Origin of the sequence: Corynebacterium sp. HMSC06D04, from assembly GCF_001807315.1 — a bacterium.
GTDB classification, from domain to species: Bacteria; Actinomycetota; Actinomycetes; order Mycobacteriales; family Mycobacteriaceae; genus Corynebacterium; species Corynebacterium simulans.
Genome location: NZ_KV788556.1, coordinates 38,176 through 94,818, shown reverse-complemented (window position 1 = coordinate 94,818; position 56,643 = coordinate 38,176). Strand labels below are relative to the sequence as shown.

Below are 56,643 nucleotides of genomic sequence, written 5' to 3'. Positions count from 1 at the left end.
CGCCGGTCTCGAGGGTAGCTGGCTTGGTGCCGCCGTTGGAGCGATCGCCCTGGAGGCCTGGCTCGGTGTGCTCAACCTTCAGGTCAACGGAGATCGGCAGCTCGCCGAAGAGAGCCTCGCCGTCGTGGAAGGAGACCTGCACCCGCATGTTCTCCTGCAGGAACTTGCCGGCCTCGCCGAACTTGTCGAAAGGCAGCTCAAACTGCTCGAAGGTCTTATCGTCCATGACAACGAAGTTCTGGCCATCGTTGTACAGGTAGGTCATGTCGCGACGATCTACCGTTGCGGTCTCCACCTTGACGCCAGCGTTGAAGGTCTTATCGGTGACCTTGCCGGAGACGACGTCCTTGAGCTTGGTACGCACGAATGCAGGGCCCTTGCCCGGCTTAACGTGCTGGAACTCGACGATCTGCTGCAGCTTGTTGTCAATCTTGAGAACGAGTCCGTTCTTGAAATCGGTGGTATCAGCCATGGATCAAACTCCCAGTAAAAATAGTGGTGAAAACAGTGTTCCAGCATACCTTATGCAGGTTTGCCAGCATAACAGGGCCAAATTATAGAACCTGCAAGTCCTTCGGGAATGAAGTGATGATCTTCGGCACGCCGGAGGTGATGATAAGCGTATCCTCAATGCGCACTCCGCACTTGCCCGGTACGTAGATACCCGGCTCGATGGTAAGGGTCATGCCCTCGGCAAGTTCGCCCTTACCCGTTTGCGCAGCAGCCGGGCCCTCGTGCACGTCAAGGCCGATGCCGTGGCCGGTGGAGTGCACGAAGTACTCGCCGTAGCCGGCCTCGGTGATGATGTCGCGGCAGGCGGCGTCGACGTCGACAAGCTTGGCCCCTGGCACCGCCGCCTTGACGCCAGCCTCTTGGGCGCGCAGGACGATATCGTATATCTCGCGGGAGAGCTCGTTCGGCTCCCCGACCGCGAAGGTACGGGTGCAATCGGAGTTAAAGCCACGCAGGTGCGCGCCGAAGTCGATGGTTACGAGGTCGCCGGAGACCAGTACGCGATCGTCGGCGCCGTGGTGCGGCTTTGCGGAATTCGGGCCGGAGGCGACGATGGTATCAAAGCTCACGCGCTCAGAACCCATCTTGCGCATGCGGTATTCCAGGTCCGCCGCGATCTGGCGCTCAGTGCGCCCCACTGCTACCTCGCCGGCAGCGACCAAGCCCTCCAGCGCTTCGTTGGCCAGCGCCGCGATGTGTTCGAGGCGCTCCAGCTCCTGTGGGTCCTTTACCAGGCGGATGTCTTCGATGACTCCGCTCATCGGAACCAGCTCCACTCCCTCGGGCGCTGCCTCTTCTAAGGCCTTGAGCTCAGATACGGAGACATAATCGGCCTCAAAAGCCACGCGCAGTGGCCCCTCGAGGCGCTTGAGCAACGCCGGGCCCACTGGACGGCCCAAGATTGCTTCGAGGTCTGGGACTTCTTCTGCAATCTGGGTGGTATAACGACCATCGGTTGCCATCAGCGCCGAGAGATCCTTGCGCAGCAGCAGGCCACCGTTGGAGCCGGAGAAGCCTGAAAGATAGCGCACATGCACCAGGTGGGTTACCAAGACGGCGTCGATGCGCATGCCGGCTACCTCTGCAGCGAGCTTGCGGCGGCGGTCACTAAAGCGGGTATCAGCGAGTGTCATGCGTTAATCCTTTTCTTCTTGACGGTCAACCCATGATAACGCCCACCACCCGCGGGTTTGGGGCTAATCGCTGAGAAAATAACCGAGTGCGGCCTCGTAGCCGTAGATACCCAATCCGGCGATAACCCCGCGCGCGATCGGGCTTAAATAAGAATGCTGGCGGAACTGTTCGCGCGCGTGCACGTTGGAGATATGCACCTCGACGAAGCCGGCGCCGTCGGCCACCTCGGCTAGGGCGTCGCGCAGCGCGACTGAAGTATGCGTAAAGCCGCCAGGGTTGATGATGACGGGCCAGCCGGCGTCGGCAGCCTCGTGGACCTTATCGATGAGCTCGCCCTCGTAATTGGACTGGTAGAACTCCAGCTCTGCCCCACCTGCGGCCGCACGCATGCGCTTTTCGACGTCCGCGAGACTCGTCGTTCCATACACTTCCGGCTGCCGCTTGCCCAGGCGGTTTAGGTTGGGGCCGTTGAGAACCAAAATCTTCATGTCTGCTCCGAACTAGTGGGAAATTGCTGCATAGGCCGCGCGCAATTCGGCCTCGGTAGCATCTTCGATGCGGGTGGTCTCGCCGATGCCGGTAAGGGCTACGAAACGAATAGCACCCCCGCGGTTTTTCTTATCCCTCGTCATGGCCTGGTAAAGCTCGTCGAAGTGGCCTGCTTCGTAGGTGGTGGGCAGGCCGAGCGAGCGCAGGATCTGGGTGTGGGTGTCCAAAACGGCGGCATCGATAAGCCCGCGGGCGTGGGCTAGGTTGGCGACGAACATCATGCCCACGGCCACGGCGCGGCCATGACGCCAGGTGTAGTCCTCGCGCAGCTCGATGGCGTGGCCGAACGTGTGTCCATAGTTGAGGGTCTCGCGCAGGCCGGCCTCTTTGAGGTCCTCGCCCACCACGCGGGCCTTGACCGCGATGGAGCGCTCGATAAGCTCGGGCAGACCGCTAAGCGGGTCGAGGCAGGCGGCGGGATCTGCGAGGTAACGCGAGATGATGACTGGATCGTGGATGAAACCGGTCTTGACGATCTCCGCCGACCCGGCGACGATTTCATCCTCTGGCAGAGTGTGCAGGCGGTCCGAGTCCACGAAGACGGAATCGGGCTCGTGGAATGCCCCGACCAAGTTCTTGCCGGCAGCGGTGTTAATGCCTGTTTTGCCGCCGACGGCGGCGTCGACCATCGCCAGCAACGTGGTGGGCACCTGGATGACCTTAATGCCGCGCATCCACGTCGCGGCAAGGAACCCCGCGAGGTCGGTGGCCGCTCCCCCTCCGAGTCCCACGATGGCGTCGCGGCGGCTGAAGTTTGCCTCGCCGAGGCTGTCCCACAGACCACCCACGACGTCGAGGCGCTTGGCGGCCTCGGCATCGGGAATGGGCAGCAGGGTAACCACGACGTTGCGCGCGGCAGCCTCCGCGGCAAGCTGGCGAGCGACGGCCGCGACGGCAGGCTGGAACACGATCCCCACCTGGCCCGCGCCGGTTGCGCTGAGCCGGTCTGCGATGGCTTCGGTCAAACCCGCGCCGATGGTGACCTCATAAGGGCTAGGGCCTGAAACTGGAATCGTGGTCATGAATACTCTTTTCTTAAAGTGTGTCGATAAAGCCCAAGATGGCGCCGACTACCTGCTGTGGGCTGCGCTTATCGGTGCGGACCTTCAAGTTGGCGACCTGCTCGTAGTACGGCCTGCGCAATTCCAGCAGCTCAGCGTAGTGAGCCAGGGGGTCGGCGGCGGCGAGGACGGGGCGGTTGGCGTCGCCAAGTGTGCGTGCAACGCCCTCCTCCGGGGAAACGTCAAGGAAAATGACGGTGTGGCGGTCCAGGAGGTCGCGGGTGCCTTCATCGAGCACGGCCCCGCCGCCCAGGCTGACGACGCCGCGCGAACACAGCGCTTGCTTTACCACTTCCGCCTCCAGCTCGCGGAAGGCCGGCTCCCCCAGCGAGGAAAAGACCTCGCCACAGGCCGCGCCCTCGCGCTGTTCAATCATCTGGTCGGAGTCGACGAGTTCGCAGTTGAGGGAATGAGCTAAACGGCGCCCGATGGAAGACTTACCCGCCCCAGGTGGCCCAATGAGAACAACGCGGGGACGCGGGCTACCAGTCACGGAAACCGGTGTGGTCATTACTTACTCCTGTTCAAAAGCAAGACGCTGGGAAACATACTCATTGTAGGCGGCGATATTGCGCTTGGTCTCCATGACGCTATCGCCGCCAAATTTTTCTAGCACCGCGCGCGCGAGAACGAGGGCGACCATGGCTTCGGCGACCACGCCCGCGGCGGGCACCGCGCACACGTCGGAACGCTGGTGGATGCCGGTGGCTGCCTTGCCGGTTGCCATATCCACGCTCTGTAGGGCGCGCGGGACGGTGGAGATCGGCTTCATGGCAGCGCGCAGACGCAGGGTCTCGCCGTTGGTCATGCCGCCTTCGAGGCCGCCGGCGCGGTTGCTCAGGCGAGTAACGCCCGCGCCTTCCCGCACCATCTCGTCGTGGGCCTCGGAGCCGCGGCGGCGGGCCTCCTCGAAGCCGTCGCCTACTTCAACGCCCTTGATGGCCTGGATGCCCATGAGCGCAGCGGCGAGCTGGGCATCGAGGCGGTCCTCGCCGGAGATGTGCGAGCCCAGGCCAATGGGCAGGCCTTCGACAACGACCTCGACGATGCCGCCCAAGGTATCTCCCTGCTTTTTGGCGGTCTCAATTTCCGAAATCATCGACGCTTGCGCATCCTCGCCGAAGGCGCGCACGGGTGAAGCATCGATGGCGTCGAGATCCGCGTGCGTCGGTGTGGGGCCCGCATAAGGCTCCGAGGCGCCGATGGAGATGACGTGGGAGATAACCTCCACGCCTAGGGTCTCGCGCAGAAAGTTACGCGCGATGGTGGCGGCGGCCACGCGCGCGGCGGTCTCACGAGCTGAGGATCGCTCCAGGATCGGACGCACCTCGTCGTGGCCGTATTTGACCATGCCTGCAAAATCTGCGTGACCCGGCCGCGGGCGGGTCAGCGGGGCGCCACGGCCGGACGCCATGGCCTTGGCGGTCTCCTCGTCGGACATGTCCAGCGCGTGTGGTGACATGATGGTGGTCCACTTTGGCCACTCGGTGTTGCCGATCATGATCGCAATCGGGCTGCCCAGAGTCTTACCGTGGCGGATGCCAGAAAGGAGAGTTAATTCGTCGGCTTCGAACTTCATGCGGGCGCCCCGGCCGTAGCCTAAGCGGCGGCGTGAGAGCTGGGCAGCGATGTCATCCTGCGATACTGGTACCCCGGCGGGCATGTGCTCAAGCATGGCGATGAGCGCCTGGCCGTGGGATTCACCTGCGGTAGTCCAACGAAGCATGCGGGTTATTATCGCACGCCCCGCACACGCGGGCTAGCACTAGGGTCGAACTTAGAGCGCAATCACACAGGCCGCCGCAGCCAGCAGCATTCCGGGCCCGTGCGGGGGTGCGGCATCGCGGCGGGCAAGGCCCCATAACGCAGTGCTTAGCGACGCCCCCATCATCGCCAGCAACTGCCCCATCACCCCTGCTTCGTGGACGGTCCACATGCCCAGCGGGAAGGCAAGTTTAATGTCGCCGCCACCGACGCCGCCGCGCCAGAGCGCAAGGGCGAGATAGAGGCCGGGCCAGATGAGTCCCGCGGGCGAAAAGATGCACAGTGCGATAAGGCAGGCGGGCAGGGTAAGCCAATTGGGCAGGCGTTTATAGCGGATGTCGTATATACACAGCATGACTATCCACGCGGCGATGCAGGCGTGGATATAAAAATTTCCCCCCATGGGGCCACAGCCTAGCTCAAGGCTGCATCGAGGGCAGCGCGCATGGCGGCTTGTGGCGCGGGATAGCCGGTAAATTGCTCAAACTGGCTGTAGGCCTGGTTGGCGAGCATGACGTGGCCGCCCACCGTGGCGTAGCCGTTGGCGGCCGCATGCGAGACGAGCGGGGTGGGCCAGGGATCGTAGATGACGTCGAGGACTGGCGCGTGGGCTAGGTCAAAGAGGTGACCGTCGAGGGCCGCGGAGGGAACAGTGGAGACGATGAGCTCTGCCGCGCGCGCGAGGGCGGCGAGGTCATCGTCGAAGGTGGCGCGATAAAGCTTGAGGCCGAGGGCGTCGGCAAGCGGGGCGAGCTCGGCGAGCCGGTCAGAGCGGTTCAGCACGGTGACGTCGGTAATACCGCGCTGCGCCAGGGCCCAAAGCGCGGGGCGGGCGGTGCCGCCGGAGCCAATGAGAAGCGCGTGACGAGCGGTCTTTTCTCCCATTAGGGCCGCCAACGCACCGGCGACGCCCTCGGTGTCAGTGTTGTCGGCGCGCCAACCGCTCTCGGCGCGCACCAGGGTATTGGCAGAGCCAATGAGTTCGGCACGTGCAGTGCGCTCCGTGGCGCAAGAAAGGGCGGCGAACTTGCCCGGCATGGTCACCGAGAAACCGCGGAAATCAGCAGGCGCCTCCTCGAGAAAGCGCGGCAGCGACGCCGCCGTGACCTCAAAGCGGGTGTAGTCCCAATCCTCTAACCCCAGGGCTGCATAACCGGCGTTATGCAGCACCGGGGACAAGGAATGGTCGATGGGTTGACCTAAAACCGCCGCGCGTGGCATTACTCGGCTGGCTTTGCTTCAGGATCCTCGCCACCCTGCACGCCGCCGCGCTGGGACTCGAGAATGCCGGATTTGATGGCCTTGTCAACGTTGGCCAGGTGCTCGTCATAGTTATCGGTGAACACGGTGGTGCCGTCGGCGTCGATTGTGGCGAAGAACAGCCAGTTGCCCTCCTCCGGGTGCTCCATGGCGTCGATTGCCTCAACGGAAGGAGAAGCAATCGGGGTATCCGGCAGGCCCTCCTTGGCGTAAGTATTCCACGGGGTTACCTCGGCACGAGCTTCGTCGGAAGTCGCCAGCTCCACGTCCGGCAGGCCGTAGTTAACGGTGGAATCCAGCTCCAAGCGCATCGGCTCTTCCAAGCGGTTCAGGATGACGCGGGCCACTTTGCCGAACTCGCCGGCCGGGGACTCGCGCTCGACCAAGGAAGCTGCAACCAGCAGCTCGTATGGGGTCTTGCCCATAGCCTGCGCGCGGTCGACGATGCCGGTCTCGTTGTAGCGCTCGGTGGAACGAGTAATCAAGTCCTTCAAGATGGCCTGCGCGTCCATGTTCGGATCGACCACATACTGGCCCGGAGCAATAAGACCCTCAAGGCGCTTCGGGTCCTCGCCACGGGAGCGAATCTTCTCCAGCGCCCACTCTGGCGCGCCAAGCTCGGCCGGATCGACGGTCGCCGCGACCTTCTCCAGTTCTTCCTTGGTCACGGAGCCACCCTCTTGCTCAGAGACTTGCGCGATCAGCGAGTAGACGCCGTAGCGAACATCGCCGCCGACAACCTTGACGTCGGAAAGCGTGGCTCCGCCCTGCACGTCCAAAGGATCGACCTTGTTTTTGTCATCGAGCAGCGCAGAAACCGCCGCCTTTGCGTTCATCTCCTCCTGCAGGCGGTAGAAGCCCGGTTGAATGCTGCCGGCGCGAGGGTTGGAGTTGGCCGCCGAGGAGAAAGCATCCGCGGTCTTGACCACGTTCTTTTCAACGAGCGACGGGCCGAGCTCGCTCATCGACGAGCCTTCTGGGACCTCGACCAGCTGCACGGTGCCGTTGCCGGTTCCCTCATAGTCCATGCTGCTGCCTCCTCCAAGCAAGCGGAAGCCGATGTATCCCAGGGCGCCGATAATAAGCACCACGGAGGCCACCACCACGGCAAGGCCGCGCTGGCGGCGTTTGACGTGCTTCGGCTCCATGGAGCGCCCGATTCGTTCTTGGTTTCGGCTCACGTAACTAGTCTCCTGCTGTTGAAGGCTCGTGGGTGGTTGCATCTGCTTGAAGCGCGTTGTTACGTGCGTCCAACCAGGATTGCAAGATTTCTACTGCGGCTGCTTGGTCGATGACTTTGCGGCCCTTTTTCTCGGATACCCCTGACGCCCGCAGCGCTGTCGTGGCGGCGACTGTGGTCAGCCGCTCGTCAGCCATGCGGACAGGTGGTTGCCCTATCGTTACATCTTTTCCCAGCCTGCGGCGGATGCGAAACGCGATTTCCTTGGCGTGTTTGACACTTTTCGAGCCGTTGCCCTGCAGATCGCGGGGCAGGCCTACTACTACCTCTACCGCTTGGTACTCGTGAATGAGCTCCAAAATGCGGTCGATATCGCCTTTATCGCGGTCTTTGAAACCGGTTTCGCGAGCGACGGTCTCGACAGGAAGCGCCAGCTTGGCGTTGTTGTCAGAGACCGCGACACCGATGCGTACGGTGCCTACATCTAGCGCTAGTCGACGCCCATTTCCCGGGTCGTCCACCCCGGGAGTATCGGGTTGTACGGCCATGCTCTATGAATGTCCCTTCGCGGTTGGTTGCGACGCAAAAGTCGCAAAACGGTAACGATGACATGTAGATTCTAGTCATATTATTTGCGGCTATGGTGCGCAGGGGGCATAAGTTTTAGGTTATTGGCTGTTTAAAGGCCTAATACCTACCCCTATCGCGCAAAAATCCCCGCACCTTTTGGTCTAAAGATGCGGGGAGTTAAGCGGTTAAAAAATTTAAGCCTTTTCGAGTTCGTCTCGCAGGGCGTTGAACGCGGCCGGAAGGCCTTCGGCGTTAGCGCCGGAGCCTTGCGCCATGTCTGGCTTACCGCCACCCTTGCCGTCGATGTAGCCGGCGAACAGCTTGACCAAGTCGCCAGCCTTGATGCCGCGCTCGATGGCGGCTTTGGTGACGCCGGCGATAAACGGCAGCTTGCCGCCCTCATTCTCGGAGGCGAGGACAACCACGCCCGGCTTGTCGCCGAGGCGGTTCTTCAGGTCGGTGGCTACGGTGCGCAGGTCGCCGCCGCTGACGTTGTTCGGCAGACGGGTTGCCACGAGGCTAAAGCCGTTGACCTCGACGGCGGAGTTGACCATCTCAGCGGTCTGGGACATCAGCTGGGCCTTGTGCAGGTCCTCGATCTGCTTCTCAGCAGCCTTGAGGCGCTCGGTCAGCTGCGCGATGCGCTCTGGAAGGTCCTCGGACTGAATCTTCAGCTCGCGGGAAACGCCCTCCACAAGTGCGGTTTCCTTTGAGTAGTAGCGGAACGCATCCAGGCCAGAGTAGGCCTCGATGCGGCGCGCACCGGAGCCCACGGAGGACTCGCCCAGCACGGAAACCGGGCCGATCTCCGCCGTGTTGGTGACGTGGGTGCCGCCGCACAGCTCGATCGAGAACGGGCCGCCCATCTCGACGACGCGGACCTCAGAGCCGTAGTTCTCACCGAACAGCGCCATGGCGCCCATCTGCTTCGCCTTCTCCAGCGAGGTCTCGATGGTGTTGACGGCAAAGTGGGCGTCGACAGCCTGATTGGTGATGAGAGCGATCTCCTCCAGCTGGGCCGGGGTCAGCTGCTCGGTGTAGTTGAAGTCGAAACGCAGGTAGCCCGGGCGGTTCAAGGAACCTGCCTGAACTGCGGTTGGGCCCAGCACCTTGCGCAGCGCCGCGTGGATGAGGTGGGTGGCCGAGTGCGCCTGGACTGCGCCGTGACGCCACTTCTTATCGACCTCAGCGGTCACGGAAGCACCCAGGTCGATGCCGCCGGCAGTGACGGTGGCCTTATGGACCCACAGCTTCTTGCCGATCTTTTGGACGTCGCCCACCTCAAGCAGGCTCTCGCCCGCGTACAGGCGGCCGCGGTCCGCGGTCTGTCCACCGGCCTCAGCGTACAGCGGCGACTGGTCGAGGATGACCTCCACCTGCTCGCCCTCGTGGACCTCGTTGACCTTCTCTCCATCGCGAACCAGACCGATGATCTTGGCGTCGGAAGTAAGCGTCTCGTAACCGGTGAAGACGGTCGGGTTGTTATCGACCCACTCACGATAGAGAGAAAGGTCGGCGTGGCCGTGCTTCTTGGCCTGGTTATCGGCCTTCGCGCGGCGGCGCTGCTCTCCCATCGCGTCGTTGAAGCCATCCATGTCGACCTCAAGGCCGGCCTCCTGGGCCATCTCTAGGGTGAGGTCAATTGGGAAGCCATAGGTATCGTGCAGCTCGAAAGCCTTCTCGCCGGAGAGCACTTTGGAGGTTGCAGCACGCGAGGTGGACTTGAGCTCTGCAACGGCTTCGTCGAAAAGCTTAGTGCCCGACTCCAAGGTCTTGAGGAAGGCCTTTTCCTCCGCGATGGCAACGCGCAGGATGCGCTCGCGGTGCTCCGCAATTTCCGGGTAGGACGGAGTCATGGTGTCCATGATGGTGTTCATGAAGCGCTCCATGCTCGGCGCGGTAGCCCCCAGCAGGCGTGCGGAACGGATGATGCGACGCAGCAGGCGGCGCAGGATGTAGCCGCGGCCTTCGTTGCCCGGGGTAACGCCGTCCAAGATGAGCATCATGCCGGTACGGGAGTGGTCCGCGATGACGCGGAATCGGATGTTGTCCTGATCGCTTGCGCCCTCGCCGTACTTGGAACCAGAAAGCTCCTCCGCGGCGTCGATAACCGGGCGCAAAAGGTCGGTTTCGTAGACGTTGTCTACGCCCTGCAGGATGCAGGCTACGCGCTCGATGCCCATGCCGGTATCGATGTTCTTCTTCGGCAGCGGGCCCAGGATTTCGAAGTTGCCCTTGCCGATGCCCTCACCGCGCTCGTTCTGCATGAAGACCAGGTTCCAGATCTCCATGTAACGGTTGTCGTCGGCCACTGGGCCGCCCTCGGCACCGTATTCCGGGCCGCGGTCGTAGTAAATCTCGGAGCACGGGCCGCACGGGCCAGGAATGCCCATGGACCAGTAGTTATCCTCCATGCCCAGGCGCTGGATGCGCTCCTTCGGCACGCCTACTTCGTTGTGCCAGATATCGGCAGCCTCATCGTCGTCCAAGTAAACGGTAACCCACAGACGCTCCGGATCGAGGCCGAAACCGCCGTCCTCCACGGAGCCGGTAAGAAGGCCCCAGGCGTTTTTGATTGCGCCTTCCTTGAAGTACTGGCCGAAGGAGAAGTTACCGGCCATCTGGAAGAAGGTGTTGTGGCGGGTGGTAATACCTACCTCTTCGATGTCCAGGGTGCGCACGCACTTCTGGATGGAGGTTGCCAGGCCGTTGGGAAACGGCGGGTTCTGCTGGCCGAGGAAGTACGGCTTGAACGGAACCATGCCGGCGTTGACGAAGAGCAGGTTCGGGTCGTCCAAAATGAGCGACGCGCTGGGAACCGCCTCGTGTCCGGTATTCACGAAGTGCTGGGTAAAGCGTTCCCGGATCTCATGAGTCTTCACGAGCTAAAAGTCCTTCACTGTTTAAGCGGTACGTAACAGCGCTCAACTTTACCCGTATCGCTTCCTAGCACGGGTATCGGGGGAGAAAACTTTAGCGCCGCTTGCCGCGGATGATGTTGCGCAGCCGCCCCAGGTAGTCATGGATGCGCTTCTCGGCACCATGTTCGGTGGGTTCGTAGTACAGCGCGCCTTCCAATTCATCTGGGAGGTACTGCTGCTTAACGACGCCGCGCGGGTCATCATGCGGGTAAACATACCCCACGGCATTGTCGAGATTTTTCGCTCCTTCGTAGTGGCCGTCGCGCAGGTGAGCCGGGACGTGACCGATGCGCCCAGCTTGCACGTCGGCTTGCGCGGCGCTGATTGCTTGGATCACTGCGTTCGACTTCGGTGCGGTGGCCAGGTGGATGGTGGCTTGGGCCAGCGGAATTCGCGCTTCCGGCATGCCGATCAATTGCGCGGCTTCGGCTGCTGCCACGGCGGTTTGCAGCGCGGAAGGGTCGGCCATGCCGATGTCTTCGGAGGCATGCACGATAAGACGGCGTGCGATAAAGCGCGGGTCCTCGCCAGCCTCAATCATGCGCGCCAGGTAGTGCAGCGCGGCATCGACATCCGAGCCACGGATCGACTTAATGAACGCAGAGACGACGTCGTAGTGCTGGTCACCGTCGCGGTCATAGCGCACGACGGCGCGGTTGACGTTGTCACGGATGACTTGGGCGGTCAATTCCCCACCGTCGGCCACGGCCTCGGCTGCGGCTTCCAGGTAGGTCAGCGTGCGACGGGCGTCGCCGCCGGCGAGCAGCACGAGTTGGTCGAGTGCTTCGTTGTTTGCGCTAATGCGCCCGCCCAGGCCACGATCGCTGGTGAGGGCGCGTTCGGCGAGTGCTTTCAGGGAGGCGTCGTCTAGCGGCTGCAACTGCAGCAACAACGAGCGCGAGAGCAACGGCGCCACCACGGAAAAGGAGGGGTTTTCCGTGGTCGCGGCGACGAGCAACACGGTGCGATTTTCCACTGCCGCGAGCAACGCGTCCTGCTGGGTCTTGGAAAAGCGATGCACCTCGTCGATAAAAAGCACGGTGCGGCGGCCATGGATGAGTTCTTGGCGCGCCCGGGTGATGACCTCGCGCACCTGCTTGACTCCCGAATCCAAGGCGGATAGGCCCACGAAGTTTTGGCCAATCGACTTTGCGATCAGCGAGGCGATGGTGGTCTTGCCAGTACCGGGAGGGCCATACAAGATGACAGAAGCCTCGCCGGAGCCTTCGATCAGCCGGCGCAGGGGCTTCCCTTCTTCAAGTAGGTGGCCTTGACCTACAACCTCATCGAGGCTCTGTGGGCGCATCCGGGCCGCCAATGGCGAGCCGGAATGGGTGGCAAAGATTTCTTGGCCAGGCAGCGGCGCGGATGCCTCTGCCCCGCCGGGTGCTGGGCCAAACAGAAAATCCTGGCTCATGGCCTAGCCTTCACGCAGACGGCTGGCTACGGTCTGGCCAAACTGCGCAACCGGTTCGCATGCGGCGGAATCGCACTTGGCGGAGTACCGCGCCAACGCCTCGAAGGTCTCGTACAAGTCGCGGCGGATGAGAATTTCCTCCTCGCTAAATGGACCCTGGTCTGCAGGACGCAGCAAGGAATGGCGTGCGTCGTGCTCGATGCCTGCGGAGCCTTCCGAAAGGGCCACAACGCCCTCGATACCGCCGGCGTACATCGTGGTCACGCTGGACAAAGCCCAGCCGATGAGCGAGGCGACGATGAGCTCGTGAAGCTCGCTATCGTCAGCGAGACGCGGCCACACATGCACCACGCGGCGTTGCCAGGCGGAGATGAAAATCTCGGCCTCTTCATCCGAGATCGGACGCGCGAAAAGGAACTGCGGGAAGCCGGCGATGACACAGGCGACGTCGAAGCCGACGTTGCGATAACCCGCCCACTCATAATCCAAAAAGGCTAGGTTTTGGGAAACGATGACGTTATCGGGTGACAAATCAAAAGGCGTAAATGCGCGCTCGCGACCGATGGACAGCGCGCTTGCCGCCTGTTGCGCAAGCTCCACAAAGTCTGCGGGCGCTGGCAGGCCAGCATCGGCCAGGATGTCTGCGCCAATCAAAATCGAGCGCTGCAGGGATTCATCGCGCAGCGACTGATGCTCGGCGTATTCCGGGTGCTGGCGCAGCATGCGGTTAAGCAGCGTCTCGTAGTCTTGCTCGCGGTCTGCGGTACCCGCATGCATCTGGCCCAAAGAACGTCCCAGAGAACGCAGGATCTCCTTGCGGTCTTCGCCCTGTGCTTGGATGAGAACGTCGGCCAAGGTGTCGCCCTCACCGACGTCGGAAAGCACCAAAATGCGACGATCCAGATCATGGGCAAAAAGCACCGGGCCCGGGCGCACGTCCTCGCTCAAAGCGGTGGTGAACTGGTAGGCCACGACCTCGCGGAGAAGCGCGGCGTCATCAATAGCATGCCCGGTAGAAGGGTTGTATTTTATGACCACGGAGCGGTGCGGCAAAAATGCCGTCGGAGTCATCCGCGCGCGCAAGACGGTGGCGTTGCCCGAACCGCCTAGATCAGTTACCTGCGTAAACTCGGCAACCCCGCCGTAACGGCGCGAAAGCAAATCGGCGGCCATCTCGACGACCTCGTCTTGGGTATAGGCCGTGTCAGTAACGCCCGTATTCTCCGTGGTCACTTCATCTTCCTTTACTTGATCGCTGAGCTCTATGTCAGCCGCGCTCGCAGCAAAAGCGGGGCACCGCCTCATGCGGTGTGGTGAAACACTTTCCCGCAGCTTCGGCCCTGCCCCGCTTTAAAAGCAAGCTTTAGCGCTTACTTCGCTGCAGCCTTTTCTTCTGACTTCTTTTCCGGCTTGAAGTCGACGCCGGTCTCCTTGCGCTGTGCGGCAGGGATCGGTGCCGGGGCGTCGGTTAGCGGATCGACGCCGCCGCCGGACTTCGGGAAAGCAATGACGTCGCGGATGGAGTCGAAGCCGCCGAGCAGGGACACGATGCGGTCCCAGCCGAATGCGATGCCGCCGTGTGGCGGTGCGCCGTACTGGAATGCGTCGAGCAGGAAGCCGAACTTCTCCTGTGCTTCTTCCTCGCCGATTCCCATGACGTCGAAGACACGCTTTTGCACATCCTGCTGGTGGATACGGATGGAACCGCCGCCGATCTCGTTGCCGTTGCAGACGATGTCATAAGCGTAAGCGGTTGCCTCGCCCGGGTTCTGGTCGAAGGTGTCGAGGTACTCCGGCTTCGGGGAGGTAAAGGCGTGGTGCACGGCCGTCCACTTGGAGTGGCCCAGGGCAACGTCACCGGATGCGGTGGCGTCGGCAGCTGGCTCGAACAGTGGTGCGTCGACGACCCAGGTAAAGGCCCAGTCGCCTTCCTTGATGAGGTCGAGCTTGCGCGCGATCTCGCCACGGGCTGCGCCGAGCAGAGCGCGGGAAGACTTGGTGTCGCCTGCGGCAAAGAAGATGGCGTCGCCAGGCTTTGCGCCCACGTGAGCGGCGATGCCCTCGCGCTCGGCGTCGGTGATGTTTTTGGCCACTGGGCCGCCCAGGGTGCCGTCCTCAGCAATGGTGATGTAGGCAAGGCCCTTAGCGCCGCGCTGCTTTGCCCACTCCTGCCAAGCGTCGAACTGGCGGCGCGGCTGGGATGCGCCGCCTTCCATGACGACGGCTCCGACGTACTCGTTCTGGAATACGCGGAAGGTGGTGTCCTTGAAGAACTCGGTGCACTCGACGATCTTGATGTCAAAGCGCAGGTCCGGCTTATCGGAGCCGTAGTACTTCATGGCATCGGCGTAGGTCATACGCGGGATCGGAGTGGTGATTTCGTAGCCGATGAGCTTCCACAGCTCGGAGACGATCTCCTCGGCCAGTGCGATGACGTCGTCCTGGTCCACGAAGGACATCTCGACGTCGAGCTGGGTGAACTCCGGCTGGCGGTCAGCGCGGAAATCCTCGTCGCGGTAGCAGCGCGCGATCTGGTAGTAGCGTTCCATACCGGCAACCATGAGCAGCTGCTTGAACAGCTGCGGCGACTGCGGCAGGGCGTACCAGGAGCCTGGCTTCAGGCGTGCTGGGACCAGGAAGTCACGGGCGCCTTCTGGGGTGGAGCGGGTCAGGGTTGGGGTCTCGATCTCGGTGAAATCGTGAGCGTCGAGCACCTTGCGGGCTGCACGGTTTGCCGCAGAGCGCAGACGCAGCGCGTCACCCTGGGTCTTACGGCGCAGATCCAGGTAGCGGTACTTCAGGCGGGCTTCCTCGCCGACCTCTCCAGAGGTGGATGGGTCATCGATCTGGAAAGGCAGTGCTGCGGACTTGTTGAGGACCTCGAGCTCGGTGACGTTGACCTCGATCTCGCCGGAAGGCAGGTTCGGGTTCTCGGATCCTTCTGGACGCGGCTCGACGACGCCGGTTACCTTCACGCAGTACTCAGAGCGCAGGTCGTGTGCGTGCTCTGTAACTTCGGATTCGCGGAAAACAACCTGGGCGATGCCGGATCGATCACGCAGGTCAATGAAGATAACTCCACCGTGGTCGCGACGGCGGGAAACCCAACCGGTGAGAGTAACGGTCTCGCCTGCGATGTCCTTGCGGAGCTCGCCGGCCAAATGAGTGCGCAGCACTAGTGTTCAGTCCCTTCTATTTCGATTTTTCACCCTCTCCCGCCACGCGTAGACAGCACGCGCCGGAGAATGGCAAAACTTGAACGCGCCCAAGTCTACAACCCCGCCTAGTATTTCGTTTCGATGAGGCAGCTACAGAAAGTATCTATATTTTCTGGCGGCACAATGCGCTGGACATATGGCATTATCAATGGCATGACATTTCGTTCGGATGCAGAATTCAACAACACCCGCGCCCGCTCTGGTGGCGGCGGGCGCCGCGGCGGCACCATTGCGGCAGGGGGCGGCCTGGGCACTCTCGTCCTCATCGGTTTGTTCCTGATCATGGGCGGAAACCCATCCGATCTTGATCAGTACTTCGGCACCGAGAATGACCAGGGCCAAATAGCGCAGGAAGAAAACGGCACAGACGCAAACGGCAACCCCACCGGAGAGCTTGCCCACTGCCAGACCGCTGAGGACGGCAACAAATACGACGACTGCCGCATCATGTACGCCGCCCAGTCCATCGACCGCGTTTGGGCGGACCAACTTCCAAAGCAGGCCGGGCTGGAATACACCGAACCCGGAATGGTCATCTTTCACGGCGCCACCACGTCCGGCTGCGGCCAAGCATCGGCCGCCACCGGCCCGTTCTACTGCCCGAGTGATCAGACGGCCTATTTCGATACCGCCTTTTTCGATCAACTCACCCAATTCGGCGCCGAGAACGCACCCCTGACGCAAATGTATATCGTGGCCCACGAGTTTGGTCACCACATTCAAAACCTCGAGGGAACGCTGGGTCTTTCCAATTACAACCAACCGGGCGAGGATTCCAACGCCGTCAAGATTGAGCTGCAGGCAGACTGCTACGCAGGCATCTGGGCAAACTATGCCGATGACAATACGAACATGGGCCTGCAAGAGATTTCGAAGCAGCAGCTCGAGAACGCAGTGACCGCCGCTGCCGCTGTTGGCGATGACAACATCCAGCAGCGCTCCGGCGGCCAGGTCCGCCCCGATCAGTGGACACACGGTTCTTCCGAAATGCGCTCCAAAGCCTTCTTGGCCGGCTACCAATCAGGCGAGATGGCGCGGTGCGACTACCTCGAGCGCAATGCTTATAACGGCTAAACACTTATAGCGCCTAAAGTCTAGGTCCCGCCTAAAAATGACAGGGGTGCGTGGGAATTTCCCACGCACCCCTGTTGTTGACATGTCATATACACTAAAGTTCTAAGCCACACTCAAGGGAGCAGCATGCAATTCGGAATCTTTAGCATCGGCGATGTCACCGCGGACCCAACCAACGGCATCAGCCCCAGCGAGGCCGAGCGCATCCGCAATATGACCGAGATTGCGCTGAAGGCCGAGGAGGTTGGCCTCGACGTCTTTTCCACCGGCGAGCACCACAACCCGCCCTTCGTGCCCTCCTCACCGACGACCCACCTGGCATATATCGCCGCACAGACAAAGAACCTGCAGCTATCCACCTCCACAACGCTTATCACCACCAATGACCCGGTAAAGATCGCCGAGGACTATGCCTTCCTGCAGCACCTTTCCGGCGGCCGCGTAGATCTCATGATGGGCCGCGGAAACACGGGCCCGGTTTATCCGTGGTTTGGCAAGGATATCCGCGAAGGCATCCCGCTGGCGGTGGAGAACTATCACTTGCTGCGCCGGCTGTGGCGCGAGCCGGTGGTTAATTGGACGGGCAAGTACCGCACGCCTCTACAGGGGTATACGTCTACCCCGGCGCCCCTTGACGGCGTACCGCCTTTTGTCTGGCACGGCTCCATCCGCTCGGTGCAGATTGCCGAGCAGGCCGCCTTCTACGGCGATGGCTTCTTCCACAACAACATCTTCTGGAACAAGGAGCACACCGCGAAGATGGTGGACATTTACCGCCGCCGCTTCGAGTCCTACGGTCACGGCCGAGCGGATCAGGCCATCGTGGGCTTGGGCGGCCAGGTCTTCATCGGCGAGACCGAAGCCGAGGCGAAGAAGTTCTTCCGCCCCTACTTCGATAACGCACCGGTGTACGGCCGCGGCCCTTCCCTGGAGGAGTTCACCGCGCGGACGCCGCTGACTGTAGGCACGGTGGAGCAGGTCATCGAGCGCACCATGCAGTTTGCCGATTGGGTGGGCGATTACCAGCGCCAGCTTTTCCTCATCGATCACGCGGGCCTGCCGCAGGAGGTAGTGCTGAAACAGATTGAAATCTTAGGCACCCAGGTGGTTCCGGAGCTGCGCCGCCGCATGGAGGCCCGCCGCCCGGAGCATGTGCCTTCAAATCCGCCTACCCACGCAAGTCTGAAGGCCAACCCCGCCGCACCCCATTTCAAGGTCAACCCCGGAGAGGAGAACTAGATGCGTTCACTGGTCGTTGTTACTGCAGGGCTATCTACGCCGTCATCAACGCGCGCGCTTGCCGACGCCCTCTCCCAGGCCGTGTGCTCCCAGGTCGGCGCCCGAGGCGAAGGCGTGGAGACCACCATGATTGAGCTCCGCGAGCTTGCCACCGAGCTCGCCGAGGCCATGACAAACTGGGGCGCCACCACGCCCCGCCTAGATGAGGCAAAGCGCGCACTATCGACGGCGAGCGCACTGATTGCGGTGACCCCGATTTTCCAGGGCAGCTACTCGGGCCTTTTCAAGCTCTTCTTCGACACACTCGATCCGCACGCCTTGGAGCACCTGCCCACAGCGATTGCAGCCACGGGCGGGTCTTCGCGGCATGCGTTGGTGCTCGACTATGCGTTGCGTCCGCTGTTTAACTACCTGCACGCCACGGTGATCCCCACCGGCGTCTTCCAAGCCACCGAAGACTTCGGCACCGCAGAAGGTACACGCAACGCCCAGCGCATCGAGCGCGCGGCCAAGGAGCTTGCCGATCTCATCGTGGCTCCCACCGACCGCGTCGCAGGACTAGCCGCCCCGAACTTGGCAGAGCCTTCCCCACGTCCCACCGGATTGGACGTGGAAGAAGAGTTCACGCCGTTTAGCGCGCTGCTGAAAGGCCACGACGGCACCGCCTAACCACAGCATCATCTAGCAGCACCGCGCACCGGGGTTGGCATCCTGCTCGGCGTAGCGGGCACGCCAATATTCGCGCTCGGTTGGAATCGCGGCGTCGGGATGATGCGCCTTAAGGTGAGCGCAGTACTTCGCATAGGCGTGATCGCCCATGAGCTCGCCGACGTACCAGGTGATTTTCTTGAGCGCGCTAATCACTAATGCCCTCCAGTTTCTTCGAAGCTCATGTTGTACTGCGCGGCTACTTCTTTCTCCCGTTTGGTCGGCATCATTCCACGGGGCAGGAACAGCGTGGATGGGATGTCCTCGGTCTCCGAGTCCGCTGGCTCGATACCGGCTACGCGCTGCTTGACCGCCTTGATACACGACACCACTGCCGCCCCAATAACGGCTAGGACGAGCACGGCGAAGAGGATAGATAGACAGCCTTGGATGAAGGTATTACGCACCACTGCGTCAATTTCTTCGACGGACTTTGCAGACCCGAACTCGCTAAGCCCCTGAGCCGCAGCGTCTTTGAAGCGCGCATGGTTAGCCCAGTAGCCGATGGTCGGATCGGAGCTGAAGATCTTCTGCCAGGACGCGGTCATGGTCACGATGAGGTCCCAGGCCAGCGGGATAAGCGGAATCCAGACCCACTTATAAAGGCCCTTCTTGACCACGACAACCACGACGAGTGCGAGCGCCATTGCAGCTAATAGCTGGTTCGCGATGCCGAAGAGCGGGAAAAGCACGTTGATGCCGCCTAGCGGATCGGTAACGCCCATGATGAGGATGGCGCCCCACAGCGCACAGACGATGAAAGTGGAAAGGTAGGTCCCGAGCTTCCAGCTTTGGTCGCGGAACTTGCCCAGGCCCGGGATGCCTCCCAAGGAGTCGGACATCATAAAGCGTGCCACGCGGGTGCCAGCGTCCACCGTGGTGAGGATAAACAGCGCCTCGAACATGATGGCAAAGTGGTACCAGAAAGCCTGCATGGCTGGATTGCCCAGCATCTGCGTCATGATTTCGGACATGCCATAAGCCAGCGTTGGCGCGCCGCCGGTACGGGAAACGATGGACTCCTCGCCCACTGCCTGGGCTGCGGCGGTTAGCTGCTCGGCGGTGATGCCAGCGCCGGGCAGGTTGAGGGTGCCTACGAAGTCGGCCGCACCTTCCGCAGTGCCCTGTGTCTTCGGCGCTGGAGAGTTCATGGCGAAGTACATGTGGCGGTCAATGATGACCGCGGAGATAAGCGCCATGACCGCGACGAAGGACTCCATGATCATGCCGCCGTAACCGATGGCACGCATGTGGGATTCCTTCTCAATGAGCTTTGGCGTGGTACCCGAGGAGATCAGCGCGTGGAAGCCAGAAAGTGCGCCGCACGCAATGGTGATAAACAGGAACGGAAAGAGGTTGCCGGAGAAGACTGGGCCATTTCCGTCCGTGGCGAAGCTGGTCACTGCCGGCATGTGCACGGACGGGCGCTCAATCACGATGGCGATGGCAAGCAGCGCGATGACGCCAATCTTCATGAAGGTAGACAGGTAGTCACGCGGGGCAAGCAGCAGCCAGACCGGCAGGATAGCTGCCACGATGCCATAGCCAATGATGGCAAAGGCTAAGGTCTCCTTGGACCAGGTAAACATGCTGGCACCGAGCTCAGTATCGGAGACCCAACCGCCGCCGATGATGGCGGCAAGCAGCAGGATGACGCCAATGACGGAGACCTCAGAGACCTTGCCAGGGCGGATGTAGCGCAGGTAGAGGCCCATGAACAAAGCGATGGGGATGGTCATCGTGATGGAGAAGACGCCCCACGGCGAATCCGCCAAAGCGTTGACCACGATGAGCGCCAGCACTGCGATGATGATGATCATGATGGCGACGGTGGCGATGATGCCCGCGATGCCTCCAATTTTACCCATCTCATCGTTGATCATTTGGCCCAGCGAGCGGCCCTTGCGCCGCGTGGAAACCCACAACACCAGGTAATCCTGTACCGCGCCCGCAAAGACGACGCCGAGGACGATCCATAGTGTGCCCGGGAGATAGCCCATCTGCGCCGCCATGACTGGGCCGACCAGCGGGCCCGCGCCGGCAATAGCGGCGAAGTGGTGGCCAAAGAGCACGCGGCGATCGGTAGGCAGGAAGTCCTTACCGTCGTTGGCGTACTCGGCAGGAGTCGCACGATTATTGCGCGGCTTTACCACCTGGTACTCAATAAGGCGTGCGTACAGGGTATATCCGATAATGTATGAGCCAACGGCGGCTAGGACCAACCAGACGGAGTTGATGGTCTCACCGCGGTGGAGAGCGAGCACTCCCCAACCGGCAGACGCAGCGATAGCGGCAATCAAAATGACGATCTTCTCAACGTTGCCGATGACCTTTTCCGGCTTTACGTCGATGGGCTGTGCCTGGCCGTCGACTTCAACAAATTCGATGTCGGACCGCGGTTCGGGTCCGGTCTTGATACTCACGATAATCTCCCGAGGAATCAGACAGAGCAGATGAAAGAACTTTTATCCAGCCACAGTTGTTAGGCACGCTGAATTGCTTAACTATTGTGAACTGAGATACTAATCAGTATTCATTGTGTGAAAAGGTCGCACAATAAAATTCAATAATTTCTATCGGCTTATCCCCCCAAAATCGCTTGACCTTGGTCACACCCACCCCGCGGGACTGCTAAGGCTACCTCCACGTAGTGAACTACTGACAAAGCGGTACCATGGAGAAACTGTATGCGCGGCCTTCCGGAAAAAGTCCTCGTCACAGAGAATTTCGGCCGCAGCAAGATCGCAATTAACACGGGTTTAGCCACAGCCTGCCCCCTAGAAATACTCCCCCCACCTACCCCCAATTTAATTTCCAAACTCACAAAGCAAACTCACAAAGGAGGCACCGCCCAGCATGGCAATCAGCGTCACCGACATTTTCTCCATCGGCATTGGCCCATCTTCCTCGCACACCGTCGGCCCAATGCGCGCGGCCCTTGCGTTCCTGAAAACGCTGCCGGAGCATCCAGCCAAGGTGCACACCGAGCTGCGGGGCTCGCTTTCGCTGACTGGCCGCGGCCACGGCACCGACCGCGCGGTGATTCTGGGCTTGGCCGGCTGGGATCCGCTGACCGTCCCGGTTGACGCTGAACCGCGTTCCGATCAGCCCATTCCGAGCAAAGGCATGACCGACGGCCCGCTGGGCGCGATGGAATATTCCATCGAGTTCAACAACGAGCCGGTCCCCGAGCACCCGAATTGCCTCATCTTCGATGCCTGGGATGCAGAGGGCAACCTACTGGCCGAGCACGCCGAGTACTTCTCCGTCGGCGGCGGATTCATTCTCTCCCGCGCGGAACTCGACGCAGAGGTGGCAGCCTCCGCCGAGGTACCTGCCGGCATGGCAGCGGCCGAATCCACCGACGATGTTCCTTACCCATTCACCACGGGCGAGCAATTGCTGGCGCTGTGCGAGAAGCACGATTTGAAGATCTGGGAGATTGTCGCCGCCAACCAGGAAGCGCTCCATAAAGAAGACGGCGGCCTCGAATACGTCTACGCGCACCTGGACTTGGTGTGGGACATCATGCGCGAGTGCGTCACCGACGGCATCTCCACCTCCGGCATCTTGCCGGGCGGCCTGCAGGTCCCACGCCGCGCGCCGGGCATGTACAAACAGCTGATGGAAGGCCACGACGATAAGACCTGCGGCTTTTCCGCTATGGAGTGGGTCAACCTGTTTGCGCTCGCCGTCAACGAGCAAAATGCCGCCGGCGGCCGCGTCATCACGGCCCCAACGAACGGCGCCTGCGGCATCATCCCAGCGGTGTTGCACTATGCCCGCGACTTCAAGCCGAACTTCACCCGCGATTCCGCCCGCCGCTACTTGCTTACCGCGGGTGCCATCGGCATGATCATCAAGCACAACGCCTCGATTTCGGGCGCCGAGGTGGGCTGTCAGGGCGAGGTAGGCTCCGCGTCGTCAATGGCGGCGGCCGGCATGGCTGAACTGCTAGGCGCAACGCCGGCGCAGATCGAAAATGCCGCCGAGATTGCGCTGGAGCACAACCTCGGCCTTACCTGCGACCCAGTCGGCGGCCTCGTGCAGATTCCGTGCATCGAGCGCAACGCCATCGGCGCGGTCAAGTCCATCAACGCCGCGCGCCTGGCGCGCATGGGCCAAGGCACGCACCACGTTTCTCTCGACGCCGCCGTGCAGACGATGGCCGATACCGGCCGCGACATGCTGGCGAAGTACAAGGAGACCTCCATTGGTGGCCTCGCAAAGACCCTAGGCTTCGCCGTCACGCAGGTGGAGTGCTAATGCAAAAAGGCTTGCGTGGCAAAAGGTAGTCTTATCGCTAACGCACAGACCCTAACCTAGAAAGCGATATCTACCTCCATGCGAGCCGATGCATTACGCCGCCGAATAGCCATCATCGAGGCGGCATGTGCCATGTTTAAACGCCATGGCAACTCGGTCTCCCTTGAAAAGATTGCCCAGGAAGCAGGCGTGGGCGTCGCCACGCTCTACCGCAACTTCCCGGACCGTGAACGATTGATTCACGCGTGCGCGGAACACATGAGCGACGATTTTCTGGTCTTCCAAAATCGCTTGATTAAAGGCTTCGAATCCGATCCTTCGGACGCGGAAAACTTCGTCCTGGACTATGCTCTCGAGCTCACGGACATGGGTTTGACCAGCCTCATCCCCTCCTTCGTGCCGGAGGACTTAGATACCCTGCCGGAAGATTTGAAGTTGAAGCGCGACGCGTTGCAGGAAAACGGCGAAAGGTTCATCGAGCTCGGAAAGCAGCACGGAGTAATTGGCCCCGGCGTGGGGCACCTCGACTTCGTGGTGGGGATCTTGACGCTGGTGCGCCCCAGGAAGGTGCATGTGGAGAGCTACGTGCCCGATATCCAAAAGCGTATGCTGCGCATCTACTTGGCAGGCATCAAAAGCGGCATGGCGAACGCATAGTAGCAAAACAAAAGGCGCCTTCACTCCCCAACCGATATGTGGGAAGGAAAGCGCCTTTGGCATCTCAGCGAGATGCCCTTTGGCGTCGTTGGCTTAATTCAGCTGGCCGCGCAGGTGCTCAACGAGCGCGTCAATGGCGACGTCGCTTTGCTCATGCGCGGCAAGGTCCTTGACCGCCACGACGCCGTTTTCAAGCTCCTGCTCGCCCAGAACAAGCGCGAAACGAGCGCCGGCACGATCCGCGCCCTTCATAGCGCCCTTAAGACCGCGGTCTCCGAAGGACATGTCAGCGGAGATGCCGGCGTTGCGCAGGTCGTTGACAATGCCTGCCATGCGGCGCTTAGCATCGGCGCCCAGTGCCACGCCGAAGACCTCAACGCGCTGGTCGACGCCGTCGAGCTGGATGCCCTCAGCCTCCAGAGCCAAGACGGTGCGGTCGACGCCGAGGCCGTAGCCGATGCCGGAAAGCTCCTGGCCTCCCAGCTGAGACATCAGGCCGTCGTAGCGACCGCCGCCACCGATGCCGGACTGCGCGCCAAGCAGCGGGTGCACGAACTCGAAACAGGTCTTGGTGTAGTAATCCAAGCCACGAACCATGCGCGGATTGATGGTGTACTCGATGCCCATGTCATCGAGGAGGCCGGTGACCGTCTCGAAGTGCTCACGGCACTCGTCGTTTAGGTGATCGAGCATCAGCGGGGCGTCGACAAGCTGCTCCTGGACCTCAGGACGCTTGTCATCGAGGACACGCAGCGGGTTGATCTCCGCACGCTTGCGGGTTTCCTCATCCAAGTCGAGCTTGAACAGGAACTCCTGCAGCTTCTCGCGGTAAGCCGGGCGGCAGTTCTGGTCACCCAAGCTGGTCAGCTCGAGACGGAATTGGCTCAACCCGAGGGAACGGAAGGAGCGATCTGCCAGGGCGATGACCTCGGCGTCGAGCGCGGGATCGTCAACGCCGATGGCCTCGACGCCGACCTGCTGAAGCTGGCGGTAGCGGCCAGCCTGCGGGCGCTCGTAGCGGAAGAAAGGTCCGAAGTAGTTGAGCTTGACCGGCAGTTGGCCGCGGTCAAGGTTGTGCTCGATGACAGAACGCATAACGCCTGCGGTACCTTCTGGGCGCAGGGTTACCGAGCGGTCGCCGCGGTCTGCGAAGGTGTACATCTCCTTGGAGACCACATCGGTGGATTCACCAACACCACGCGCGAAAAGCGTGGTGTCTTCGAAGATCGGAAGCTCGATGTGCTGGAAGCCGGAGAGATGAGCCTGATGGACCAGGTTCTCACGCACCTTGTAGAAGGTCGCCGATTGCGGCGGAATGTAGTCCGGGACTCCCTTGGGAGCGGACAGGGCCTTAAACTGCTTCTTATCACTCACGCGTATCAGAGTACATCCCGTAGCGTGGCCAAGAATGGATTAGTTGCCCTTTCGGCGCCCATCGTGGTGGTTGCGCCGTGTCCGGGCAGGACAGCGAGCTTGTCATCAAGCCTCCAGACAGGCCCGGCAAGCGAGAGCTGCATCGCGCTTGGGTCAGAGTGCTCCAAGTCGGTGCGCCCGATGGAGCCTTTAAAGAGGACGTCGCCGGAAAGCACGAATTCCTCGGCAATAATAAGGACGGAGCCCGGCGAATGCCCCGGGGCATGCTCGATCCGGAACTCATAGCCGATGAGTTCCAAGGGCTTGCCGCCGTGGAGCTCGCGAAGATCGTCGATGGCGAGCATATTCGCGGCGTCGAAAAGCAGCTGCGATTCCGGTGAGACCCCGGAACCGTCAACAAGCATGAACGCGTCCTTGGGGTGGATGTACACCGGAAGGTTGAGCTGCTTGGCAAGGTCACCTGCCTCGCGGGTGTGGTCGAGGTGGCCATGGGTCAAGACGATATCTTCGAAGTTAAGGCCATGCTCTTTACCCAAGTCGAGAACACGTTGCATCGCGTGCATGCCTGGGTCAACCACGAAAGCACGGGAGCCATTGGCCACCACATAGGTATTGGTCTTGTAGGGCCCAGCTGCGAAACCTAAAACGCTCAAAGTCATAAAACGCAGTCTAGCGCCCGCCCCAATGCAGTGGGGCCAGGCGCTAGATGAGATTTAGTGAGCTTTTACTCGCCGAATTACTTGCCCAATGCCTCGATCGCGGCGTCGTAGTTCGGCTCGGTGGTGACTTCATCAACGAGCTCGGTGTAGATGACCTTGTGCTCTTCATCGGTGACAACAACGGAGCGAGCCAGCAGGCCCTTCAGTGGGGAGCCCTGCAGGGTAATGCCCAGCTTCTCGCCGAAGTCAGAGCGGAAATCGGAAGCGCTAACGACGTTCTCGATGCCCTCTGCTGCACAGAAGCGCTCCTGCGCGAATGGCAGGTCACGGGACACGGACAACACGACGGTGTTGTCTAGGCCGGCAGCCTTCTCGTTGAAGGAACGCAGCTGCGCTGCACACACGCCGGTGTCTACGGAAGGGAACAAGGAGATAACCAGGCGCTTGCCCTCGAAGTCCTGGTTGGTTACCTCGGAAAGATCGGTGCCGACGAGCGTGAACTCTGGCAGCTTCTGCCCTACCTCAGGTAGGTTTCCGGCGATTTCGGTTTCGTTTCCATTGAATTTAACGTGAGCCATGGCGCCCCACCCTACTGAAGGATCTCCCGTCGTGCCACGACGGGCAAATACGATCCGTTGGACCAGACGGGCTAGACTCTGTCAGGTATAGCTCGAGCCCACTGGCTTAGAAGCTAGCGTTTAACTCGAAATCCATCGCCAAAGGACCATTAAATGCCCAACAACAAACAGCGTGGCGAAGAAGCGCTAAACCAGCTCGACCGTGAGCTCAAGGCCCGTGACCGCAAGGAAAAGACCCGCCCTCTGGGCGTCGTCGCGGCCTCGCTCGTAGTTATCCTCGCCTTGGTCGGCGGCATCTACTTCTTCGCCACCCGCGATAATTCCGATGAGAAGGTCGTGGCCGAAGAATCCAGCGCCGCAGAGACCACTGCTCAGGACACCCCGGATGCCAAGCCACTGTCCGGCAAGCGTGCTGAGGCACTGCCTGCGAGCGTGCAGTGCACCTACGAAAAGGACGGCCAGGATGCCAACGGTGCGAAGGTTCCGGACGGCAAGGATGTCTCCACCAAGGGAACGGTGAAGGTTAACTTCGCTACCAACAAGGGCGACATCGAAATGGAGCTCGACCGCGCTAAGGCTCCGTGTGCCGTCAACGCAATTTCGGACCTGGCGGATCAGGGCTACTATGACGACACCATCTGCCACCGCATGACCTCCGGCGTCTTGAGCGTCCTGCAGTGCGGTGACCCAACCGGCACCGGCTCCGGCGGCCCTGGTTTTAGATTCGCCAACGAGTACCCAACCGACGAGACTGATGAAGCTGACACCAAGAACCCGGTGACCTACCCGAAAGGCTCCATCGCCCTGGCCAACTCCGGCGTGGACACCAATGGCTCCCAGTTCTTCGTCAACTACGCCGACTCCATGCTCACGCCTGAGTACACCTACTTCGGCGACCTGACCGACAAGGGCCAGGAGACCATGGACAAGATCGCCAAGATCGGCGTCGAAGGCGGTGCCTCCGACGGCAAGCCGGCCGAGGAAATCAAGATCAAGGAGGCGTCTGTCGAAGCCTAAGCGCCGACAAATAGATGTCCTTTCGTCTCCCCCTGGGCACCCCTGATGGGTATGCCCAGGGGGCTTCGTCTTACATGCACCTTTTTCAGAGGTAGCTGAGATTTTCTTATGCGTGCGCAGGCCTTTTCACAAAATAGGCTCTATCATCTAGTGCATTTTTCCTATTTCTCCTGCACACAACATACCTACAGATACTTCACAGGATGAACTTTTTCGCTTTTTCGGTTGCATATCTTCAGGGCCGGAACTAACATTCGTGGGGTCTTTGAAATTCCCAAACTCTTAAGGATTGAACACATGAAGTTCTTCTCCCGCAAGGCACTGGTTGCAGCTGCTGCAGCCGCTACCATCTCCTTCGGCGGCGCTGGCGCTGCTATGGCTGCAACCCCAGCCGCAACTACTTCCACTACCACAACGGCTGCTCCTACTACTACTCAAACCCCTACGGAGACCAAGACCCCTGAAAAGGAAGGTTCCTCTTCCTCTTCCTCCGACGATTTCACGGCAAAGGACGTCAAGGAGTGGATCGGCGTTGCCACCGCAGTCATCACCGCCCTCGGCGCACTGTTCGGCTTCGTCAACAAGTACTTCAAGATCTTCTAAACTCGATCCGAAGATCTAGAACAACCGCTCACCATTTGGTGGGCGGTTTTCTTATGCCTGACCTGCTGTGGTTTCAGTGATGCACCGGACGGTTTCAGCTAAGCACCGATGCCAGAGAACGCATCACGCGCAAAACTAAACCCTCGATGCAAACAACGGCATCGAGGGAATTCCTATTTGAGTGCTCCTCAATAAAGCTCTGCTAGCGCACAATTCGTCGAATACCGAACACGCCCAAGACTTTCTCCCACCAGGGAAGGTTACGTGGCTCATTCAAACGCTGCATGTATGCCTTCATGAAGAAATGTGCCTCTTCCAGCGCTTCAAACTCTTCGTCAGAAATCGCCTGAGAATTCTGAGCAGACCTATCTGCAATCGTCATGGCACGTCCCTCCTCTTTCGGTGCCCTTAACCTTACATCGCTGATACAGCGTAATCCACCCTTTTTCCTGGGTAAAGATTGAGGCGTTTACGCTTCCTCACTAGATTCCGTCGTCGAGTGCTCACGCTCTACACCATTCTCATAATTCTCCTTGATGTATTCCGATATTGCTTGGACAAACGTCTCGTCTTCATCGGAGCGATCAGACATTGTCACGAGCGTTGGCAACAACTGCCATCCTGCTCGACGTTTTCTTTCGTCGCTATCAAGAGTTAGATTCATTGCCCACTCGATTCTGTTGTAGTAGGCATCGCGCCTATCTGAACTTTGTTTTTGCTTGAACGAACGCCAGGCGATTACGAGACCTACAACAGCAACAATTGCGTTCGGAATCGCCCCACGGTAATTCACGAGCTTTAAAATGACATCTTTCCACTCGTCACCCGTAAGCCACCAAGTCAGAAGGAATGCTGCAGCAACTCCGATGATAACAATGACGAGCAATATGCAAAGTGCGCCAGGCAAGGAAACAGACCACCCTATAAGCCTGTCTCGAGTCTTCAGCGATCGATCCTGACTCTTCGGTGTCATTGGCTCCGCCATCTGCGTGTTAGGGGGTTCTTCCTCATTAGTGTCGCTCATCAGAAGAAAGAATATTCGAAAAAGATTAAGTTGTCAGAAGTCCGGAGCTTTTATCAGAGCTTTCCAGGTAGCTTGGCATTACGAACAGCCCAATGCACAGCTACTTCTCCCCTGGTTTGTCGTCCATGCCCTCGATGAGCTCAGCGCCGAGGATGTCGCGGAAGAGGTCCGGGTCGACGAATTGGCCGATTTTGATGACGGAAATTTGGCCGGTGGGTTCGAGGATCATCATCTGAATGTCGCCGCGGCGGCCGAGTCCGGCTTTGCGGGTTGCGGAATTTACGTCGCTGACGGTGATGTGAGCGAAATGCATGTTTTCACGCACCAGCTCGCCGTTGTAGACCAACAGCACGGGACGGCGGTCAAGGTAGCGGGACCAGCCGATGTAGCGGCGGATGGTGCCGAAGGCGGCTTCCAGGACCATGAGCGTTAGAAGACCGATGACGCCGGCGGCAAGGGTCGGTGGATTGCCCACGATGACACGGCCGGCCACGGCACCGAACATAATGATGATGACGGCATCGGAAGCAGTCATCGACGTCAGCACGCGGGTGCCAAAGAGCTTGACCAGAATCATAAAGGCCAAGTAGATACCGATGGTGGCAAGAAGGACCACGGGAATGCGGTGTGGCTCAATGCCTAATTGATAAGCCGACTCACGCCCGATTAAATCCACAATATCCACGTCAAACTACTCTACTATCACGCATTTCCTTTACGGAGCTTGGATAGACAAAGGCACCGTGGAGAAGATTCCACGGTGCCTTGCTTTAGACTGCAGTGCTTAGATGTTGAACTGCTTGCGCAGGTTCTCAATGAAAGCACGCACCGGCGCCGGCAGCATGTGCATGTTCATGCCCACCACGCCGATGATTCCCACGATGGCAGCGATGACCCCCGCAGCAATGCCCAGGCCCTTGGAAGAACCGGAGTCCAGGGAGGACAGGGAGCTCAGCGAGGAGCTGTCGGTAGTATCTTCCTTGCCTGGCTCGTCGCTGCAGGTGGCGTCGTCAAGCGGCAGCGTTGCCTTAGTACCAGCGTCGGTGGTGATTTCGAGCGGGGTATCGCAAGTGAAGTCCGCCGGCACGTTAAGCTTCAGCGTTGCGCGGCCGCGCTCACCGAATTGGTCGTCACCGTCCTGCTTCGCGTTGTCGATATCCGCAGTGGCGGTCTCATCCCCCAGCTTGACCGTGGCGGTCTTTGCCATCGGCTCGCCCTCAGAGGTGTAGTTGAGGGAGGACAGCTCCACGGTGATCTCATTGCCCGGCTTAACCTCGCCGGTGATGTGTGCGCCAATCTGGCCCTGACCCTCACGAGCGGCTGGCTCGCCAGCCTTGATGTAATCAATCATGGCCTGAGTGTCCATGTAACCCAAGTCCACAACATCCTTGATGGCGCCCTCAGCGAAGTAGCCGTCGCCGCCGCCGATGAGGAAGGTGGACAGCGCGATGGTGTAGTCCTTGCTAGGGTCGACCTGCTCACCGTCGATGGTCACGGACTTAATGCGGCTACCGTGCTCACCGGTCTGGTCATAAACCACTTGCACGTTATCGGAAAGGCCCATGGCCAGGCGCGGACGAGATGCGCCTTCCTGCCACTGGTTCTCCAGAGCCTTGATGAGGTCAGCGCCGGAAACCTTGCCGTAAGCCACGGCGTTGCCGAATGGCTGCACCGTGAAGACATCCTTGTAGGTGACCTCGCCTGCAGGCAGGTCCGCGCGCACACCACCGGCGTTCATGACGCCCAGGTCGATCTCCTTGCCCACGGCCTTCGCCACAGATTTGCGCTGTGCCTGCGCGATGAAGTTGTTCAGGGTGGATTCCACGCCGCGGTTGGAGCCCGAACCCTTGCCCTCATCGGAGCCACGGAAGAGCGCCTCTGGCATGGTGCCCACGACGTCAGCACCGAGCTCCTCCGCCTTGGCCGCAGCTTCATCGACGATCGCGGCGATTTCGGCATCCTCGCTAAGCGAAGCCGCGTCCGTCGCGTCGTACTGCTTCATTTTGATGTCGGTGACCTTCTTCGCCTTGGTGTCGAAGGTGATATCCAGGTCGTTGAGCAGCTTGCCGTACTCGTGGCCCTGCGCCCACTGCAGCGGCAGGGCGCCCTCGCGGGCGACCTCGCCCTGGGTCTTCACGTGGGTATCGCCGCCGAAGAGCGCATCAACGTCGGTGCTGAATCCGTCGGCGAACTGCTGGGCGTCCTCGTGGAAGAGCGCGATGACGACGTCAGCCTCGCCGGATTCCTTCAGGTGCTTTGCCTCTTTATTGGTGGCCTCAACTGGGTCGGTGAAGGTCACGCCTGGAATCATTGCCGGGGCAACCTTGAACTCGGTGTTCTGGGTAACGGTGCCAACAAAACCCACCTTGACGCCGCCGATTTCCTGGACGATGGAAGCATCGAGAATCGGCTTGCCATTCTGCAGGACGTTTGCGCCCAGGATCGGGAATTCGGAGTGCGGCTGGATACGGTCCCGCAAGTCATCGACGCCCTTATCAAACTCGTGGTTGCCCACTGCGGTAGCATCGAGGCCCATCGCGTTGAGAACGTCCATGGTGTACTCATCCTCAGAGATGGCGGAGATATATGCAGAACCGCCCACGTTATCGCCAGAGGAAGTCAGCGCATATTCTTGGCCTTCGTTGACCTTCTTAATCAGCGACTGCAGCAGAGCCGCGCCCATCTCATCGCCGGGCTTTACGGTCTTGTCCTTGGGCAGGCCATTTTCCAAATGACCGTGGATGTCAGTGATGTTGCTGACGGAGATAGTCACGGTGTTGTCCTGCGCGAAGGCAGGGGCTCCGCTGAGAGCGACGGCAGTAACGGTAGAGGCAGCGAGCAGCTGGCCAAAGCGACGAAATTTCACGAGTTCTCCTGTTTCATGAGAGAGGTACGAACGTCTTGTTTATAGTCGCTTTAAGGCACCTTCGCAGCCCACATAAATGCTTTTACCTGGCGTTTTACCGGGCATGCCCGGAAAGTTCACCTGCCCGCAAACCGCCAGCTATATGGCATTAAGAAACCCTCACCCTAGGTTGGGTGAGGGTGACGGCGTCCCGCCGTCACGGTCTGGGCTTGACCTTCTAGGCCGTTACGCGGTAGACGTCGAAGACGCCCTCGGTGTTGCGCAGCGTGGTCATAAGCTGGCCCAGCTGCTTGGTATCCGAGATGGAGAAGGTAAAGCGCATCGTGGCGATGTGGTCATCACCGCGATTGGAGCTCATGGACAACACGTTGAGCTTCTGCTCACTGAACACGCCGGTCAGCTCAGCCAGCAGGCCCTGGCGGTCGATGGCCTCGAGCTGGACGCTCGCAGCAAACTCGCCGGCGGCGCCCTTGCCGGAGGACCACTCCACCTTCATCATGCGCTCTGGTTCCTGCTTGAGCTTTTCGGCATTGGTGCAATCTGCACGGTGAACCGAAACGCCGCCGCCACGGGTGACGAATCCGAAGATGGCGTCACCAGGCACGGGCTGGCAGCAGCGCGCCAGCTTAGCCATGACGTCGGGGCTACCCTCCACTAGGATGCCGGTTCCCTTCTCGGAATCGGTGGTGCGTTGAGTACGGGAGTTCTCCAACTCCGTGAGCGAAGTACGTGACGCCAGTGCCTCAGCGGCATCGTCTTGGTCGCCGAAGAGCGACATCAACTGGTTAGCCACGTGCTGGGCCGAGACGTGGCCCGCGCCGATTGCCGTGTAGAGCGAATCGACGTCGTCAAAGTGCAACTGCTCTGCCACTTGGCGCATCGAGGATGCGGTGAACAGGCGGTGCATCGGCAAGCCTCCGCGCTGGATTTCCGCGGCCAAAGCGTCGCGGCCGGCCTCTAGGTGCTCTTCGCGGCGCTCCTTGGCAAACCACTGGCGCACCTTCGCCTTCGCGCGCGGCGATACCAGGAACTCCTGCCAATCACGCGAAGGACCGGCATTCTGATCCTTCGAGGTAAAGATCTCTACCTTGTCGCCGGACTTTAGCTGGGATTCCAACGCCACCAGCTTGCCGTTGACCTTCGCACCGATGCAGCGGTGCCCCACCTCAGTGTGGACGGCATAGGCAAAGTCCACCGGCGTGGACCCCGCTGGCAGAGTCACCACATCGCCCTTGGGCGTGAAAGCAAAGATCTGCTTGGTGGTCAGGTCATAGCGCAGCGAGTCTAAGAACTCGTTCGGGTCTGCAGCTTCCTTCTGCCAATCCAGCAGCTGGCGCATCCACGCCATCTGGTCGACTTCGGCATCGCCGGCGCCGTTCTTGCCCTTTTTCTCCTTGTAACGCCAGTGCGCGGCCACACCGAACTCGGCGTTGTAATGCATCTCGTGCGTACGCACCTGAACTTCCAGGGTGGAGCCGCCTTCTGCAATCACCGTGGTGTGCAGCGACTGGTAGACGCCGAAGCGCGGGGAGGAAATATAGTCCTTAAACCGGCCCGGCAGCGCTTGGTAGAGCGCGTGGACCACGCCGATGGCGGCGTAGCAGGAGTTGACGTCATCGACCAAGATGCGGATGCCCAGGAGGTCGAAGATCTCCGCAAAGTCGCGGCCACGGACCATCATCTTCTGATAAATGGACCAGTAGTGCTTCGGGCGGCCCATGACCTCGGCCTGAATGCCGTTTTCACGCAGCGCCGCACCGACCTGCTTCTGGATCTCTTTAAGGGCGCGATCGCGCGAAGGCGCGCGATCTGCCACCATGCGTACAATCTCGTCATACTTCTTCGGGTACAAGATGGCAAAGGAAAGGTCTTCCAGCTCCCACTTCACGTTCGCCATGCCGAGGCGGTGCGCCAGCGGCGCGATGACGTCAAGGGTCTGGCGCGCCTTCTTTGCCTGCTTCTCTGGCGGCAAAAAGCGCATGGTGCGCATATTATGCAGGCGGTCGGCGACCTTGATAACCAGCACGCGCGGGTCCGTAGCCATGGCCACGATCATCTTACGGATCGTCTCCGCCTCCGCGGCGGCGCCCAGGGCGACCTTGTCCAGCTTCGTGACGCCGTCGACAAGCCGGGCAACCTCCGGGCCGAAGTCGCGCGTGAGGTCATCCAACGAGTAGTCGGTATCTTCCACCGTGTCATGCAGCAGCGCCGCAACGATGGTGGTGGTGTCCATGCCGATCTCCGCGGCAATCGTCGCGACCGCCAGCGGGTGCGTAATGTACGGCTCCCCCGACTTGCGGAATACCCCCTCATGGAGGCGCTCAGCAGTGTCATAAGCATTGTTGAGCGCTTCTGCATCGGCCTTGGGGTGAAACTGCCGGTGAATGGACATAAGCGGGTCCAAAACCGGGTTGATCTTTACCCGGCCGCCGGTCAAAGACCGCGCTAAACGGGCGGACATGCTGCGCATGCCGCCATTGGGGCGCTTTGTCGACTTCTCAGTGGTCACGGCGTCGCCCTCCTCGTAGGTCATGGGGGTGATGTGTTTGGCCTAGTACGGCCTTAGCCACATCATTCTAGTCGGTCGCGCCCGCCTGATTGAGCACTACCAGCGGAACATCTGCCAATCGCTCGCGGCCGGCTAGGCCATTGACCTCTAGCACCACGACGTTTCCGGCAACTTCCGCACCCGCAGACTCCAAAAGCAACTTCGCACCGTAGAGGGTGCCGCCGGTTGCCAGCACGTCGTCGACAAGCACGACACGCTTACCCTTGATGACCACGCCATCGGCCGGAATCTCCAGCGCCGCGGAGCCGTACTCTAGGGTGTATTCCTGGGTCAGTACTGGTGGCGGCAGCTTGCCCTTCTTGCGGATGGCCAGAATTCCCAGGCCCAGCTTATAGGCCACGGCTGACCCCAGCAGGAATCCGCGGGCGTCCAGGCCGCCGATCATGTCGGCGCCAAGGTCCTTACAAGCCTGCGCAAGGCCATCGACGACGGCTTGGAAGGCATCGGCGTCGGCTAGCACGGGCGTGAGATCCTCAAAGAGGATGCCCTCCTCCGGGAAGTCCTTCACTAGGCGGACTTTTTCCGCCAGCGCACGTGCAGCATCTGAATAAACTTCACTCACGGTCTAAAAATCCTCATTAAAATCAGTGTTACGTAGAAAAGGTCTGCGCACTAGCTCGCGGAAGCGCTCACGGAAGCGCTCACGGCCCAGCGGTCCATGTTCCAGCCAATGCCCGCGCTGCCAGTGTAAGGCACCACTCCCTTGACGTTGCGATCCACGATGAACACGCGCGGCTGCGCTGCCACCGGAATGGAAGGCACATCCTCCCAGAGCTTTTCCTCCGCGCCTCGAATCTCCTTCAGATTCGAGATATCGGCATCGGGCGTGGCGTACTCGCTCATTGGATCGACAGGACCCAAGAAGGCGTCGATGGTAGGCGTCCATGTAGCCGGATCCATCTCGAGGTAATACTGGGACATGTATTCGGAGGACTGGTCCTCGACGGTGATGCCGGCCGGCTCGCACATGGCCTTAATCTCCTCCACCATCGCGGCATAGCGCTCATCGGGGCCTAAGTAGCCAATCTTGATGGTATTGCCCGAAAGCTCCGAGGCCTTGGTCATGTCCGGCTTCTTGTGCGCATCTGCGATATCGCCAAGGTGCGTGCCCACCGGGTCGGAGTGACGCAGGGTGCGCGCGTAGACCGGTGGCACGTCCACGCCGGAGATGTCCGAGCTGACCTTGGCCAGTCGGGACTGGTCGATGCAGGCCGCGAAGGCTTGACGCGCCCACGGCTCCTGAAACACGCCAGCCTGCGACAGCGTCAACGTATCGGTCAACCCGCCGACGGTGGGCTCAACCTCATAGGGGCTTGCCTCGTCGGCGGCCGGCAGCCACTTCGGCTTAGCGGAGCCTGCGTCGACGACGCGCAGGTTACCAGACTCCCGCAGCGCCTTGGCATCTGCGGTATTTAGCCACACCACAACCTTGTCAGTAGCGGGCTGATCACCAAAGTATTCCTCGTTGGCGCGCAGGATGACCTCGCCGGACTCCCCGACCTTATCCACGACGAAGGGGCCAAAGGAAACCTGCAGCGCGGGATCAAAGTCCTCGGCTGTCGTGGAGAAACCGTAGCGCCAGGTCTCGGCGACCTGTTGCAAGGACGCAGGATCCTGCGTGGACAGCGCCGCGTTGAGCTCTTCTAGGTTCATCCCGGCCTTCTTAGCCACGGCATGCGCCGGCATAACGGTGCCCGGGCCAAAGAGGTAACGCCACCTATCGCCTTGGTCCTTGTTGAAGGTGATGGTGAACTTCTTCGCGTTGGGTGCGCAATCAAATTGCGCGATCTCGCTAGTAAGCGGCATGTGCGAACCAAACTCGGCCGGCATGACGCCAGCGGTATATGCCAGCAGGTAGTCATCGCAGGTCACAGGAATGCCGTCGGAGAAGGTTGCCTGCTCCGACAAGGTGAAATTGACCTGCTTATATGGGTTCTCCGGGCTGGCCGGTATCTCCTCGGTCTGCACCAAGTCCGAGTTTGGAATCATCTGCCCCGATGGGCCCGGCATGTAGATGCCTGGGTATAGGCGGCTCGACAGCTGGGCCGCATTCGTAGCGTTGCCAAAGGACGTTCCCGCATTGGTGGTGGCCAGGCGGGTATTGACCATGTAGCCGAAGTAATCGGTGGATTTGGGTCCGGCGTTCTTTGCATCCTCCGCGGAATCCTCGCCCGGTCCATTCGAACACGCCGTTGCGCTTAGCCCGACAACGGCGAGGAGCGCCATCGCAGCTCGCTTGCTCCAATGACGCTCGTTCTGTGGTGTGTTTACCACGGTAGTACTCGCTCCTTTTTCGCCCCGTTGTACTTAACGGCCCGGGCGCCAGCTTGCGCCAGCGCTGCCCGGCGTATCCAGGTTACGCGGGGTGCCATTCTCGCCAGTGCTTGGCGACGCCGCCTTCTCGCCTGTTGCCGCACGCTGCGGCGAAGCCACGGTTCGCGAACCCTTGGCTGCCTCTGTTGTGTCTTCTTCGGTGGCATCCTCGCCGTGCTCGGCGCGGAAGGCCTTGACGGCAGCATTGTGCTTCTTTACTGCCTTGCGGCGGTTAGCCAAGGTAACCAGCAATGGAGTAGCAAGGAAGAGCGAGGAGAAAATGCCCTCGATAACGCCGATCAGCTGGATAAGCGCGAGATCGCGCAGAGTGCCGATGCCCATGAGCCAGACCGCGATAACAAACAGCGCGATGATTGGCAGCACGGAGATGATCGAGGTGGAAATCGAACGCATGACGGTCTGGTTCGTAGCCAAGTTGGCCAGCTCGCCGTAGGTGCGCTTGCGCTGCCCCTCGAAGCCTTCGGTGTTCTCGTTGACCTTGTCGAAGACGATGACAGAGTCATAGATGGAGAAGGTCAGAACGGTCAGCAGACCAATGATGACGGCCGGGGAAACCTCCAAGCCGAACAAGGCGTAAATGCCGGCGATGATCACGCCGTCGAGAATCAGCGCCAAAATGGCGGCGAAAGCCATGTCGCGCTGCAAGCGCACTGCCACGTAGATGGTGGCGGCGACCAAGAATACGAGCATGGCCAGCAACATGCGCTCGGTGATGGAAGAACCCCAGGACTCAGAGACCGTGGAGGAGCCAATCGCATCCGGAGTGGCCTCGCCGGACTCATCCTTCGGCTCGTACTTTTCAAAGATGGCCTGGCGAGCGGTGTCGACCTGCTCCTGGGATAGGCGCTCGGTGGTGATCTCCAAGGTGCGGGAATCGCCAGCACCGACGATCTGCACCATCTCCGGCTCGATGCCGGTTGCTTCCTCGAAGGTGTCTCCTACCTGCTCGGCCACGAGGTCGCCTGCAGGCATGTTGAGCTTGGTACCGCCCTCGAAGTCGAGGGAAAGGCTAAAGCCGCGGATGGCAATCGCCAGGATGGCAGCAACCACGAGGGCTGCGGTGATGGCGTACCAGGTCTTGGAACGGCCAATGAAATCGAATCCGCCCTCGTCCTCGTAGAGGCGGTCCAGCTTGGAAATTTTGTGGGACTTAACGCTAGAGGTCATGCTTACTTCTCCTCCTCGGACAGGCGGGACGCATCGGATTTTCCTGCCGCCGGGGTCTTTGCGTAGTAGCCGCGGGCGCGGCGCTCCTCGACGAGCGCGTAGATGCCGCCGAGACCATTCATTGCGGGCTTCGCAGCCGCAGGCTTGCCGCCGATGAGCTGCATGAGCGGCGCCATGACAAGGAAGGAAACAACCAAGTCGAAGGCAGTGGTAAGGCCCATGGTGAAGGCGAAGCCCTTAACCTCACCGATGGAGAGGAAGTAGACGATGACGGCGCCGATGAGCGTCACGGCGTTACCTGTGACGATGGTGGCACGCGAGCGCTCCCAGGCCTTGGTGGCGGCGGAACGGAAGGAGCGGCCCTCGAGCAGCTCATCCTTGATGCGTTCGTAGTAGACCACGAAGGAGTCAGCCGTGGCACCCACACCGATGACCAGACCAGCGATGCCGGAAAGATCCAGGGAGTAACCAATCCAGCGGCCCAGCAGAACCAGGGCGCCGTAGGTCAGGATGCCGGAGGCAACCAGGGTGATAAGGGAAACGCCAGCAAGTGCGCGGAAGTAGTACAGGGAGTATGCAGCCACGAGGAGGAAGCCGACGATGCCGGCGATAAGGCCCGCCTTCAAAGCTGCCTTGCCCAGTGATGGCGGAACAGTCTCGACGGTGCCGCCAGGCTCGCCGTTGGAACCGGTAAAGGAAAGCGGCAGTGCGCCGTACTTCAGGTTATTAGCCAGGCTACTTGCTTCTTCCTGGGAGAAGTCACCGGTGATGGAGGTAGCAGAACCAACCGGGGTTGCTCCCTGGATGACAGGTGCGGAGATAACCGCGGAGTCAAGGGTGATGGCAACCTGCTTCTGCAGGTTCTCCTGGGTCAGCTTGGACCATGTCTCGGAGCCGTTCGGGCCATCGCCGTCCTTGAACGCGAAGCTGATTTCCATCTGGCCGGTCTGTGAGTTCAGGCCACCGTCGATCGGCTTGTTGGTGTCGATCTCGTTACCGGTCAGGCGAGTGCCGTTTGGATCCTTAATGCCCTCGAGAAGCGGGGACGGCGCCAGAATGTACGGCGTCTTATCAGCAAAGTCACAAGCCACGAACTGCTTGGCTGGATCGTCGGTGCCGGCGAGCGGATCGGTATCGGCGTCGCAACGCATCAGTGCGGAAGCCGCGGAGATAGTCGTGGCGTCTTCAGACTGGCGGTCCTTGAGCAGCATCTTAGTCATCTCATCGCGGAAGTCTGCCTTTTCAAGCGAGTTGGAAGGCTCTTCCTTTGGCTTAGCGGTGACCTTCGGTGCCTCGGATTTCTTAGCATCCTTGTTGCCAGCCTGCTCTGCGCCCTGCTGGATTGCATCGTTGACCTTCTTCAGGGATTCATTGGCCTGCTCAGGGGTGATAACGCGGTATTCCACCCAGCGGTTAGCCATATCCTGCAAGGTGTCTTCCAGCTTGGACATATCCGGCATCGTCTGCTGCGCAACAGGGCGGAACAGAAGCTGGGAGGTCTGGCCCACTGCCTGTGCCTGGGAGGCGTCCTCGCCAGGGACGGTGATAACGAGGGTGGATCCGTTAATAACCACCTCGGAGCCAGAAACGCCCATACCGTTGACGCGCTGTTCAAGGATGTCGCGTGCCTGCTTGAGCTGATCCGGCGTCGGTTCCTCTCCCTGCGGCACGAGGGTCACGCGGGTACCGCCCTGCAAGTCGATGCCGAGCTTCGTCGAAGCCTCGCGCGGGCCGGTTAGGAAAATAAGGGCGTAAATAGCAACGACGATTAGCGCAAACAAGGCCATGGCGCGCTTGGGCCATTGCCTGTTTTTGTTGCGCAATGCGCCACGATTTTTTGCGGACAAGAAGTTCTCCTGTGCAACTAGAAACAGGGTTTAACAAATTAAAAGTGAATAATTCGTGCGGCCAATGTTTTACTGGCGCACGAGCACGATCCCTCATGATACGTCATGGACGGGCCATTAACTCAACGGGATCTCAGCTGTAGCACTGAGTGTGACCAGTGCTACACCAGCAGCTAACGCTGCGAATCCTCAGCAGACTCAACTGACTCGACAGGCTCAGCGGTCCCATCCGCAACGCGTGCATTGTCGACGTCGCGGGCCTCGCCAGGCTGCTCGGCTTCAACGGTGCGCACGATGGCCATCTTGTCGAAGGTTGCGACAACGCCTTGGGCAATCTGTAGCTGCACATCGCCTTCGGTGGTGGCAACCACGGTGCCGTGCATGCCGCCCGCAGTAATAACTTCCTGCCCCGGGGCCAGGTTCTCCTGGAGGTTGCGCAGCTTGTTCTGGTGCTCCTTCTGCTTCCGCATAGTCATGAAGCTAGGCAGGATAATAAGGAGGGCGATAACGAGTAGAAATGCGTATTCCATAACAGGACAGTGTGCCAGAAACCCACATCTAGCGGCTGCCAAAACGCCGCGACGCGGCTTCTAAAACAGCGCCTCGCCCAACGTACCCTCGGGCGGTTCCAATCCAATATGGCGCCAGGCGGCTGCGGTAGCCACGCGGCCCCGGCCAGTGCGGGCAACCATGCCGGCGCGCACGAGGTACGGCTCGCAGACCTCCTCCACTGTGGAAGGCTCCTCACCCACCGCTACTGCGAGGGTGTTGACACCAACCGGGCCGCCGCCGTGGCCCTTGATGAGTGCTTCCAGCACCGCGCGGTCGAGGCGGTCCAGGCCCTTTTCATCGACGTCGAAGACGGCCAGCGCGCCCTGTGCTGCGGCGAGGTCAATGTGGCCGTCACCGTTGACCTCTGCAAAGTCACGCACGCGGCGCAGCAGGCGGTTCGCAATACGCGGCGTACCGCGCGAGCGAGAACCGATTTCTACGGCAGCATCTTCATCGATGGAAACGTCCAAAATCTTTGCTGCACGGGTGATTACTCGTGTCAGGTCAGCAGTGTCGTAGTACTCCATCTGCGCAGTGAAACCAAAGCGGTCACGCAGCGGGCCGGTCAGCATGCCGGCGCGGGTGGTAGCGCCCACCAAGGTAAAAGGCGGAATCTCCAACGGGATGGAAGTAGCACCAGGGCCCTTGCCCACGATGACATCGATGCGGAAATCCTCCATTGCCATGTACAGCATTTCTTCTGCCGGACGTGCAATACGGTGGATCTCATCAATGAATAGGACGTCACCTTCCATCAGGTTAGACAGCATGGCAGCCAGGTCACCGGCACGCTCTAGCGCTGGGCCGGAGGTCATGCGCAATGACGTGCCGAGTTCCTGCGCAATGATCATCGCCATGGTGGTCTTACCCAGGCCAGGCGGGCCCGAGAGCAACACGTGGTCTGGAGTTACCCCACGATTCTTAGCACCCTTCAACACCAGTGAGAGCTGTTCGCGCACTTTGGGCTGGCCGATGAATTCCTCAATGGACTTCGGACGCAAGGAACGCTCAATGTCGTGCTCGCCCACCTGCTCGCTCGCGTCAATGTCGAGGTTGCGCTGCGGCGCGCTCGGGTCAGCGAGCCCCTCAGGGAGCTGAAACTCAGTGCGTTCTACATCGGACATGCATTCTCACTTAATTTAGATAGTCGGGCGGGGGTTAAGGCTCAAAGCGAATATGAACTGCGAAAGTTACTTCTTGCGTCCCAATTGTGCCAGTGCACCGCGCAGGACGGTAGAAGTCTCTGCTGCCGGATCTGCCTCCACAATAGATTCCACGACGGGCCGCGCCGCCTTATCGCTAAAGCCTAGACCAACGAGCGCTTCCACGACCTGCTCGACCACCGGCGCATTGACCACAGCGGAAGTACCCGTTGTAACTTCGCCGGCTCCTGCTTGCGGGGCAAAGACGCTGACCTTGTCCTTCAGCTCTAGCGCTAGGCGTTCTGCCATGCGCTTGCCCACTCCAGGAATAGACTGCAGTGTCTTTGCATCACCGCTAGAGATTGCCGCTGCCAACTGCCCCGCTCCCATCACGGACAGCGCCGCTACTGCCAGCTTTGGCCCCAGGCCGGAGACGGACTGCAGCACGTGGAACATCTCGCGGTCTTCATCGTTGCCGAAACCATACAAAGTCATGGAATCTTCCTTGACCACCATGGAGGTAAGCACGGTAGCTTCCTCCCCGCGACGCAGGGTTACGAGAGTTACTGGGGTGGCGAGAAACTTATACCCCACGCCCGCACATTCGATGACAGCGTGGTCAAGGCCGATGGTCAACACGGTTCCGCGTAGCGAGGCAATCATGTGGGTGGGGCTCCTTTATTTGACGGGATGAAATCTAAAGCGATGAAACAGTAAGTAAAGCAGTGCGAGTCTGGATAGCGTCATGCTGGCCGGCACCCCGGCTACGTACCAGACGATGTCCGCGGCTTATTGGCCCGGCCCTTCACGCCGCTGGTCTTAGGCCAAGAGCCGGTGCTCTCCCCCACGCGGGCCAAAGCGGGTGCGCGCCAACAGTGGCATACGGCAAGCGCTAGGGCATCGGCGGCGTCGGCAGGCTTGGGTGCTTCACTCAAGCCAAGGATACGGGTAATCATTACCGTCATCTGCTTCTTATCGGCGCGGCCATTGCCGGAGATGGCTTTCTTTACCTCAGACGGGGTGTACATGTGCACTGGGATGTTGCGCTCAGCAGCAGCAAGCACCACTACCCCAACCACATGGGCGGTCTGCATGACGGTGGAGACCTCGCCGCGTTCGAAGACGCGCTCGATAGCGACCACATCGGGACGGTAATCATCCATCCACTCTTTAACTGCCACCGAAAGACGCAGCAGACGCTCGGTTAGCTCTTTATCGCTCGGCGTACGCGCCACGCCGACTGCCACGGGAATCACCGCGCGACCGCGCCCAGCCTGGACCACCGAAAGGCCACAGCGGGTTAGACCTGGGTCAATGCCCATGACGCGCAAGCCTTCAAGGTTCACGGCAAGCCTTTCTGTGGGTAGTTGGATTTGGAATCCGAGCGAAGTTCAGGAAAAAGATCCTCCCACATCATACACACACATGTTCTAAAAATGGAGCGGGGTTAAAACGAGCAACCGCGCCTTTTCTCCTTATCGCCTACGCGAGGCGGAGAATAAGGCGCGGTGCGAAGTGGCAGAGCCTGGCTAAATGCTAGTCCTGCTCGAGCTCGGCCAGAACCTCTTCAGAAAGATCCATGTTGGTGTAGACGTTCTGCACGTCTTCGGATTCTTCCAGCGCGTCGATGAGGCGGAAGATCTTACGAGCATCAGCGGCACCCAGCGGAACCTCAACGGATGCGCGGAAGTCGGTCTCATTGTCGTCGACCTCGATGCCAGCCTCAACCAGGGCTTCCTTAACTGCCGGGATATCGCCCGGCTGGCAGACAACTTCGAACTTCTCGCCCAGGTCGTTAACCTCTTCAGCGCCTGCTTCCAGAACTGCCATCAGGACGTCATCCTCGGTCAGCTCGCCCTTGTTGACCAAAACAATGCCGGTGCGGGAGAACATGTAGGCAACGGAACCGGACTCGCCGAGGTTGCCGCCGTTCTTGGACATTGCGGTGCGAACATCGGTGGCTGCACGGTTGCGGTTATCGGTAAGGCACTCGATGAGCATTGCCACACCGTTCGGGCCGTAGCCCTCGTACATGATGGTCTCCCAGTCGGCACCGCCGGCCTCTTCGCCGGAGCCGCGCTTGCGGGCGCGCTCGATGTTGTCGTTCGGCACGGAGGCCTTCTTGGCCTTCTTAATCATGTCATCGAGAGTCGGGTTAGCAGCCGGATCGCCACCACCGGTGCGGGCCGCGACCTCGATGTTCTTAATCAGCTTGGCAAATTCCTTGCCACGCTTGGCATCGTTAGCAGCCTTCTTGTGCTTGGTAGTAGCCCATTTGGAGTGTCCGGACATTTCATCCCTTTCATTGTGGCTCTATGAAACTGCCTGCAATTATACGGACGGGCGTAGAGTAGCTGAAAACAGCCCCCACCGTTTTCCGGCGTTTGAGTGAATATTTTTCTAGACGTTTTGCCAATTGCCGTTGTGCGAGCCTACCTGCATGCCCTCGCGCACGGTTCGGGTAAGCCCTTCCTGGACCACCACGGCAACCAAATCCCCGCCTTGGTTAAAGATCTTTCCGGTGGCCAGACCGGTCGCATTCTGCGCGGATGGTGATTCCTGCACATACAGCAACCACTCATTAACACGCACTGGACGCAGGAACCAGATCGAGTGATCCAGGCTGGCAAGCTGTACTTGCTCGCCTTGGTGTGGCAGCAGAGAAGCACGGATTAAGGTCATGTCAGACATATAGGCAAGTGCCGCACGGTGGGCATCCTGGCTGCTTTCTGACGCCGCAAATTCTTGCGAGGTATTGCGGAACCACACGTAGCGGAACCCAGCGCCTGTGGCTTCGGCAAGTTCAGGGTCACGGCTTTCCTGCGGGACCAAACGGATATCCCAGTCTTCCCACTCGCGCAGGATGATGCGGGTGGAATAAGGAGCACCACCGCCGGCGGCGGCCGCCTCCTCCGGGCCCATAACCTCCGGCATGGCGTCCTGGTGCTCAGGACCAAAGTCATCGGCGATGTGGAAACCCGCGTTGAGCATGAAAATCAGGCGATCGTCTTGAAAGATGCGCACCTGACGGGTAGCAAAGGAACGGCCGTCCCGCACGCGCTCTACCTCGGCACGCGCAGGCGCGGCGGCATCACCCGGGCCCACGAAGTAGCCATGCAAGGAATGCACGAGCTTTCCTTCAACGGTGTGCTGGGCTGCAGCGAGCGCCTGGGCCACCACCTGCCCGCCAAAGGTGCGCGCAATCTGGGACGGAACCATGGGCACGGAAAAGACATCACCCTGAGCCTTTTCGTGCAGCGGCGCTACATCAATAACCTCGCACACCTTAGCCATTACCTACGCGGGACTCCCCTCTTTGCTCAACGCGCAATCTTAACGTGCGCTCTTCACACGCAACCCTGCCAACTTTACCTGTGCGCCGGGCTAGCGCGTAGGATATGCCGCATGTCTTTTTTACGCCCTGCTCGCCTGCACCGCGTCGTTGCCTACCTGGAGATGTTCACGTGGGCATTTCTTATTTTTTCTATGGTTCTGAAGTACTCCGGTGTGACGGAGGCTCTAACTCCTATCGCTGGCGGTATCCACGGTTTTGGTTTCCTCTGCTTCATCGTCGTGGGCGTCATGGTGTGGATCAATAACAAGTGGTCCTTTGGCCTGGGCATGTTGGGGCTTATCGTTTCGGTCATACCTTTTGCCGCGCTCCCGTTTGCGCTATGGGCGGACAAGCACGATAAGTTCCTGCCGCATTGGCGCTTTAGCGATTCTGAGCAGCCACACGGCCTTGCCGAGCAGCTTTTGGCCCAGGTAGTGCGCTTCCCAGTGCGCACTCTGAGCGTGTTCGTCGTAATCATTGCGCTGGTCTTTGGCGTTCTGCTGATGCTCGGCCCACCCGTCGATGTCGAATCCACTATCGAGTCGAACATCTAATAGCATTATTTAGGTGAAAATTTTTCGTTCCGTTCCAGCAGTGTGGACTGGCTGGATTTGTTTCCGGCTTATCCTCATCGGACTGCTGCAATGGGATAACGTCCCGCTAGGAGATATCTCCTATTACTTCTCCGGGCGTTTTGGGGCGAACTCCTCGGATATGACCGAGTACCCGCACCCTGGCACGTGGCCTTCGATTCTCGTCGGCTGGTTGAGCGGCCCGAATCAGACCAGCTTTACCGTTATTTTTACAGGACTGTGCCTGCTTGTCGACGCCGCTTTCCTCATGGTCTTGCTTCACGGCTGGCGCCGCAAGCCGCAGGCCTTCGTCGCCGCATGGTTTTGGGTCATCTTTGGAACCGCAGTGGGCCAGGTCTTTGTCTGGCGCCTCGATATTTTTCCGGCTCTGGCAGTTGCTGCCGCAGGAATGCTTCTTGGCCGCAACTCGCGGCTTGCAGCAGCCTTGCTTGGCCTTGCCACCACGATGAAGCTGTGGCCCGGCGTGCTCGCCGCAGGCCTGGTTGGCCGCTTCAATGCCCGTGCGACTTGGCAGCGCCTTAGCGCGTTCTTCGCTTCCATCGTGGGCATCTGCCTGCTCGTCCTCGCCTTCAATGACGTCGAGCGCCTCATCTCCCCACTGCGCTACCAGGGAGTACGGGGACTGCAGGTGGAATCGATACCCGCAACACTTCCGGTATTTGCCTCGCATCTTTTCCCGGACACTTGGTCCATCGGCTACGCTACCTCCAAGAGTTTTGAAATCACCGGCCCTTGGGTGAGCGCGCTCTTAGTTCTTAGCAACGTTTTAACCTTGGCGATGCTGTTTTTCGCCATCGGCTTCGCACTCATGCGCTTCCGCAACGGCAACTGGGGTGCACGCAGCACGCTGGCCTTTTTCATCACGATGATCTGCCTGCTTTTTATCAGCAACAAGGTCTTTTCCACCCAGTACATCACCTGGCTCGGCCCGATCTTGGCGATAGCGCTCAAGGATGCCTGGCCGCATGCCGCATCGGGTGCGCATCAACATATCGACAAAAAAGTAGGCAAAGTGCTGCGCAACCTCGCACTGTGCACGCTTGCTGCGGCGGCACTGGGCACACTGGTCTACCCGTTCAACTATGACGCGGTGCTCTACGCGGGCCGCGACGGCCTCTTCCCTGCTCTCTTGTTGCTGGCGCGCAACGTGCTCGTCCTCGTGTTGACAGGCCTTGCTTTTACTTGGCTGCGCTTGGAGCTCAAGCGCGAAAACACGAGCTCTACCAAGCAAGCAGCTCAGTAGCAGGAACTACTCAGTAATCCGCAGCTGGCTGAGCTCGAAGAACTCTGGCAGCGGTGCCGTGCCGCCCAGGCGGAACATGCGCACAAGGGGGCGTAGGCGTAGCGAGCGGGTATCGCTGACCGCTTCGTTGTAGAAGCGATGAGCAAGGTGGATGCGCCCCTCGGCGTCGGCAAGCAATGCGGGACGCTCGGCAAAGCGCTCGTTGACCGCGATAGACAGCTCCCGCTCGTGGGCCGAACGCGTCTCAAAATGGCCCTGGGTAAGCTCGCTCGACTCCGCGCGGGAGGCAACCTCCTCCAGCTCCGGCGCTAGTGCTGCCACGACGGCGGCGCGGCGATCAAGGGTGGCCTCCAACTGCGCCAAAGCCGCATCCGTGCGGATGTGCAGGGAGTTCAACCGCTGCGCGGTGAAATAGGCCCACATCAAGATGAGCACGAGCGCGACGATCGCGACAACCAGTTCTACTGCCATAGTCTTTTCCTGCTCTTAAATCTGCTGTGGGTAAAGGGCGACACCGCCCGCTTCTACTTGGTGCGGACCTTAGTTCCGTCCTGCACAGTCTCATAAACCTGCATCACGGCAGCGGCCACATGGTCCCAATCGTAGGTGAGAGCGCGCTCGGTACCGGCTTCAATTAAAGCATTGCGCTTATCTTCGTCCTGCAGGACAAGGTTGAGCACCCGCGCGAGGTCGCGGGCATCCTCGTTGCGGAACAACGCACCGGCTGGGTTCTCAGAATCGGCGGCGCATACGGCGGCAAAGGCTTCAAGATCGGAAGCTACCACCGCGCAACCTGCGGCCATGGCCTCTACCAGGACGATGCCGAAGCTTTCGCCGCCGGTGTTAGGAGCGACATAGATATCAGCGCGGCCGAGGATCTCCGCCTTTTCCACATCGCTCACGCGGCCAACGAAGTCCACCCCCTCAACCTCACGCGGGCGGCCGCCGCCCATGACGGTGACCTTGACCTCCGTGTCCACCATCGTGAGGGCCTCCAGCAAAATATCCAGGCCCTTGCGTGGCTCGTCGAGACGCCCCAAGAACACAATCTCGGGCACCTTCTGCCCGGATTGCCCTGGCTGCCCTTCTTGGTCTGGTTGCGCAGCGACGCGCTTGCGGGCAGCCGCATACACGGAGGTATCCACGCCATTCGGAATAAGTACTGGGTCGCCGCCGAGTTGTTCCACCTGCCAGCGGCGGGCCATCTCTGAGACGGCAATGCCGCCGCGCACCTTCTCCAGGATTGGTGTGAGGAAAGGCTTGGCCAGCTTCAACACGAGCGAGCTAGAAGCCGAGGCGTGGTAGGTCGCCACGATGGGACCTTTGGCTTGTGCCAACGCAACCATGGAGTAGCTCGGCGAGTTCGGCTCATGGATGTGCAGCACGTCGAAGTTGCCGCGTTCGATAAACTTCTTGGCGTTGCGCTTTACCTGCGGGCCTACGGACAAGCGGGCCACGGAGCCGTTGTAGGTAATCGGAATGGCGCGCCCGCCTTTCATAACAAAGCTCGGCAGCTGTGTCTCCGGGGCTGCTGGGCCAAGGACCTCCACGTGATGGCCTTGCTCGATAAAGACGGTGGCCAAATCCAAGATGTGCGCCTGCACACCGCCTGGCTCATCAAAGGAATACGGGCATACGATTCCGATACGCACTACTGCCTACTTCCTTACTTTTTACCGTCAGCTTCGAGCTTTTCTTGGGACGTACGCTTGTCCTTGGCTGCGCGGCGTGCGGCGCGTTCGGCTGCGCGGCGTTTAACGTCTACATTCCACTGCGGCTGCAGCATATGCCAGTCCGCCGGGTGGGCCTTGATGTTCGCAGCGAAGCCATCGGCCAGGCGTTGGGTAGTCTCCTGCACATTGGTGACTTCCACCTGCGGACTGACGGAAAGGCCCCAGCCTTCATCCTCGAACCAGGAGTGGACCACGTGCAATGCCGCCCCGGTTTCCATGGCCAAGCGGGCCGGGCCGGCAGCCATGTTGGCTTCCTCGCCCATGAAGTCGACCGTGACGCCAGTGCGAGTGAGGTCGCGCTCGGCCACCAAGCAGACCACGCCACCTGCTTCCAAGACTTCCTTGAGCCGGCCAAACGGTGAGGTCTTCTCTCCTGTCAGGGCGATGACCTCAAAGCCTAGGGACTCGCGGAAGTCCACGAAGGCGTCGAAAAGCACCTCCGGCTTGAGCCTTTCTGCAACCGTTGTGAATTGGCCATAGTGGCCTACCAGAAACACCCCGGCCATGTCCCAGTTGCCAGTGTGCGGAAGCGCCAAGATGACGCCTTTGCCGCGGGCCATGGACTCGTCGAAGTTCTCTAAGCCCTGCAAACCGGAAAGCAGCTTGGCGTGCAGATCCGGGTCCTGATGGATCGATGGCAGGCAGAATGCCTCCCGCCAGTAGCGCATATAGGAACGCATGGAATTGCGCACCAACTCGCGTGTGACGTTTTCTGGGCCCACCACGCGCGCCAAGTTTCGGCGCAGTTGCTCCATGCCGCGGCCATCATCGCTGGCGCGGTCTGCGCCCCAGTCAAAAAGGCGCTTGGCCCACTTCTCCGGCAACAAACGCACCAGCCGCCACCCTGCTAAGTAGCCGGCGGCAGACAGTTGCTCACGGTCTAATCCAGGAAGAAGGGCCATAGGCATTAATCCTTAAAGGTCTGGGGTGAAACGGGCCTTCGTGTCCTGGCGGGCAGCCTGGACCATGCGCTGAATGACGGTAAAGATGGAACCGAATACAAGGATCCACAGGGCGATCTCGATGGCGTCGGGAACGCCCAGGCCCTCCAAGCCGATGCCGCCGAGGCCGATGATGAGGCGCTCTGGGCGCTCGATCAGGCCGCCGACCATCTTGAAGCCAGAAGCCTCGCCGCGGGCCTTGATATAGGAAATGACCTGCGAAAAAACCAGCACGATGAGGCAGGCCACCACGTGGATGGGGCGAGCGTTATCGACGTAGACTAGCCAGTACAAGATGGCAGAAAACAGGGCGCCGTCGGTGATGCGATCACAGGAGGCGTCGAGAGTCGCGCCAAACTTGGACCCGCCCGTGGTCATGCGGGCCATCGTGCCGTCGAGCATGTCAAAGGCCGCAAAGAGACCAGAGAGCACCGCTGCCGCGAACAGGTGATCCAGAGGAATGCAGACGACTGCGATAGCAATGGTGACAAGAGTGCCGACGATGGTGACCACGTTGGGGGTCAGCCCCATCTTCAGAAACAGCTTTGCCACGGGTTCCACGACGACTGCCGCTGGCTTTCGCCCGTGAACGCTAAGCATTGGAATCCTCCTCATCGATCTCCCGCCAGCCTTGGGCCAAAAGGGCGCGAGTCTCTTGTAATAACTGAGGCAACACTTTAGTGCCCTCCAAGACAGTCATAAAGTTGCTGTCACCGGCCCACCGGGGAACCACATGCAAATGTAAGTGATCTCCCACGGAACCGCCAGACGCCTTGCCCAGGTTGAAGCCCACGTTGATTGCTTCCGGCTTGGACACACGCTTTAGAACACGTACCGCCTTCTGGGCGAAGGCCATCAGCTCGTGGGATTCCTCTAGAGTCAAGTTCTCCAGCTGGGATTCCTTGCGATAAGGCACCACCATTAAATGTCCCGAGTTATAGGGAAAAAGGTTCAGCAAAGCGTAGACATACTCACCGCGGGCAATGATCAGCCCGTCCTCATCGCTGCCCTTGGGAGCCTCAACGAAGGGGTCCTTCGAACGCTTCGAGATATACGCCATCCGGTAGGGAGCCCACAGCCGCTCAAGGCGGTCTGGTTCCCCTGCCCCGGAATCGACGTATTGCTCGTTAGCGTCGTGCACTGATCAACTCTTCGTTCGGCTGCTCGTTGATGCGCTCAGCAACCCATGCGGCGATGAGCTCGATAGCCTCATCCACCGGCACGCCGTTGACCTGCGAACCGTCCAAGAAGCGGAAAGAGACGGCATTTGCGTTGACGTCACGCTCGCCGGCGAGCAGCATGAAAGGCACCTTGCCGGTGGTGTGATTGCGGATCTTCTTCTGCATGCGGTCGTCAGAGGTATCCACATCGGCACGGATGCCGCGCTTGCGCAGCTTCGCAGCGATCTCCTCCAAGTGCGGGGAGAACTCGTCTGCAACCGGGATGCCAACTACCTGGTGCGGAGCCAGCCATGCCGGGAATGCGCCGGCGTAGTGCTCCAGCAGCACGCCGAAGAAGCGCTCGATGGAGCCGAACAGCGCGCGGTGAATCATGATCGGGCGCTGCTTGGTGCCGTCGGATGCGGTGTACTCGAGCTCGAAGCGCTCCGGCAGGTTGAAGTCCAGCTGCACGGTAGACATCTGCCAGGTACGGCCGATGGCATCGCGCGCCTGCACGGAGATCTTCGGGCCGTAGAAGGCAGCACCTGCAGGATCCGGAACCAGGTCCAGGCCGGACTTTTCAGCCACCGACTGCAGGATGGAAGTAGAACGCTCCCAGATCTCGTCGGTACCGACATACTTGTTCGGATCCTTGGTAGAAAGCTCCAGGTAGAAGTCATCCAGGCCGTAGTCCTTCAACAAGGAAATGATGAAGTCCAAAACCTTGGTCAGCTCTTCTTCCAACTGCTCCGGGGTGCAGTAGATGTGGGAGTCATCCTGGGTAAAGCCACGAGCGCGGGTCAGGCCGTGGATAACGCCGGACTTCTCGTAGCGGTAGACAGTACCGAACTCGAACAGGCGCAGCGGCAGCTCGCGGTAAGAACGGCCACGGGAAGCGAAGATGAGGTTGTGCATCGGGCAGTTCATCGGCTTCGCGTAGTAATCCTGCGGCTGCTTGGTGCAGTTACCGTCCTCGTCATACTCGCCGTCCAAAGCCATGGCCGGGAACATGCCGTCTGCGTAGAAGTCCAGGTGGCCAGACTTCTTGAACAAGTCACCCTTGGTCAGGTGCGGGGTGGAGACGAAGGAGTATCCATCCTCAATGTGACGGCGGCGGGAGTGCTCTTCCATCTCCATACGCACGATGGCGCCGTTCGGGTGGAAGACCGGGAAGCCGGAGCCAATCTCATCCGGGAAGGAGAAAAGGTCAAGCTCCTGGCCCAGACGGCGGTGGTCACGCTTTTCTGCCTCCGCAATCATGTGCTGGTAGGCCTCGAGGGCCTCCTTGGACTCGAAAGCGGTGCCGTAGATGCGCTGCAGACCAGCCTTGGACTGGTCACCGCGCCAATAAGCAGCCGAGGAACGGGTCAAGGTAAACGCCGGAATGTACTTGGTGGTTGGCAGGTGCGGACCACGGCAGAGATCGAACCACTCCACCTCGCCGGTGCGCGGGTTGATGTTGTCGTAGTGCGTCAGATCGCCTGCGCCAACCTCTGCTGCCTCATCGGAGTCTGGATCAACGTTGCCCTTGTCCTGAATGAGCTCCAGCTTGAATGGCTCTTCAGCAAGCGCTGCCTCTGCTTCCTCGTTGGAGGAGTACACACGGCGTTCAAAGCGCTGACCAGTCTTGATGATCTTCTTCATGCGCTTTTCGATCTTCTTCAAATCCTCCGGCGTGAAAGGCTCGGCGGTCTGGAAGTCGAAGTAGAAGCCGTTTTCAATGGCCGGACCGATACCCAGCTTGGTACCCGGGAACTCAGCCTGAACTGCCTGTGCCATCACGTGTGCAGTGGAGTGACGGATGACAGCGCGGCCGTCCTCCTCGCTTGCTGCAACTGGGGTGAATTCGGCGTCGGCAGTCGGCGTATGCGAGAGATCGTAGAGAGCTCCATCGGCGCCGCGTACGACGACGACTGCCTCTGGGCCCTTATTTGGAAGCTCGAGCTCCCGCATCGCTGCGCCTACGGCAGTGCCTGCTGGCACCTTAAAAGGCTCGTAGTTCACTGGTACAGCTGGAATCATTTCCGCCATTTAGACTTGCGCTCCTTATGCGCTCACGCTTCGATCGACATACCTGGCCGACCAAAGCTAATCGTAGAGTTACAGCGAAAGATTCTACCCCGCTTAACCCTCAAGAAGCGACTCGCCCCAGTAGGAGTTAGAGGTGGTACCGGCCGGTACAAAGTACATGGCTGAGCCGATGTGGGTAATCCACGTATTGAGCAAATCTTGCTCATCAAGGCGGGCTTGAATGGGCTCAAATTGCTTACTCGGATCCTTTTGATAACAGATGAAGATCTGCCCTGCATTAGACAGCTCACCTGGGTTTTCCGTGCTCGGTGGGAGGTTGTAGTTGAACGGCCGGCGCAGAATCTTCTGCTCCGGATGGTCCTTCGGCGGATGGGCGCGCGCCACGTGGGATGCCGGGTCAATTGCCTTCAATCCGAACTTATCGCGCGCGTTGAGGTCCACGGCATCGAATTCCTCGGTGCCGTGCATCGGTGCACCGGAGTCCAGCTTGCGGCCAGTGGAGTTTTCCCTGGAAGCGCGGTCAAGCTCTTCCCACGTGTCCAGATTCATGTGGATTCGGCGCACCACCATGGCGCTACCGCCGGCGAATTTTCCTTTATCGATCCAGACCTGCTCCCGGAATTCCTCTGGAGTGTGCGGATTGACAGTGCCATCCTTTTGCCCGAAGAGATTGCGCGCGGTCTCCCCCTTCTTGGCGGCGCCGTTGGCATGACCAAAGCCCTGCTGTACCCACTTGGTGTCCACGTAGCTCGCACCCGCACGGGTCATGTGCCGCATCACGTGCGCCGCCGTTAGCGGATCATCGCTGCAAATCTGCAGCACCACATCGCTTTGGCCCCATTCCGGGCGCAACTTATCGCGCTTGTACGCGCGCACATCCCGGAGCCACTCCGGCTTGGCGACGCCCGTCCGGGCAAAGAAGCCTTCTCCCCAACCGCAGGTCACGGTAAGGCTAGCCGGGGTTTGCGCCAGCTCCGGCTCCAGGCTGCCCAAGGGGTTTTCTGCGGTGCACAGCCGGCGTGCGTCCTCAGTCCACAACCGCATCAGTGCCTTGGCGCCTCGCTTGGTGGTGGAATCTTTTAAGTCAAAGCCCACGAGCGCCACGTGTGCCTGCGGCGGGGTCTCGATTCCGGCCTGGTGCTCGCCATCGAAGGCGACGATTTTATCGCCCATGATCTCGGCTGCTTCATCCTGCGCTGGCTGCCCAGCAGCAGCTGCCGCACCAGACCCAGAGTCAGAATCGTCGCGAGAAGGTGCAGCGCAGCTGGCCACCGCCACCGCGCTGGCCGCGACGGCGCCGCCAACCAGCAGGCCGCGTCGACTCAAAAACTCCGTGGTCTCACGCGCGGAGGAAGATGCAGATTTTAAGGACTCATCCATGTTCTTTTCCCTACTACTCATTCCAATGCTGGCGCGTGAGTAATCCACCCGCGCGTCGGCTTTAGCCTTTAGTGGTGCGAGTGCTCGCCGTGCTCCATCGAACCGTGATCCATAGAGCCATGGTCCATAGAGCCATGATCCATCGAACCGTGATCCATGCCCGACATGTCGCCGTGCTCCATCGAACCGTGATCCATGCCAGACATGTCGCCGTAGTTCTCATCGCCGGCGCCGATTTCGCGCACCGGCACCTCACCGGCCTCGACCTTGGAACCGTCCTCAAGCAAGAGGGTGACCTTGACCGTCTCGCCCGCCATGACTGGTTCCTTCACGCCCATCAGCATGAAGTGCTCGCCGCCTGGCTTGAGTTCTGCGGTGCCACCGGCCGGAATCTTCAGGCCGCCCTTCTTTTCCTGCATTACACCGTCAACAACCTCGTGCACCTGGTTCATCTCGGCGTCGATGGAGGAACTAAAGCCAGTGACGGTGATGTCCTTGTCGGAATCGTTATGGATGGTGCCGAAGATAGCAGTCATCTCCGCATCCTCAGCCATGGCGCGAACCACGCCGTCCTCGATGGTGACATCGCCTGCCTGCTTATCGGAGGCGCTTGCGCTTGCCGGAGCCGCGCTGGTTGCAGCTTCCTTTTCGGCACCGGAATCCTGCTCGCTGTTGGAGCAGCCAGCCAGCCAGAGTGCGCTGACGGCAACGGCAGAAACAACGATATTACGCATCTTCATCATTAGATGTCTTTCTTGTCCAAGCTTTAAGGCGCGAAGGCACTCGTTTTATTTGTGCCTTACCTGCGCCTTAAAAAGGGGTGGGTTTTAAGAGTCCAGGTCATTTGCGCGGCGCATCTTCGCACCGGCCATGATGACCACGGCGACGATAGCCAGAACACCGATGATGCCCAGCGCCCACAGTGCGGCGGGCGGCAGGCCCTCGGAGTTGGTTTCATCTTGTTTAGCAGCATCGTCATTCGCGTCATCGCCGTCTGCGGCATCGCCCGCTGCGCCGTCGGAAGAGCCGGCAACGCTAAACGGAACGGAACCACGGGTGGCATGCCCGTCCGAGGAGGTGATCTGGAAGCCCACCTGGTACTCGCCAGGTCCCGGCTTTACATCGTCCGGAACCTCGATGGTGAGCTCACGCTGTTCGATTTTGGGCTCGGCGTCGAAAAGCACCTCGCCCGTCTTGGTGTCGGTAACGGCGAAGGTGTTGAAGTCATCCCTGGGTACTGCGGAAAACTCCAGAGTGATCTCCTCCGGAAACTCCTGCAGCGGAGAATCACTGACCACATTGCCGCCGATCACGGAGTCGTGTGCCAAGGCTGCAGGCGCGGACATGGCGAGCATGGACGCGGCAGCACCGAGCGCAAACAGACTGGTGGAGCGACGAAAGTGCATAGTTTTCTCCTCGAATTGCATGGCTTGCGAATGGGTAAATACATGCTATAACCGCACCCGAAACAATGGCCAATAACCTAGGCCTTGCTTAAAGCAAGTCAGGATACCAACCAACTGAACGAGCAGCGGTTGCCTTATTAGTCGCTGCCCCATTCGGCTTAGTTCCCAGTGTCATAGGAAATGTGTTAATGCACACTATTTTCGGTAAATGGTTAACGCCTCCAGGCGGAAATTGACGCACCCGCCAATCGACGCCACGCCCGGTGGGTATGGCTGCCTGTACGAGATAGGGCCTTCTAGATCAATTCAACGCAATCATCATTAATCAGCAGCGCCTGCCCATCACGCAAAAGCACCAGGTTCCAGTCTTTTCCGTACTTTTGAACCGTTTCACTAATAACCGAAATTGTGTATGGGCCAGTAGTTCCCTGTGCGTGAGGAACTACAACATAGGGAGTAAGCGATAGAGCCGTACGATCATGCAATTCGGGAACAGCACCTGGATCATCCATAACGGAAATCGGTTCGACCGATGGCCCGGCAAGGACCGCCCCCGCCGAGCTGCCGGCATATGGCAAACCGCCGCGAACCGCTTCAGAAAGCAGTGAGAAGGCACCAGACTTCTTTAACTCATACAGTACGCGGTAAGCATTACCGCTTGCGACGTAGACACAATCCGCCTTCTTTACTTGAGTCTCAAACTCTTCAAGCGTGGTATTCGCAACGGTCAGTGAAACAAAGTCGGATGCAATAGAAGCCACTTCTTCCCGCTCCTTCTGCGCAAACGGCACTTCTTCCATCCCCACAGCAGCGTCATCGATGTACAAGATTTTGCCGTGTAAGAATTCGCGCAGCTGCGGATGAAGGTAGGACGCAAGAAACAGTTTCATGGTGCCAGTATGCATGAGCGCTCCAAGCAACGCAGCAATAGGCTCTGCAGGAGCAGTATTCTTCGCCACTGGAATACAGCTCATCCGCATCAAGGTAATGCCAAAAGGGCTAAAGAGCCATAAGTGCTCTTGAAACTTTCAAAGTGCACGACAAAAACGCTCCTGTCCGGAATCCCGAACAGAAGCGTTCTTATTTGAGCGGATGACGAGACTCGAACTCGCGACCCTCACCTTGGCAAGGTGATGCGCTACCAACTGCGCTACATCCGCATTCGGGATTCTGATCGAAGCCCACTAGGTGCTTTAAGCACCTAGTGCGCGATACTGGGATTGAACCAGTGACCTCTTCCGTGTCAGGGAAGCGCTCTCCCACTGAGCTAATCGCGCTCGACACGCCAAAGCGTGTCAAAGTTGAGGTGGAAACGGGAATCGAACCCGTGTGCACGGTTTTGCAGACCGTTGCCTCACCACTCGGCCATTCCACCGTGGCGATACCGCCTCACACACAAGTGTGCTGGAGCGGATGACGAGACTCGAACTCGCGACCCTCACCTTGGCAAGGTGATGCGCTACCAACTGCGCTACATCCGCATTCGAAAACCAGGCCCGGTTTTCTAGGCCCGTTTCTGGGCCTTGTGCGCGATACTGGGATTGAACCAGTGACCTCTT

General features: G+C 60.0%; 53 protein-coding genes, 4 tRNA genes and 1 pseudogene (2 of these 58 cut by a window edge). 9 read left to right on the top strand and 49 right to left on the bottom strand.

Features of this window, described 5'->3' with window-relative positions:
- From efp to aspS, 14 genes are all read right to left on the bottom strand, one after another.
- A protein-coding gene (gene efp, locus HMPREF3155_RS09440) for an elongation factor P (RefSeq protein ID WP_061922726.1) crosses the window boundary here: on the bottom strand, positions 1–472 show its 5' portion. It extends 92 nt beyond the left edge of the window; the window shows 472 of its 564 coding nt (coding positions 1–472); its start codon is at positions 470–472; the stop codon falls past the left edge of the window.
- A gap of 82 nt (positions 473–554) precedes the next feature.
- Positions 555–1,646, bottom strand: a complete 1,092-nt coding sequence (locus tag HMPREF3155_RS09435; RefSeq protein ID WP_061922729.1) for a M24 family metallopeptidase — start codon at positions 1,644–1,646, stop codon at positions 555–557.
- 63 nt (positions 1,647–1,709) lie between these two features.
- The gene (aroQ, locus tag HMPREF3155_RS09430; RefSeq protein ID WP_061922732.1) at positions 1,710–2,135 is read right to left on the bottom strand and encodes a type II 3-dehydroquinate dehydratase; all 426 of its coding nucleotides are present in this window, start codon (positions 2,133–2,135) and stop codon (positions 1,710–1,712) included.
- 12 nt (positions 2,136–2,147) lie between these two features.
- The gene (aroB, locus tag HMPREF3155_RS09425) at positions 2,148–3,218 is read right to left on the bottom strand and encodes a 3-dehydroquinate synthase (RefSeq protein WP_070433173.1); all 1,071 of its coding nucleotides are present in this window, start codon (positions 3,216–3,218) and stop codon (positions 2,148–2,150) included.
- Positions 3,219–3,231: 13 nt separating this feature from the next.
- Positions 3,232–3,768, bottom strand: coding sequence for a shikimate kinase (locus HMPREF3155_RS09420; RefSeq protein WP_061922738.1), 537 nt, complete (start codon positions 3,766–3,768; stop codon positions 3,232–3,234).
- A 3-nt stretch (positions 3,769–3,771) separates the two neighbouring features.
- Positions 3,772–4,983 (bottom strand): chorismate synthase, encoded by a 1,212-nt coding sequence (gene aroC / locus HMPREF3155_RS09415; protein WP_061922741.1) that lies wholly within the window; start codon positions 4,981–4,983, stop codon positions 3,772–3,774.
- Positions 4,984–5,034: 51 nt separating this feature from the next.
- Complete coding sequence (locus HMPREF3155_RS09410; RefSeq protein ID WP_061922744.1) at positions 5,035–5,424, bottom strand: prepilin peptidase; 390 nt, start codon at positions 5,422–5,424, stop codon at positions 5,035–5,037.
- Between the two features lie 11 nt (positions 5,425–5,435).
- The gene (locus HMPREF3155_RS09405; protein ID WP_061922747.1) at positions 5,436–6,242 is read right to left on the bottom strand and encodes a shikimate dehydrogenase; all 807 of its coding nucleotides are present in this window, start codon (positions 6,240–6,242) and stop codon (positions 5,436–5,438) included.
- On the bottom strand, positions 6,242–7,429 hold the full coding sequence (gene mltG, locus HMPREF3155_RS09400) for an endolytic transglycosylase MltG (protein WP_061922751.1): 1,188 nt from the start codon (positions 7,427–7,429) through the stop codon (positions 6,242–6,244). The genes HMPREF3155_RS09405 and mltG overlap by 1 nt, the downstream gene beginning before the upstream one ends.
- A 37-nt stretch (positions 7,430–7,466) precedes the next feature.
- Positions 7,467–8,009 carry a Holliday junction resolvase RuvX gene (gene ruvX / locus HMPREF3155_RS09395; protein WP_061922754.1) on the bottom strand — a complete coding sequence of 181 codons (543 nt, stop codon included), beginning with the start codon at positions 8,007–8,009 and terminating at the stop codon, positions 7,467–7,469.
- Between the two features lie 216 nt (positions 8,010–8,225).
- Positions 8,226–10,913, bottom strand: coding sequence for an alanine--tRNA ligase (alaS, locus tag HMPREF3155_RS09390; RefSeq protein ID WP_061922756.1), 2,688 nt, complete (start codon positions 10,911–10,913; stop codon positions 8,226–8,228).
- A gap of 91 nt (positions 10,914–11,004) precedes the next feature.
- Entirely contained in the window at positions 11,005–12,369 is a 1,365-nt protein-coding gene (locus tag HMPREF3155_RS09385) for a replication-associated recombination protein A (protein ID WP_070433172.1), read from the bottom strand.
- Positions 12,370–12,372: 3 nt separating this feature from the next.
- Entirely contained in the window at positions 12,373–13,542 is a 1,170-nt protein-coding gene (locus tag HMPREF3155_RS09380; RefSeq protein WP_070433202.1) for an aminoglycoside phosphotransferase family protein, read from the bottom strand.
- A gap of 197 nt (positions 13,543–13,739) precedes the next feature.
- A complete protein-coding gene (gene aspS, locus HMPREF3155_RS09375; protein ID WP_070433171.1) occupies positions 13,740–15,545 on the bottom strand; it encodes an aspartate--tRNA ligase in 1,806 nt (601 codons plus the stop codon).
- Positions 15,546–15,740: 195 nt separating this feature from the next.
- Between aspS and HMPREF3155_RS09370 the strand changes: the two genes are divergently transcribed.
- From HMPREF3155_RS09370 to HMPREF3155_RS09360, 3 genes are all read left to right on the top strand, one after another.
- Complete coding sequence (locus tag HMPREF3155_RS09370) at positions 15,741–16,661, top strand: KPN_02809 family neutral zinc metallopeptidase (protein WP_070433201.1); 921 nt, start codon at positions 15,741–15,743, stop codon at positions 16,659–16,661.
- Positions 16,662–16,787: 126 nt separating this feature from the next.
- The gene (locus HMPREF3155_RS09365) at positions 16,788–17,900 is read left to right on the top strand and encodes an LLM class flavin-dependent oxidoreductase (RefSeq protein ID WP_070433170.1); all 1,113 of its coding nucleotides are present in this window, start codon (positions 16,788–16,790) and stop codon (positions 17,898–17,900) included.
- Entirely contained in the window at positions 17,901–18,569 is a 669-nt protein-coding gene (locus HMPREF3155_RS09360; protein ID WP_062040542.1) for an FMN reductase, read from the top strand.
- A 12-nt stretch (positions 18,570–18,581) separates the two neighbouring features.
- Here the strand turns inward: HMPREF3155_RS09360 and HMPREF3155_RS09355 are convergent, their stop codons facing one another.
- Both HMPREF3155_RS09355 and HMPREF3155_RS09350 read right to left on the bottom strand, forming a co-directional pair.
- On the bottom strand, positions 18,582–18,764 hold the full coding sequence (locus HMPREF3155_RS09355) for a YbdD/YjiX family protein (protein WP_371326243.1): 183 nt from the start codon (positions 18,762–18,764) through the stop codon (positions 18,582–18,584).
- Entirely contained in the window at positions 18,764–21,031 is a 2,268-nt protein-coding gene (locus HMPREF3155_RS09350) for a carbon starvation CstA family protein (RefSeq protein WP_070433169.1), read from the bottom strand. Before HMPREF3155_RS09350 ends, HMPREF3155_RS09355 begins: the two co-directional genes overlap by 1 nt.
- A 433-nt stretch (positions 21,032–21,464) precedes the next feature.
- On the opposite strand from HMPREF3155_RS09350, the gene HMPREF3155_RS09345 reads away from it, so the two are divergent.
- Together HMPREF3155_RS09345 and HMPREF3155_RS09340 are read left to right on the top strand one after the other, a co-directional pair.
- On the top strand, positions 21,465–22,874 hold the full coding sequence (locus HMPREF3155_RS09345; protein WP_061922766.1) for an L-serine ammonia-lyase: 1,410 nt from the start codon (positions 21,465–21,467) through the stop codon (positions 22,872–22,874).
- A gap of 78 nt (positions 22,875–22,952) precedes the next feature.
- Positions 22,953–23,531, top strand: a complete 579-nt coding sequence (locus tag HMPREF3155_RS09340; RefSeq protein ID WP_070433168.1) for a TetR/AcrR family transcriptional regulator — start codon at positions 22,953–22,955, stop codon at positions 23,529–23,531.
- 93 nt (positions 23,532–23,624) lie between these two features.
- On the opposite strand, the gene hisS is transcribed toward HMPREF3155_RS09340, so the two are convergent.
- The 3 genes from hisS to tpx form a co-directional block, all read right to left on the bottom strand.
- Positions 23,625–24,905, bottom strand: coding sequence for a histidine--tRNA ligase (hisS, locus tag HMPREF3155_RS09335; RefSeq protein WP_061922770.1), 1,281 nt, complete (start codon positions 24,903–24,905; stop codon positions 23,625–23,627).
- Between the two features lie 5 nt (positions 24,906–24,910).
- Positions 24,911–25,564 (bottom strand): MBL fold metallo-hydrolase, encoded by a 654-nt coding sequence (locus HMPREF3155_RS09330; RefSeq protein ID WP_061922772.1) that lies wholly within the window; start codon positions 25,562–25,564, stop codon positions 24,911–24,913.
- A 77-nt stretch (positions 25,565–25,641) separates the two neighbouring features.
- Positions 25,642–26,142, bottom strand: coding sequence for a thiol peroxidase (gene tpx / locus HMPREF3155_RS09325; RefSeq protein WP_061922775.1), 501 nt, complete (start codon positions 26,140–26,142; stop codon positions 25,642–25,644).
- 153 nt (positions 26,143–26,295) lie between these two features.
- Between tpx and HMPREF3155_RS09320 the strand changes: the two genes are divergently transcribed.
- Both HMPREF3155_RS09320 and HMPREF3155_RS09315 read left to right on the top strand, forming a co-directional pair.
- On the top strand, positions 26,296–27,159 hold the full coding sequence (locus tag HMPREF3155_RS09320; RefSeq protein ID WP_061922777.1) for a peptidylprolyl isomerase: 864 nt from the start codon (positions 26,296–26,298) through the stop codon (positions 27,157–27,159).
- A 297-nt stretch (positions 27,160–27,456) separates the two neighbouring features.
- Positions 27,457–27,762 carry a hypothetical protein gene (locus HMPREF3155_RS09315; protein WP_061922779.1) on the top strand — a complete coding sequence of 102 codons (306 nt, stop codon included), beginning with the start codon at positions 27,457–27,459 and terminating at the stop codon, positions 27,760–27,762.
- A 202-nt stretch (positions 27,763–27,964) separates the two neighbouring features.
- Here the strand turns inward: HMPREF3155_RS09315 and HMPREF3155_RS09310 are convergent, their stop codons facing one another.
- The 15 genes from HMPREF3155_RS09310 to HMPREF3155_RS09240 all read right to left on the bottom strand — a co-directional run bounded on the left by HMPREF3155_RS09310 (position 27,965) and on the right by HMPREF3155_RS09240 (position 44,557).
- A complete protein-coding gene (locus HMPREF3155_RS09310; RefSeq protein ID WP_061922781.1) occupies positions 27,965–28,144 on the bottom strand; it encodes a hypothetical protein in 180 nt (59 codons plus the stop codon).
- Positions 28,145–28,231: 87 nt separating this feature from the next.
- Positions 28,232–28,786, bottom strand: a complete 555-nt coding sequence (locus HMPREF3155_RS09305) for a hypothetical protein (RefSeq protein ID WP_141741049.1) — start codon at positions 28,784–28,786, stop codon at positions 28,232–28,234.
- 100 nt (positions 28,787–28,886) lie between these two features.
- Entirely contained in the window at positions 28,887–29,471 is a 585-nt protein-coding gene (locus HMPREF3155_RS09300; protein ID WP_061922787.1) for a DUF421 domain-containing protein, read from the bottom strand.
- Positions 29,472–29,570: 99 nt separating this feature from the next.
- The gene (locus HMPREF3155_RS09295) at positions 29,571–31,652 is read right to left on the bottom strand and encodes a bifunctional metallophosphatase/5'-nucleotidase (protein ID WP_061922790.1); all 2,082 of its coding nucleotides are present in this window, start codon (positions 31,650–31,652) and stop codon (positions 29,571–29,573) included.
- A gap of 217 nt (positions 31,653–31,869) precedes the next feature.
- Positions 31,870–34,185, bottom strand: coding sequence for a RelA/SpoT family protein (locus HMPREF3155_RS09290; RefSeq protein ID WP_371441329.1), 2,316 nt, complete (start codon positions 34,183–34,185; stop codon positions 31,870–31,872).
- A 43-nt stretch (positions 34,186–34,228) separates the two neighbouring features.
- Positions 34,229–34,783 carry an adenine phosphoribosyltransferase gene (locus HMPREF3155_RS09285; protein WP_070433167.1) on the bottom strand — a complete coding sequence of 185 codons (555 nt, stop codon included), beginning with the start codon at positions 34,781–34,783 and terminating at the stop codon, positions 34,229–34,231.
- A gap of 50 nt (positions 34,784–34,833) precedes the next feature.
- A complete protein-coding gene (locus HMPREF3155_RS09280) occupies positions 34,834–36,495 on the bottom strand; it encodes an ABC transporter substrate-binding protein (protein WP_235591045.1) in 1,662 nt (553 codons plus the stop codon).
- A 33-nt stretch (positions 36,496–36,528) separates the two neighbouring features.
- Positions 36,529–37,722 (bottom strand): protein translocase subunit SecF, encoded by a 1,194-nt coding sequence (secF, locus tag HMPREF3155_RS09275; protein ID WP_061922797.1) that lies wholly within the window; start codon positions 37,720–37,722, stop codon positions 36,529–36,531.
- A gap of 2 nt (positions 37,723–37,724) precedes the next feature.
- Positions 37,725–39,509: a protein translocase subunit SecD gene (gene secD, locus HMPREF3155_RS09270; RefSeq protein ID WP_201040720.1), complete on the bottom strand. Its 1,785-nt coding sequence runs from the start codon at positions 39,507–39,509 to the stop codon at positions 37,725–37,727.
- A gap of 233 nt (positions 39,510–39,742) precedes the next feature.
- Positions 39,743–40,099 (bottom strand): preprotein translocase subunit YajC, encoded by a 357-nt coding sequence (gene yajC, locus HMPREF3155_RS09265; RefSeq protein ID WP_070433166.1) that lies wholly within the window; start codon positions 40,097–40,099, stop codon positions 39,743–39,745.
- Positions 40,100–40,159: 60 nt separating this feature from the next.
- On the bottom strand, positions 40,160–41,245 hold the full coding sequence (gene ruvB, locus HMPREF3155_RS09260) for a Holliday junction branch migration DNA helicase RuvB (RefSeq protein WP_070433165.1): 1,086 nt from the start codon (positions 41,243–41,245) through the stop codon (positions 40,160–40,162).
- Positions 41,246–41,311: 66 nt separating this feature from the next.
- Positions 41,312–41,926, bottom strand: coding sequence for a Holliday junction branch migration protein RuvA (gene ruvA, locus HMPREF3155_RS09255; RefSeq protein WP_070433164.1), 615 nt, complete (start codon positions 41,924–41,926; stop codon positions 41,312–41,314).
- Positions 41,927–42,027: 101 nt separating this feature from the next.
- Positions 42,028–42,609 carry a crossover junction endodeoxyribonuclease RuvC gene (gene ruvC / locus HMPREF3155_RS09250; protein WP_061922809.1) on the bottom strand — a complete coding sequence of 194 codons (582 nt, stop codon included), beginning with the start codon at positions 42,607–42,609 and terminating at the stop codon, positions 42,028–42,030.
- Positions 42,610–42,799: 190 nt separating this feature from the next.
- Positions 42,800–43,555: a YebC/PmpR family DNA-binding transcriptional regulator gene (locus HMPREF3155_RS09245; RefSeq protein ID WP_070433163.1), complete on the bottom strand. Its 756-nt coding sequence runs from the start codon at positions 43,553–43,555 to the stop codon at positions 42,800–42,802.
- 108 nt (positions 43,556–43,663) lie between these two features.
- Positions 43,664–44,557, bottom strand: a complete 894-nt coding sequence (locus HMPREF3155_RS09240) for an acyl-CoA thioesterase (protein WP_070433162.1) — start codon at positions 44,555–44,557, stop codon at positions 43,664–43,666.
- Positions 44,558–44,668: 111 nt separating this feature from the next.
- Between HMPREF3155_RS09240 and HMPREF3155_RS09235 the strand changes: the two genes are divergently transcribed.
- Both HMPREF3155_RS09235 and HMPREF3155_RS09230 read left to right on the top strand, forming a co-directional pair.
- Complete coding sequence (locus tag HMPREF3155_RS09235) at positions 44,669–45,151, top strand: DUF3817 domain-containing protein (RefSeq protein ID WP_062038794.1); 483 nt, start codon at positions 44,669–44,671, stop codon at positions 45,149–45,151.
- Positions 45,152–45,164: 13 nt separating this feature from the next.
- Positions 45,165–46,433: a DUF2029 domain-containing protein gene (locus HMPREF3155_RS09230; protein WP_070433161.1), complete on the top strand. Its 1,269-nt coding sequence runs from the start codon at positions 45,165–45,167 to the stop codon at positions 46,431–46,433.
- A gap of 6 nt (positions 46,434–46,439) precedes the next feature.
- Here the strand turns inward: HMPREF3155_RS09230 and HMPREF3155_RS09225 are convergent, their stop codons facing one another.
- The 15 genes and pseudogenes from HMPREF3155_RS09225 to HMPREF3155_RS09155 form a co-directional block, all read right to left on the bottom strand.
- Positions 46,440–46,904 carry a hypothetical protein gene (locus HMPREF3155_RS09225; RefSeq protein WP_062040486.1) on the bottom strand — a complete coding sequence of 155 codons (465 nt, stop codon included), beginning with the start codon at positions 46,902–46,904 and terminating at the stop codon, positions 46,440–46,442.
- Positions 46,905–46,957: 53 nt separating this feature from the next.
- On the bottom strand, positions 46,958–48,085 hold the full coding sequence (locus HMPREF3155_RS09220) for a glycosyltransferase family 4 protein (protein ID WP_070433160.1): 1,128 nt from the start codon (positions 48,083–48,085) through the stop codon (positions 46,958–46,960).
- A gap of 14 nt (positions 48,086–48,099) precedes the next feature.
- On the bottom strand, positions 48,100–49,068 hold the full coding sequence (locus HMPREF3155_RS09215; protein WP_070433159.1) for a phosphatidylinositol mannoside acyltransferase: 969 nt from the start codon (positions 49,066–49,068) through the stop codon (positions 48,100–48,102).
- A 12-nt stretch (positions 49,069–49,080) separates the two neighbouring features.
- Positions 49,081–49,707 carry a phosphatidylinositol phosphate synthase gene (gene pgsA, locus HMPREF3155_RS09210; RefSeq protein WP_070433158.1) on the bottom strand — a complete coding sequence of 209 codons (627 nt, stop codon included), beginning with the start codon at positions 49,705–49,707 and terminating at the stop codon, positions 49,081–49,083.
- Positions 49,700–50,248 carry an HIT family protein gene (locus HMPREF3155_RS09205; RefSeq protein ID WP_061922834.1) on the bottom strand — a complete coding sequence of 183 codons (549 nt, stop codon included), beginning with the start codon at positions 50,246–50,248 and terminating at the stop codon, positions 49,700–49,702. The genes pgsA and HMPREF3155_RS09205 overlap by 8 nt, the downstream gene beginning before the upstream one ends.
- Complete coding sequence (thrS, locus tag HMPREF3155_RS09200) at positions 50,235–52,298, bottom strand: threonine--tRNA ligase (protein WP_070433157.1); 2,064 nt, start codon at positions 52,296–52,298, stop codon at positions 50,235–50,237. The genes HMPREF3155_RS09205 and thrS overlap by 14 nt, the downstream gene beginning before the upstream one ends.
- Before the next feature lie 93 nt (positions 52,299–52,391).
- On the bottom strand, positions 52,392–53,678 hold the full coding sequence (locus tag HMPREF3155_RS09195; protein WP_070433156.1) for a Dyp-type peroxidase: 1,287 nt from the start codon (positions 53,676–53,678) through the stop codon (positions 52,392–52,394).
- Positions 53,679–53,746: 68 nt separating this feature from the next.
- Positions 53,747–54,421, bottom strand: coding sequence for a copper chaperone PCu(A)C (locus tag HMPREF3155_RS09190; RefSeq protein ID WP_070433155.1), 675 nt, complete (start codon positions 54,419–54,421; stop codon positions 53,747–53,749).
- An 84-nt stretch (positions 54,422–54,505) separates the two neighbouring features.
- A complete protein-coding gene (locus HMPREF3155_RS09185) occupies positions 54,506–55,084 on the bottom strand; it encodes a copper resistance CopC family protein (RefSeq protein ID WP_070433154.1) in 579 nt (192 codons plus the stop codon).
- Between the two features lie 296 nt (positions 55,085–55,380).
- On the bottom strand, positions 55,381–56,058 hold the full coding sequence (locus HMPREF3155_RS09180; protein ID WP_246817722.1) for a Type 1 glutamine amidotransferase-like domain-containing protein: 678 nt from the start codon (positions 56,056–56,058) through the stop codon (positions 55,381–55,383).
- Between the two features lie 113 nt (positions 56,059–56,171).
- A tRNA-Gly gene (locus tag HMPREF3155_RS09175) sits at positions 56,172–56,244 on the bottom strand.
- 45 nt (positions 56,245–56,289) lie between these two features.
- Positions 56,290–56,361, bottom strand: a tRNA-Val gene (locus HMPREF3155_RS09170).
- 27 nt (positions 56,362–56,388) lie between these two features.
- Positions 56,389–56,459, bottom strand: a tRNA-Cys gene (locus tag HMPREF3155_RS09165).
- A 30-nt stretch (positions 56,460–56,489) separates the two neighbouring features.
- Positions 56,490–56,565, bottom strand: a tRNA-Gly gene (locus tag HMPREF3155_RS09160).
- Positions 56,566–56,610: 45 nt separating this feature from the next.
- Positions 56,611–56,643: pseudogene (locus tag HMPREF3155_RS09155) on the bottom strand (it continues 54 nt past the right edge of the window).

What these genes read in the sequence shown, in the direction of transcription:
- HMPREF3155_RS09435 (WP_061922729.1), bottom strand. Translation starts at nt 1,646, where the DNA reads ATGACACTCGCTGATACCCGCTTTAGTGACCGCCGCCGCAAGCTCGCT.
- aroQ (WP_061922732.1), bottom strand. Translation starts at nt 2,135, where the DNA reads ATGAAGATTTTGGTTCTCAACGGCCCCAACCTAAACCGCCTGGGCAAG.
- aroB (WP_070433173.1), bottom strand. Translation starts at nt 3,218, where the DNA reads ATGACCACGATTCCAGTTTCAGGCCCTAGCCCTTATGAGGTCACCATC.
- HMPREF3155_RS09420 (WP_061922738.1), bottom strand. Translation starts at nt 3,768, where the DNA reads ATGACCACACCGGTTTCCGTGACTGGTAGCCCGCGTCCCCGCGTTGTT.
- aroC (WP_061922741.1), bottom strand. Translation starts at nt 4,983, where the DNA reads ATGCTTCGTTGGACTACCGCAGGTGAATCCCACGGCCAGGCGCTCATC.
- HMPREF3155_RS09410 (WP_061922744.1), bottom strand. Translation starts at nt 5,424, where the DNA reads ATGGGGGGAAATTTTTATATCCACGCCTGCATCGCCGCGTGGATAGTC.
- HMPREF3155_RS09405 (WP_061922747.1), bottom strand. Translation starts at nt 6,242, where the DNA reads ATGCCACGCGCGGCGGTTTTAGGTCAACCCATCGACCATTCCTTGTCC.
- mltG (WP_061922751.1), bottom strand. Translation starts at nt 7,429, where the DNA reads ATGGAGCCGAAGCACGTCAAACGCCGCCAGCGCGGCCTTGCCGTGGTG.
- ruvX (WP_061922754.1), bottom strand. Translation starts at nt 8,009, where the DNA reads ATGGCCGTACAACCCGATACTCCCGGGGTGGACGACCCGGGAAATGGG.
- HMPREF3155_RS09385 (WP_070433172.1), bottom strand. Translation starts at nt 12,369, where the DNA reads ATGAGCCAGGATTTTCTGTTTGGCCCAGCACCCGGCGGGGCAGAGGCA.
- HMPREF3155_RS09380 (WP_070433202.1), bottom strand. Translation starts at nt 13,542, where the DNA reads ATGGCCGCCGATTTGCTTTCGCGCCGTTACGGCGGGGTTGCCGAGTTT.
- HMPREF3155_RS09370 (WP_070433201.1), top strand. Translation starts at nt 15,741, where the DNA reads ATGACATTTCGTTCGGATGCAGAATTCAACAACACCCGCGCCCGCTCT.
- HMPREF3155_RS09365 (WP_070433170.1), top strand. Translation starts at nt 16,788, where the DNA reads ATGCAATTCGGAATCTTTAGCATCGGCGATGTCACCGCGGACCCAACC.
- HMPREF3155_RS09360 (WP_062040542.1), top strand. Translation starts at nt 17,901, where the DNA reads ATGCGTTCACTGGTCGTTGTTACTGCAGGGCTATCTACGCCGTCATCA.
- HMPREF3155_RS09345 (WP_061922766.1), top strand. Translation starts at nt 21,465, where the DNA reads ATGGCAATCAGCGTCACCGACATTTTCTCCATCGGCATTGGCCCATCT.
- HMPREF3155_RS09340 (WP_070433168.1), top strand. Translation starts at nt 22,953, where the DNA reads ATGCGAGCCGATGCATTACGCCGCCGAATAGCCATCATCGAGGCGGCA.
- HMPREF3155_RS09330 (WP_061922772.1), bottom strand. Translation starts at nt 25,564, where the DNA reads ATGACTTTGAGCGTTTTAGGTTTCGCAGCTGGGCCCTACAAGACCAAT.
- tpx (WP_061922775.1), bottom strand. Translation starts at nt 26,142, where the DNA reads ATGGCTCACGTTAAATTCAATGGAAACGAAACCGAAATCGCCGGAAAC.
- HMPREF3155_RS09320 (WP_061922777.1), top strand. Translation starts at nt 26,296, where the DNA reads ATGCCCAACAACAAACAGCGTGGCGAAGAAGCGCTAAACCAGCTCGAC.
- HMPREF3155_RS09315 (WP_061922779.1), top strand. Translation starts at nt 27,457, where the DNA reads ATGAAGTTCTTCTCCCGCAAGGCACTGGTTGCAGCTGCTGCAGCCGCT.
- HMPREF3155_RS09310 (WP_061922781.1), bottom strand. Translation starts at nt 28,144, where the DNA reads ATGACGATTGCAGATAGGTCTGCTCAGAATTCTCAGGCGATTTCTGAC.
- HMPREF3155_RS09305 (WP_141741049.1), bottom strand. Translation starts at nt 28,786, where the DNA reads ATGAGCGACACTAATGAGGAAGAACCCCCTAACACGCAGATGGCGGAG.
- HMPREF3155_RS09290 (WP_371441329.1), bottom strand. Translation starts at nt 34,185, where the DNA reads ATGACCTACGAGGAGGGCGACGCCGTGACCACTGAGAAGTCGACAAAG.
- secF (WP_061922797.1), bottom strand. Translation starts at nt 37,722, where the DNA reads ATGACCTCTAGCGTTAAGTCCCACAAAATTTCCAAGCTGGACCGCCTC.
- secD (WP_201040720.1), bottom strand. Translation starts at nt 39,509, where the DNA reads ATGGCCTTGTTTGCGCTAATCGTCGTTGCTATTTACGCCCTTATTTTC.
- yajC (WP_070433166.1), bottom strand. Translation starts at nt 40,099, where the DNA reads ATGGAATACGCATTTCTACTCGTTATCGCCCTCCTTATTATCCTGCCT.
- ruvB (WP_070433165.1), bottom strand. Translation starts at nt 41,245, where the DNA reads ATGTCCGATGTAGAACGCACTGAGTTTCAGCTCCCTGAGGGGCTCGCT.
- ruvA (WP_070433164.1), bottom strand. Translation starts at nt 41,926, where the DNA reads ATGATTGCCTCGCTACGCGGAACCGTGTTGACCATCGGCCTTGACCAC.
- HMPREF3155_RS09245 (WP_070433163.1), bottom strand. Translation starts at nt 43,555, where the DNA reads ATGTCCGGACACTCCAAATGGGCTACTACCAAGCACAAGAAGGCTGCT.
- HMPREF3155_RS09240 (WP_070433162.1), bottom strand. Translation starts at nt 44,557, where the DNA reads ATGGCTAAGGTGTGCGAGGTTATTGATGTAGCGCCGCTGCACGAAAAG.
- HMPREF3155_RS09235 (WP_062038794.1), top strand. Translation starts at nt 44,669, where the DNA reads ATGTCTTTTTTACGCCCTGCTCGCCTGCACCGCGTCGTTGCCTACCTG.
- HMPREF3155_RS09225 (WP_062040486.1), bottom strand. Translation starts at nt 46,904, where the DNA reads ATGGCAGTAGAACTGGTTGTCGCGATCGTCGCGCTCGTGCTCATCTTG.
- HMPREF3155_RS09215 (WP_070433159.1), bottom strand. Translation starts at nt 49,068, where the DNA reads ATGGCCCTTCTTCCTGGATTAGACCGTGAGCAACTGTCTGCCGCCGGC.
- pgsA (WP_070433158.1), bottom strand. Translation starts at nt 49,707, where the DNA reads ATGCTTAGCGTTCACGGGCGAAAGCCAGCGGCAGTCGTCGTGGAACCC.
- thrS (WP_070433157.1), bottom strand. Translation starts at nt 52,298, where the DNA reads ATGGCGGAAATGATTCCAGCTGTACCAGTGAACTACGAGCCTTTTAAG.
- HMPREF3155_RS09195 (WP_070433156.1), bottom strand. Translation starts at nt 53,678, where the DNA reads ATGGATGAGTCCTTAAAATCTGCATCTTCCTCCGCGCGTGAGACCACG.
- HMPREF3155_RS09190 (WP_070433155.1), bottom strand. Translation starts at nt 54,421, where the DNA reads ATGATGAAGATGCGTAATATCGTTGTTTCTGCCGTTGCCGTCAGCGCA.
- HMPREF3155_RS09185 (WP_070433154.1), bottom strand. Translation starts at nt 55,084, where the DNA reads ATGCACTTTCGTCGCTCCACCAGTCTGTTTGCGCTCGGTGCTGCCGCG.
- HMPREF3155_RS09180 (WP_246817722.1), bottom strand. Translation starts at nt 56,058, where the DNA reads ATGAGCTGTATTCCAGTGGCGAAGAATACTGCTCCTGCAGAGCCTATT.